The 57,671-nt window shown below is 46.9% G+C and carries 35 protein-coding genes and 2 pseudogenes (2 of these 37 only partly in view); 25 read left to right on the top strand and 12 right to left on the bottom strand.

The features are described 5' to 3' along the window. Together SPB21_RS01680 and SPB21_RS01675 are read right to left on the bottom strand one after the other, a co-directional pair. Nucleotides 1-323, bottom strand: partial view of a hypothetical protein gene (locus SPB21_RS01680; RefSeq protein WP_499865182.1) — the 5' portion only. It extends 169 nt beyond the left edge of the window; the window shows 323 of its 492 coding nt (coding positions 1-323); the start codon lies at nt 321-323; its stop codon lies beyond the left edge, outside the window. A gap of 282 nt (nt 324-605) precedes the next feature. Beyond that, nucleotides 606-1,040, bottom strand: coding sequence for a hypothetical protein (locus tag SPB21_RS01675; protein ID WP_499865181.1), 435 nt, complete (start codon nt 1,038-1,040; stop codon nt 606-608). Between the two features lie 434 nt (nt 1,041-1,474). Here SPB21_RS01675 and SPB21_RS01670 point away from each other — a divergent pair, with 434 nt between their 5' ends. The 16 genes and pseudogenes from SPB21_RS01670 to SPB21_RS01595 all read left to right on the top strand — a co-directional run. Next, the gene (locus SPB21_RS01670; RefSeq protein WP_499865180.1) at nt 1,475-1,900 is read left to right on the top strand and encodes a hypothetical protein; all 426 of its coding nucleotides are present in this window, start codon (nt 1,475-1,477) and stop codon (nt 1,898-1,900) included. A gap of 3 nt (nt 1,901-1,903) precedes the next feature. Next, complete coding sequence (locus tag SPB21_RS01665) at nt 1,904-2,254, top strand: hypothetical protein (RefSeq protein WP_499865179.1); 351 nt, start codon at nt 1,904-1,906, stop codon at nt 2,252-2,254. Beyond that, nucleotides 2,199-4,925 (top strand): putative type IV secretion/conjugal transfer ATPase, encoded by a 2,727-nt coding sequence (locus tag SPB21_RS01660; RefSeq protein ID WP_499865177.1) that lies wholly within the window; start codon nt 2,199-2,201, stop codon nt 4,923-4,925. Before SPB21_RS01665 ends, SPB21_RS01660 begins: the two co-directional genes overlap by 56 nt. Nucleotides 4,926-4,941: 16 nt before the next feature. Then, nucleotides 4,942-5,745 (top strand): hypothetical protein, encoded by an 804-nt coding sequence (locus SPB21_RS01655; protein WP_499865175.1) that lies wholly within the window; start codon nt 4,942-4,944, stop codon nt 5,743-5,745. Nucleotides 5,746-5,750: 5 nt separating this feature from the next. Continuing rightward, the gene (locus SPB21_RS01650) at nt 5,751-6,845 is read left to right on the top strand and encodes a hypothetical protein (RefSeq protein WP_499865174.1); all 1,095 of its coding nucleotides are present in this window, start codon (nt 5,751-5,753) and stop codon (nt 6,843-6,845) included. An 8-nt stretch (nt 6,846-6,853) separates the two neighbouring features. After that, nucleotides 6,854-7,600: a hypothetical protein gene (locus tag SPB21_RS01645; protein ID WP_499865172.1), complete on the top strand. Its 747-nt coding sequence runs from the start codon at nt 6,854-6,856 to the stop codon at nt 7,598-7,600. Next, complete coding sequence (locus tag SPB21_RS01640; protein ID WP_499865170.1) at nt 7,597-9,213, top strand: hypothetical protein; 1,617 nt, start codon at nt 7,597-7,599, stop codon at nt 9,211-9,213. The genes SPB21_RS01645 and SPB21_RS01640 overlap by 4 nt, the downstream gene beginning before the upstream one ends. 10 nt (nt 9,214-9,223) lie before the next feature. Continuing rightward, nucleotides 9,224-9,886: a hypothetical protein gene (locus SPB21_RS01635; protein WP_499865168.1), complete on the top strand. Its 663-nt coding sequence runs from the start codon at nt 9,224-9,226 to the stop codon at nt 9,884-9,886. 3 nt (nt 9,887-9,889) lie between these two features. Then, a complete protein-coding gene (locus SPB21_RS01630; protein WP_499865166.1) occupies nt 9,890-12,121 on the top strand; it encodes a hypothetical protein in 2,232 nt (743 codons plus the stop codon). 12 nt (nt 12,122-12,133) lie between these two features. Then, nucleotides 12,134-12,550: a hypothetical protein gene (locus SPB21_RS01625; protein WP_499865165.1), complete on the top strand. Its 417-nt coding sequence runs from the start codon at nt 12,134-12,136 to the stop codon at nt 12,548-12,550. Nucleotides 12,551-12,552: 2 nt separating this feature from the next. Beyond that, complete coding sequence (locus SPB21_RS01620) at nt 12,553-13,086, top strand: hypothetical protein (protein ID WP_499865163.1); 534 nt, start codon at nt 12,553-12,555, stop codon at nt 13,084-13,086. Continuing rightward, nucleotides 13,079-14,770 carry a type IV secretory system conjugative DNA transfer family protein gene (locus SPB21_RS01615; protein ID WP_499865162.1) on the top strand — a complete coding sequence of 564 codons (1,692 nt, stop codon included), beginning with the start codon at nt 13,079-13,081 and terminating at the stop codon, nt 14,768-14,770. Before SPB21_RS01620 ends, SPB21_RS01615 begins: the two co-directional genes overlap by 8 nt. Next, on the top strand, nt 14,770-15,078 hold the full coding sequence (locus SPB21_RS01610; protein WP_499865161.1) for a hypothetical protein: 309 nt from the start codon (nt 14,770-14,772) through the stop codon (nt 15,076-15,078). The genes SPB21_RS01615 and SPB21_RS01610 overlap by 1 nt, the downstream gene beginning before the upstream one ends. A gap of 13 nt (nt 15,079-15,091) precedes the next feature. Beyond that, a complete protein-coding gene (locus SPB21_RS01605; protein ID WP_499865160.1) occupies nt 15,092-16,642 on the top strand; it encodes a hypothetical protein in 1,551 nt (516 codons plus the stop codon). After that, nucleotides 16,642-23,475: a strawberry notch C-terminal domain-containing protein gene (locus SPB21_RS01600; RefSeq protein ID WP_499865158.1), complete on the top strand. Its 6,834-nt coding sequence runs from the start codon at nt 16,642-16,644 to the stop codon at nt 23,473-23,475. Before SPB21_RS01605 ends, SPB21_RS01600 begins: the two co-directional genes overlap by 1 nt. 202 nt (nt 23,476-23,677) lie before the next feature. Next, nucleotides 23,678-24,304, top strand: a pseudogene (locus SPB21_RS01595) (IS5 family transposase); the annotation flags it as partial. A 16-nt stretch (nt 24,305-24,320) separates the two neighbouring features. Here the strand turns inward: SPB21_RS01595 and SPB21_RS01590 are convergent. Beyond that, nucleotides 24,321-25,278, bottom strand: a protein-coding gene (locus SPB21_RS01590; protein WP_499865157.1) for an IS630 family transposase whose coding sequence is annotated in 2 segments (ribosomal slippage) — nt 24,321-24,936 and nt 24,935-25,278 — 960 coding nt in all. Because the reading frame shifts where the segments join, the coding sequence is not laid out codon by codon here. A gap of 70 nt (nt 25,279-25,348) precedes the next feature. Here SPB21_RS01590 and SPB21_RS01585 point away from each other — a divergent pair. Beyond that, nucleotides 25,349-25,756, top strand: a complete 408-nt coding sequence (locus tag SPB21_RS01585) for a transposase (RefSeq protein ID WP_499868655.1) — start codon at nt 25,349-25,351, stop codon at nt 25,754-25,756. Nucleotides 25,757-25,927: 171 nt separating this feature from the next. Here the strand turns inward: SPB21_RS01585 and SPB21_RS01580 are convergent, their stop codons facing one another. Both SPB21_RS01580 and SPB21_RS01575 read right to left on the bottom strand, forming a co-directional pair. Beyond that, the gene (locus SPB21_RS01580) at nt 25,928-28,639 is read right to left on the bottom strand and encodes an NACHT domain-containing protein (protein WP_499865155.1); all 2,712 of its coding nucleotides are present in this window, start codon (nt 28,637-28,639) and stop codon (nt 25,928-25,930) included. Nucleotides 28,640-28,950: 311 nt separating this feature from the next. Continuing rightward, entirely contained in the window at nt 28,951-29,454 is a 504-nt protein-coding gene (locus SPB21_RS01575) for a hypothetical protein (protein ID WP_499865153.1), read from the bottom strand. Nucleotides 29,455-29,956: 502 nt separating this feature from the next. On the opposite strand from SPB21_RS01575, the gene SPB21_RS01570 reads away from it, so the two are divergent. Continuing rightward, nucleotides 29,957-34,327: an NACHT and WD40 repeat domain-containing protein gene (locus SPB21_RS01570; RefSeq protein ID WP_499868654.1), complete on the top strand. Its 4,371-nt coding sequence runs from the start codon at nt 29,957-29,959 to the stop codon at nt 34,325-34,327. Nucleotides 34,328-34,593: 266 nt separating this feature from the next. Here the strand turns inward: SPB21_RS01570 and SPB21_RS01565 are convergent, their stop codons facing one another. Then, entirely contained in the window at nt 34,594-38,163 is a 3,570-nt protein-coding gene (locus SPB21_RS01565) for a WD40 domain-containing protein (RefSeq protein WP_499865152.1), read from the bottom strand. 246 nt (nt 38,164-38,409) lie between these two features. Here SPB21_RS01565 and SPB21_RS01560 point away from each other — a divergent pair, with 246 nt between their 5' ends. Beyond that, nucleotides 38,410-38,655 carry an NfeD family protein gene (locus SPB21_RS01560; RefSeq protein ID WP_499865150.1) on the top strand — a complete coding sequence of 82 codons (246 nt, stop codon included), beginning with the start codon at nt 38,410-38,412 and terminating at the stop codon, nt 38,653-38,655. Continuing rightward, a complete protein-coding gene (locus SPB21_RS01555; protein WP_499865148.1) occupies nt 38,652-38,885 on the top strand; it encodes a hypothetical protein in 234 nt (77 codons plus the stop codon). Before SPB21_RS01560 ends, SPB21_RS01555 begins: the two co-directional genes overlap by 4 nt. Nucleotides 38,886-39,012: 127 nt before the next feature. On the opposite strand, the gene SPB21_RS01550 is transcribed toward SPB21_RS01555, so the two are convergent. Together SPB21_RS01550 and mobF are read right to left on the bottom strand one after the other, a co-directional pair. Next, nucleotides 39,013-42,618, bottom strand: coding sequence for a WD40 repeat domain-containing protein (locus SPB21_RS01550; protein WP_499865147.1), 3,606 nt, complete (start codon nt 42,616-42,618; stop codon nt 39,013-39,015). Nucleotides 42,619-42,767: 149 nt separating this feature from the next. Beyond that, complete coding sequence (mobF, locus tag SPB21_RS01545; protein ID WP_499865146.1) at nt 42,768-45,872, bottom strand: MobF family relaxase; 3,105 nt, start codon at nt 45,870-45,872, stop codon at nt 42,768-42,770. Between the two features lie 296 nt (nt 45,873-46,168). On the opposite strand from mobF, the gene SPB21_RS01540 reads away from it, so the two are divergent. Genes SPB21_RS01540 through SPB21_RS01525 form a run of 4 tightly spaced genes read left to right on the top strand, consistent with a single transcriptional unit; the run spans nt 46,169 to nt 48,702 of the window. Continuing rightward, a complete protein-coding gene (locus SPB21_RS01540; RefSeq protein WP_499865145.1) occupies nt 46,169-47,296 on the top strand; it encodes a hypothetical protein in 1,128 nt (375 codons plus the stop codon). Between the two features lie 9 nt (nt 47,297-47,305). After that, complete coding sequence (locus SPB21_RS01535; RefSeq protein ID WP_499865144.1) at nt 47,306-47,848, top strand: hypothetical protein; 543 nt, start codon at nt 47,306-47,308, stop codon at nt 47,846-47,848. Next, nucleotides 47,849-48,241, top strand: coding sequence for a hypothetical protein (locus tag SPB21_RS01530; RefSeq protein ID WP_499865143.1), 393 nt, complete (start codon nt 47,849-47,851; stop codon nt 48,239-48,241). 38 nt (nt 48,242-48,279) lie between these two features. Next, nucleotides 48,280-48,702 carry a hypothetical protein gene (locus SPB21_RS01525; protein WP_499865142.1) on the top strand — a complete coding sequence of 141 codons (423 nt, stop codon included), beginning with the start codon at nt 48,280-48,282 and terminating at the stop codon, nt 48,700-48,702. 273 nt (nt 48,703-48,975) lie between these two features. On the opposite strand, the gene SPB21_RS01520 is transcribed toward SPB21_RS01525, so the two are convergent. Further along, nucleotides 48,976-49,221 (bottom strand): hypothetical protein, encoded by a 246-nt coding sequence (locus SPB21_RS01520; RefSeq protein ID WP_499865141.1) that lies wholly within the window; start codon nt 49,219-49,221, stop codon nt 48,976-48,978. 645 nt (nt 49,222-49,866) lie between these two features. Here SPB21_RS01520 and SPB21_RS01515 point away from each other — a divergent pair. Further along, nucleotides 49,867-50,124, top strand: a complete 258-nt coding sequence (locus SPB21_RS01515; RefSeq protein WP_499865140.1) for a helix-turn-helix transcriptional regulator — start codon at nt 49,867-49,869, stop codon at nt 50,122-50,124. A gap of 328 nt (nt 50,125-50,452) precedes the next feature. Here SPB21_RS01515 and SPB21_RS01510 read toward each other — a convergent pair. The 3 genes and pseudogenes from SPB21_RS01510 to SPB21_RS01500 all read right to left on the bottom strand — a co-directional run. Continuing rightward, nucleotides 50,453-51,162, bottom strand: a pseudogene (locus tag SPB21_RS01510) (IS6 family transposase). Between the two features lie 126 nt (nt 51,163-51,288). Beyond that, nucleotides 51,289-52,485: a hypothetical protein gene (locus tag SPB21_RS01505; protein ID WP_499865139.1), complete on the bottom strand. Its 1,197-nt coding sequence runs from the start codon at nt 52,483-52,485 to the stop codon at nt 51,289-51,291. Nucleotides 52,486-52,585: 100 nt separating this feature from the next. Further along, on the bottom strand, nt 52,586-57,671 hold the 3' portion of the coding sequence (locus SPB21_RS01500; RefSeq protein ID WP_499865138.1) for a SpvB/TcaC N-terminal domain-containing protein. Its footprint extends 1,103 nt past the window's final position; the window shows 5,086 of its 6,189 coding nt (coding positions 1,104-6,189); its start codon lies off the right edge, out of view; its stop codon occupies nt 52,586-52,588.

Here is a 57,671-nt window from a genome sequence, read left to right as displayed (position 1 = left end):
CAGATCACTGCCCGATTTAAGATCTGCCTGACTTCAGCCAGCAGTGGCCAGCCACACTCCGGCTCAATCACATCACTTTCCCACACCTCAGACATTAGCTGTGCGGCATCCGATGCTAAGCCTTGTGGTTGTGGTGCTTGAGGTAATCCAATGGCTGTCGTCATTTTCAGGTCAGACCACCATGCCCACCATTCAGTACGGTGGATCAATTCCACATCAGACGCATAGAGGATATCTTCGGCAGGTGTTCCATCCAACCCTGCCAGTCGTAACGCATCAGCCCAAGAGATCGCGACATACCGCCGCGTCCTATACCGCTCCATAAGCACCCTAATCCCCTATGTGACTGAGGTGCTCCATTTACATGAACAGATGCCTATAGCTAGGCGAAATCGAGATCCATGAATCAGATAAGCACTGACCATTTCAACGTGACTATTCAGGACAATTAGCTCACAAAAATGTCCGTAACCTAGTCCCCCGATTCCGTCAAAATGCTTGTCAAATATTAATCGTAGCTGACAAACAAACTGTTACGGCTATTTCTTACTGCTTGCCGAAAGACCCATATCCGGATTTATCCTTATTTGAAGGTTAATAAATAACTAGGTCAAACCACTGCTGGCATCAATTTCTGCTTCCATCCGGGCAATGGAGCGCTCATAAACTCTGAGCCCCAGCAACACCAATCGCACCAGCATCTGGTCTGGGTTTCGCTGACTGGCGGCTGCTAATTCCGCAATTCGCTCTGTTGGAATGTGCTCATTAAAAAGCAGTAGATTCGCTTCCAGCTCATGCACTAGCCCACGCCGGTTCCGCTCAGCATTTTCCCGAAGCTGCTGCCCCATAGGCGATGTCAGCACTAGCTCCAGCAATTCCACCAAAAACGGAGACCGCTTCTTACTTCCCTCCGCCTCACACTGAGCATTGATCTCAGCCAGCAGCTCAGTACTCATATAGAACGTCGGTCGGCACCCTGCCTCTTGAGCGTCATCATCGCTCGCTTTTGCACGTTTTCCAGACGAGGCAGACTCTACCATCAGATATTTGTTTCCAAAGATTTACTTTTATCCTACCCCTTAGGACTTTGAGAGCGTCATTACCATAATTAGCTTCATAGAAGTACTAAGGTTCTTCAAAGTAGCTATAAAGCCGATATAGATTTCCTTGATCCTCAAAACGTAGTACTTGGCCTTTCTAAATTCCTGCAATATCTGACCCTAAACAACTGCAGGTGCTTGGGAGCAATCATCACACATTGCTTCGTAACCTTTGATAAACAATCCTTAAGTAAAGCCAAAGAATAAGGTCTATTCTGTAGACTTCGATCAGTATTACTAAGTAGTACTTTTTATGATTTAGTGCTACTCACTCATGTCCCAGGGTGATTACTGGTCATCTCACGGACCACACCACACCTTGTCAGGGTTCTATCTACCGACTTCCAGGCTATTCCATCTACAGGAGTCGGACCATGATTCAACGTTCATTACGATTCAATGTCCCAGCCTTGGGGCATCTTCCATTTGCTAAACCACTCGCCAATCTAAATGCTCGCTTTAGTCGCCTGAGTCGCTGGCGCATGATGGGCATCATCGGCGGCACTTTATTGTTCGCGTTTATTATCTTCCAAGCCAATCCCGCCTTTGCTCAACTATTCGGCACCGCAGAAGAGCAGGCCCAGACCATCTTTGGTCAATACATTGACCAGGGCATCATTGATTTCTTGTTCGGCATGTTGCGCATTGTCGTGTGGATCTCGGCAGTGGGCTTTGTCTTCTTCGCCATTTACCAGGCCCAGCGAGGAGAACAATGGCAACCGCTCCTCCAAAATGCCTTCATTATTATCGCTGCGGTCGTGGTGGTCGAAGGCTTGAGTCAATTATTCTTTGGCGTATAGCCCATGGCCGAGGACTCCAATCTGTTCTGTCCGATTAACCAAAGTATTGGACAGACGCCCAGCCTCGGCCCCATTCCCTCCAATCTTCTTGCCCCCAGCGGTGCCATACTTGTCGGCTCCTATATGCTGATCCAGGTGGTTCTGCAGCTTGGCTTTGGACTCTTCCTTTTGACCAGTGCCTGGGGCATGAGTACCTGGTGGGTCGTGGTGGGCGAGAAAACCTGGAAATTTACCCATAAGTTCGTGCCGGTTCCCGACTGGAATCGGGGCCATGTGGTCTATCAACCGCACTTACACCATGAGCACAACCAAACAACGCATCGGGGCTCAACGCTACCGATTCAAACCCTTTGAAGATGAATCTCATCTGGAGTGTATCTGTCGCCTCCAGGTGAGAGATCGGGATGTGGGAGCCTATTTGCTGAACTATCGCAAACAGCTCAGTGTTGTCTTTGGCTTTCAAGCAATAGGCATTCACACCCTGTTAGCAGACGGCCAAGCAGAAACTGTTTTGGCTCGCTTAGAATCGGGTCTTCAAGGCTTTCGACCCGGTGATCGGTTGCGGATTCATCTGCGTTCTATTGGAACGGATCATCAACGACAACAGGAACTCTCTAATCGCATAGAGTCCACATCAACCCTGGAATCTCAGTTCCTATTGCTGGCTCAACAACGGGCAACCCGAGATCGAACAGCCGCAGGGCAACGACAACCCAAACGTCTCTATCTGTTTGCCACCTATGTTTTAGAATCGGGTAAAGAAGCTCGCTCAGATCGGCTGGAGCAGGCCCTTGCCTGGATTATCAGCCGGTATGACACCTTCAAAGGACTCAAGCAAGAAAAAGAATCTCAGCACTACCAGCAGTTATTGAATCAAGCCTTTACCGATGGCTATCTCCATTGGGAACAACAGCTCAATAGTCGCATGGGTCTGCAAGCCTCACCCATGGATGCCGATGCTCTCTGGAACTATCTCTGGACTCAGTTCAATCAGTCGGCTGCTCCACCTGTTCCCCAGTGCCTCACCTTGAGCGATCAGACGGGACAATTATCCCTTCAAGAAACCGTCACCGTTCCCCTCCATGCTAGTTCTGTTTTAATTCGGGGAGAACATGGTCATCCCACCCACCCAAAAGCGGATCGGCAATGGGTGCGCGTCAAAAGCAAATGTATCGGTGCCGTTGTTCTCGAATCCAAACCCGCAGGTTTTATCTCTCCAGAACATCAGCTCTATTACCTGTGGCAGGCCCTGTCCCAATTTGCCGATTATGACTGTGTTTGTGAACTGGCAGCCGCTGACCGGACCATGACTCGCATGAGTCTCCAACGGCTTACCCGACAGAATATGACCGCTACGTTCCGAGCCAATCTACTCAAGGATGTGGATGTGGCCTCCCAAATGCGATTAAAACAGGGTGTGGCTGCCCAAGAGAAAATCTACGAAGGAGCCTTACCCATCTGGGTCAGTGTTGTCGTCTTTCTTCATCGCAATAATCCCACTGAACTGAATGAAGCCAGTCAGCAACTCACCAATGCCTTTCACCAGGGAGACTTTATCCGTGAAACTGAAGTGGCCTGGCAGCTATGGCTCAGGTCACTCCCTATTGTCTCTGGCTGGCTACTGGAAGATGGTCGCAGGCAGCTCTATCTCACCCATGAAGCTCCGGGGTTAATGCCAGTCGCCTTTCCTCGTCCAGTGGATAGTCGAGGCATTGAGCTGATCACCCATCAGGGCCGAATGCCGATTCAAATCGACTTTGCTCAAAAGCATCGCGGCATCCTGATCTTTGGTGAAACCCGCAGTGGTAAATCTGTCCTGGCTGCTGAAATCTTTGTTTGGGCTATCGCCTGCGGCATGAACGTGATTTCCCTGGACTATCCCAAACCCGATGGCACCACCACCTACACCGACCTGGTGAAGTTCTTTGGTGACCAGGGAGCCTACTTTGATATCGGCTCTGAATCCAACAACCTGTTTCAAATTCCAGACCTACGCCACCTGGATGAGAAGCAACGCCAGGAACGACTTGACGACTACAAAGAATTTCTCGTCAAAGCCCTGGACACCATGGTGATGGGGACTGAAACCGAGAACCAGCTCGGCAAGCGGGTACATACATTGCTATGGCAGGGCCTGGCAGATTTTTTCACTAATACAGCTATTCTCAGCCGATATGATGCCGCCTTTGACGACGGCTTTGGCAGCACTGCCTGGCAACAGATGCCTACTCTGGCCGACTTTGTTGAAACCATAGTCGGTCTAGAGCTGGAGGTAGATTCTCCCTTAATTCAGGAAGCTCTAGCCACCATTTTGTTGGAATTACGAGGCTGGCTATCCAGTCGCGTGGGTCGAGCCATTTCTCAACCTTCGACTATTCGCACCGATGCTCAGCTCACCGTCTTTGCCCTGCGCAATGTGGGCGACAACATTGAAGCAGCAGTGCTGGCCCTATCTGCTCAGTCCATGGCCTTTCGTCGAGCGTTAGAAGTGTCTGACTCACTCCTGGCTATCGATGAAAGTCCAATTCTGTTTAAGTACAACGGCATTGCCCAGATTATTGGTCAAGTCTGCGCCAACGGAGCCAAGTCTGGCATTCGTCCCCTGATCATCGGTCAAGACCCAGACACCATTGCCAACTCTGTTGCCGGGTCTCAAATTCTCCAGAACCTTAATACCCGCTTTATCGGTGCCATCCAGCCCAACGCCCTGCCATCTTACGAAACCCTGTTTGGCTACTCGCCCCAGGTACTGATGCCCAACACCGATGAAGCGTTTCGCATTGATCCAGTGCAAATCTGTTCTCACTGGCTGGTCGATGCCGATGCTCGACTCACCCCTTGCTCTCACTATCCATCCCCTGAACTGCTGGCCGCTGTGGCTAATAACCAAAAAGAACAAAAGGCCAGACAGCGAGTATTGGCCCAACACGACAACAAGTTTGCAGGCTATGCCGCTTTTGCTCAAGCCTATGTCCAAACCGTGCGAGCAGGTCAGTCCATGGATCAAATTTCTCCCAATTCTTAACCTATAGGAGGTTCCCATGACACCCAAAAAACGACGATGGCGATGGTTACTGATCGGTACTGGCACCCTGGTACCGGTCCTCACCCTTGGTACTGCAGCTGCCTCCTTATTACCCGGTGGTTTACCCGATGGCTGGCATCAGGGTGTATTGGATGACTATCTCAATCCATTAGAACAGCTTGTCGGCCAGTGGCAGCGAGCAGATCCCATTCGAGAAACCATTATGGAAACCGCCTTGGGTGTGCTGTGGGATGACCTCAAGGGCAGTACCCAAACTGAGATTCCAGATCCCTACAAAGTGCGCACGGCTGAAGATGTGATCGGGGCTGGAGTCCTTACTACCAGTCCTGTGGTTCAACAGCGAGACCTAGGTAATCTGGTGGACCAGGAAATGGCCAGATCGTTAGCGGCTCCCGTTATCGGTGAAGAAGGTAACACCTGGCTAGAAGAATCGGCCCAGCGCACAACGGATCTGGTGAACCAAAGCGTGCAACAAACTGAAGAAGTAGTCTCACTGGCAGACAGTGCTCAGGGCATGGGCGTCACCCAGGATGTGATGAAACAAAGTGCCCAGATTGATGCCGAGATTGCCAAGCTGCTGACCCAGCAAACCCAGCTCACAGCTGACAATCACACCACTCTATTACAGCTCCAACAGCTTCAAGGCATTGTGGCCCAGCTCGCTGCCGATACCAGTGAAGGCATTGACGAATCCAATCGCCGGGAGCGGCTGGAACGTCAGGTATCCATCTCCGGTTCAGCTCAGTCTCCCATCTATCTGCCCGGTGTGCTGGGCACCCAGACTTCATCAGAGGAGTAATGCCGATGACATCCCATGTCCTGGCCCAGGTAACCGGGGGCCTTAGCATCATTGAAGATAGTATCCAGCAGCTTGAAGCCGTCCAGCAAGCCTGGGATGATCGCTGGCAGGAGATTTTTACCCAGTCCAATGGTCTCTACATAGGCATCAACCAGTTTGCGGCGATCATTCTGGTGGGCACCTTTATCTTCTTTGCTGTGGGCTGGGTCAAGGATGCTATGGAGCGAGGCATTTTTCCGGCATTGCCCCATGTGCTTTGGATGCTGCTGATCGCGGTGCTGTTGTTTGATAATGGCTCTCTGCTCGGGTCAGTCACCCTGGGATTACGGGATGTGATCAACGCCCAAACTCAGGTGGTGTTGGCGGTGCAGATTGGTGAAGTCTCTATGGTGGAGGCCCTCAACGATGTGATTGTCTCCCAACAGGCTAAAGCATTGATCCAGCGAGAATATGCCGAATGTGATGCTAAAGAAGGTCAGGCCCAGATCGATTGCTTTTTAGACGCCGGTGAACGGGCACAGCAAATTCTGGAGCAGGAGTATCGTCGTAACGGATTCTGGAGTGCCGGACTCCAGCGACTGTCCCAGCGACTACGACAAATTGGTGAGCACATTCAACAGGACTACCAGGATGGTTCACCACCTGCCGGAGGAGATCCGCTAGGTGACTTTCTCGTCCATAGCCTGGTGCAGACCGGCAGTCATGCTCTGGCTGAACACATTCTTAAGGGCTGGCAATGGGCCTTTGCCAACATTCTAGAGCTGGCCATGTTGTTAACAGGGCTGATGGGACCGATTGCCGTAGCAGGTTCAGCGGTTCCCCTTCAAGGTCGTCCCCTATGGGCCTGGTTAACCGGATTCTTCAGTCTCGGCATGGCCAAATTCTCCTACAGCGTCATTGTGGGTCTGGCCGCCACTGTGGTTGTCACCGCTGAGGTTCAGACCCAGAGTGATTTTGGTTTTCTTCTACTCATCAGTGTGCTGGCTCCGGTGCTAGCCCTATCCATTGCCGGAGGAGCTGGAATGGCTGTCTTTCGCGGCATCTCCGGCGGTGTTACTCGCATTATCGCCATTGGTTCATCGACCCTGCCGTTACCCTAAACCGCACCATGCAATTTAGCGATCTCACCCGTCGTGGGCGACTCCCCAGACTGGATTCCACCGATATTTTGCCATTGGCCTTTGCCGGGCTATCGGCAGGTGGTGTCATTCTGACAATCGCACTGCTCTGGCTGGCTGTTTCCTTTTCCAAACTGGCCAACAAACCGTCTCCCACTCTGGTGCAGCAGGTGGATGGTCGTGCCTTTACCGTGCGACCTGCCGATGTTCACTATCGTGAACCCGAAGTCATTCGGCGGCTGGTGTCTGACTGGGCGGTGATGACCTTTACCTGGGGCTCCATCCCTGGCAAAGAAACAGAGACCATTGATGAAGGCATCAAAGTCAAAGGCACCGATAGGGTCACTGAATCCGCCTGGGAAGCGGGGTTTCTATTGTCTAGTGACTTCCGTGATGTCTTTCTGGCACAGCTGGCCACCGAGATTATCCCCGATGCGGTTTTTGATGGTCAGGTCTCAGCCGTAATTATTCCTCAAGAAGTCTCACCGCCTCAGGTCGTGAATGAGGGACTGTGGCAGGTGGACCTGATTGCCACACGCATTGTCTTTGATGACACCAATCCATCTGGGACAACCATTCCGTTTAATCGACGGTTCTATGTGCGGGCAATTGAGCCCCCTAGAAAACCTCTGATCAAAAATGCATCGGACTATCAACAGGTGGTGTATCGCCTGCTGGAAAGCGGGTTACAGATTGATGAAATTCGACCTATTCATGGAGAGGAGATCAGCCAATGAGTGATGAACCGACCCTGGAGAGTTTACGCGAGATGACCGGGGCACCCAACCTGGATGACACATTGGTGAGTGAAACCGCCTTTGATGCGGTGGAAATGAAATCAGAACGACCCGCCTGGAAGATGCCGGGACCAAAACTGATAGCCGTCGGCATAGCGCTGGTGCCTGTCTTTGGTATCGCTGGTTATTTCATGTTGGCCAGCCGACAGACCGATAAAACGGATATAGCAGCGTCTGAGGCTTCCACAGATACGGAGGTGGCTAATGAGATACCCAGCATCACTGAAGTCGCCCTGGAAGAATCTCGTAACGAGGTTGCTCGGTTGAAATCCAATATGGCCTTGAGCGATCAGGCGTATGTTCAACAACAGTCTCAGGAAGCTGCCAAGCCGAAGTCATCATCATCGCCCACAACGACACCAGCACCACCCAAGGTAACCACTAAACCTGCGGTTTCACGACCTGCACCCGTTGTTAGTGCCAGTCCTCGACCAGCTCCAGCTATTGATTATCGACCCACTCCCAGGCCTGTGCAAGCAACACCACCGAGACCTGCACCTGCAGTGACAGCGGCTGCCTCACCTCGGTTCTCAGATACAGATCCTACAGAACGTTGGCAAACACTGGCTCGCCTGGGTAGCTATGGCACAGTGACACCGATTGAACCTGCCGAGGAAACAGAAACTGCTGATGGAGATAATGGTGTCGAAACCATTCCTGTGGCCCAGATTTCTCCTCACTCGGTAATGGCTACCGTACCAACACAATCACCGCCTGCTCCTGAAGAATCAGAACCAGAAGTGATTCCAGAAGAACCGGCACCGTTAGAACTATCCGAACCTATTTTGTTGGCAAACACACAATCATCTATTCCTGAAATTTCTGAACCGTTACCACTCGAAAACACGCTCCAGGCCCAGGCTTCTCCTGAGGCTTTACGTGATGCTGAAGCCCGAATCCTTGAAGAACCGATTCAGCCTCCGTCGCTGATGTCAGGCACCTATGCGTCTGGAGAACTGACCACACCTGTTGTTCTTAATGAGTCCGAACAATCCAGTCGTTATGTGGTGCGTCTAAATGAGCCCTTGATGGATAACCGGGGACGCACGGCCATTCCCAGTGAAAGCGATCTCACGGTTGAAGTGGAACCTGTGGGGGATGACCGGCTGGTAGAAATCTCAGCCGTATCTGCCAGCTGGCAAGAGGGTAACAATCAACAGGAAATTCTTTTGCCCGATGCCGTTGTTCAGATTCGTGGTGCCGATGGTCATCCACTGATCGCCCAAGGCTATGGAGATCCCGGTGGTGAGATTGCCGCACTTGATGCCAGTGAAGTGGCCCTGGGTGCTGTTCGTCGGGCATCAGAACTTTACACTCGACCCAATACCCGTGTTCAAACCAATGACAACAGCACGGTGGTTACTGAAGAGAATCCAGACCCGAATATCTTAGCCGGTGCCCTGGAAGGAGGCACAGATGTGTTGCTAGACATCCTGTCTGAACGGAATCAGCAAGCCAGGGATGCCATAGCCCAACGGCCTCAGGTGTTGTACCTGGAGGAGAACACGCCAGTGCAGGTGTTTGTAAATGCCTCAATGCAGTTGCCCATGTAGCCGGAGGTAAATGATGCAGCGTTTGATAAAGCTATCGATAGCTCTATTGCTATGGGGATTGGCGCGACCCGCCCTGGCCCAGACTCGTTCGGTTGAGATGCCTGAATCGAGGGCCATTGATGTGGAATTACATCGGGGCCATGGGGTAACCCTCAACTTTCGTCCTCTGGATGCCACCATTCAACGCGCCTGGTTAGATGATCTCTCCAAAGTCACCGTAGACTTTGACGATCCCAGATGTGGTGTGGTGGAAGCTTCAGAAGGCTGTGCGGCCACTGTGATTCACCTGCGGCGGATTCATCCCATTGAGTTTCCTGATTTACCTGCCACAGCTACGACAACACTCACAGTTCTCACAGATGCTGATATTTATACCTTTCAGCTGAGTTTCCCGGATGGTGGAGTACCTGAGTATTCCGTCCTGGTCCTCCAACAGGAACAGCCTCCTGCGCTATCGGATAATCCCACACTCACAGCAGTCACACAAATTGAACAAGGGTTACAGGTAGCTCAAATCCGTCGCCTGATCTCACCCAGCGATCCTCTCTGGCAACGTATTCAGACCTGTTTACAACTGATGCGAGATGGTGTCGCCACGGCTGATGCCGCCCAACGAGCAGGTATCTCACCAGACTTACTTGCTCGATTGATGGAATTTGGGGCAAGGAGGTAGACAATGCTAACTCCAATCTTGAGAACAGTACGCAATTTCCTGATCATCGTTGTCGTTGCGCTAGCCGTATGGCTACTGCCGGGTGCGATCAGTACCGCTCAGGACTATGGCATTCCTACGGTGGGTGTTACCTGGGAGAACCAATATGGCCAGATACCTGACTGGTCTCAGCTGACGTTTCGCACCCTGCCACCCATTCTCTCTGATGGCATATTTGAGGCTCCGTCAGAGATGAATGATGCCCTCAACTATGACCTTTCTCGGGTGTGGCAGGCGGGTCAAACCGCTGATACCTATCTAAAGCTGGGAGATTTTCAAACCAGTCTCTATCTCCAGCTTTTTAATCTCTATTCTGTTGCTCAGCTGACTCAGTTGGACCTGGAGCAAGTGGCTCTGGGATCCCTGGAGATGTTTGCATGGCAAAGCCTGGATGATCTGGTAACGGCAATTCCAGGATTGGGTAATTTTGAGCTTGGTGCAGTTCCACCGATTCAAGAACTGATCTCAATCCGCTGGCCAGGAACACCGGGATTTAACCCTCAGGCCAATGACACCATTGCTGAGTTGCTTGGTGAGTATCCAGAACTGGGACAGTTAAATCTGGGTGACCTGGGCGATCAGCTGAACGGCTTTGCGATTACCGATATTCCCGGTCTTGACACTGTGCCTCTGCAGAACTTTACCGACTGGGGCAATAGCACTCTGGGCGGAGTTCCGGGTTTAGCTGATGTCCCCTTTGACCAGATGCCCAATCCCATTGGTTCTGTAGGACTCCTGGGTCAGGTGGATGTAGCGTATGGACCTGCGGAACAATCACGACAGAATACGATTTCAGGTAGTTACCAGGCAGGCTTTAATGTGGCCTGTGAGACTGACTGTGCCCATGTGGAACTGACGGCCAGTCCTGCACTCCACGGTAAGCAATGGATCTCAGGTAAGTATCAGGAAGTACGCGGTGGGGAAGGCATCCTGGGTCAGGTCAATGGTGGCAAAGAACCGACTGGCAGGCATCCCTTTGGCAAGGTGGCTAAGGTTGTTGTCTGGGATGTGGATGAATCGACAGGGACTGTCAGTACAGCCTTATTTTTCCGTATCTGTAAGCGGGGCATCCCGGATTTGGGCTGTACCCCTTACTTTATCGGGCCGGTTCCTTTTCTAAGCTATAGCGAAACCACGATGATACTGGTGGGCCTGTTAGATGGTCAGGGGGGCAGCAGTTCGTCTGCGTCTTTACCCACTGAAGTCTTAGACCAGGCACGACAACTGGGCATTCCCACAGAAGCATTACCCGGATTTATTAGCGATGGGTTTGGCCTCTGTGGCGATGGTCCTGGTGGGGTGAATTATTCAGCCCTGGCAGCCGCATTCTCTAGTATTGAAGGCCACTATGATTCTGTGGGTGCCTATGTCTGCGATGGTGATGGTAACTGTGGTCGAGGGTTAGGCCGCTATCAGTACATGAGCTATCGTAGCGATGTGCGATCTACCATCCGACAACAGTCCGGTGGGGCTGCATTTCTCGCCAAAGTCGATTCGGGTAGTGCGATCAGCAACGCTGAGATTGATCGGTTCTTTCCGGCCACCCGTCAGGATGGCATTTTCAAACAGGACCAGAATCGCAATATTGCTCAGGCTCAACAAGAAGGATTCTCCGGTGGACGACTGATTGAGCGGGTGGGCCAAATTCACTTTGGTGGACCCGGTGCCAAGATTGATGGCGGCTCATCGGATGTCCATGGAAGACTGACGCTCAAAAGCTATGGTGAAAAGCTACTCCAGAGCTATGAGACGGCCCTGGCTTCAGGGGGTGGAAAACGCTGTGCCAAACAGGCAGGCGGGGATCTAAACCAACGAATCTTCCAATCCATGGGAGAGATGGGCCGGTTTGATAGCTCGTCTGGACCCGATGGTGGCAATCTGGCCTGTGCGTGGGCGGTGAATCGAGTGCTGGCCAATGCAGGCATTCAGCCCGTGGGTGCTAATACCAACTATGTGCCCTCTGTTGAAGCGGATTTACGAGCAGGGCGAGGGGCTCAAATTAGTCAGTCTCAGGCAGCACCTGGTGACATTGTGATTGCCTCTACAGCAGGTCATATCGGCATTTGTATGAACCAGGGCTGTACTCAGGTGAGATCTAATTCCTCCAGTCGTGCCCGATTTACCTGGGATTCGGACATTAACTTTGCCGGTGTCTACGGAGCTGGTCAAAGTCGTATCTATCGTTTGAAACATTAGGAGAGTCTTGCAATGAGCTTAAAGCACTATCGTCTATGGACCATTCTCGTTTTCACTATTCTGCTGGTGGTGATCAGCAGTCCAACCGTGAACGCGATCACCCCTTCCAGTCATCCGATTCAGATTGCTCAGGCTGTTGAAGATGCTTCTGAACAAGTCAGCCAAGCTACCCTGGATTATCTTCTAGCTGATGTCACTGCCCCCCCCCAACAACCCTCGGTTACCCGCACAACGATTGTTGAAACTTATGCCCTGACTACCTGGCAATGGGGAGAGACGGGCGGTCAAACCGTATTGGAACTCACTGACGAAACCTGGCAGGTACTTGTGTCAGGGGGTGGGGCGGTGGATGCGGCCACATTAGTCAGCTTTGGCGTACCGGCTGATATTGCGGAGCAGCTGATGACCCAGGATGCTGCAGGAGATTAGTCATGGGGTATCGGAGATGGTTAATGCTGGGTGGCCTTTCAACAGCTCTAGCTGTTGGGGTGTATGCCAAAACATCATCTACTGCTCAAACTACCTGGCAACTGGCGGGGGAGATTGCGCCACCTGAATTACTGAAACAAATCGGAGAGGAACATTTGTCTTCACCTGAGCCAGTGAATCTCGGCCAGATGCGGGTGTTGAAAGTGCATCAGTCCAGGCAATCGGTACCCCTATATCTGGTGGATACCCGTTTAGCTGATAGCGATCAGCAACCTTTATGTGGAAAAGCAGGCTGTGCCTTTCTTGGTTACATCCCAGGGCAGCAGGAGTACCAAACTGTGTTCAACACCTATTTAGATCCTCATCTGCCACCGGATACCGACCTGTTATCGGTGACGGATACCTTGCAATCAGGTTTGCCCATACTGACCCTGCATCAGCTTGAAGGGCAACAGCTACAGCGACTTACCGTTGCCTTTGATGGCACCCACTATGCCGTTGTTACGGTAGATAATCTGTCTTCACCCCATGAGTAATGTTCTCCTACAGACTCAATCTCTAGATTTAAGAGCGTTACTGAAACCGCTCTTAGATTCAGGTATGGGATTTTTGCTGCTGGGTCTAGGGATCTTATGGGCAGGCATGAGTCTGCTGGGAGGAACCGCGTCAAAGGGACAACTCTCAACGGGACGCTTTGGCGGACGACAAGAACGACTGAAGGCTAAGGCAACGGCTCGACAGCAGCGTAAACAAGGTAAGACGGCTAAAGTCTCTCTTAAAGCCGGAGACCTGGAAATCCCCCAGGCGCAGCAAAGTATTGTAGTAGCGGGTGCGCCAGATTCAGGTAAAACCTTTAGCATCATTGATCCGGCGATTTGTTCTGCGATTGAACAGGGCTTTCCTATTCTGGTGTATGACTTTAAGGGTTCTCAAGTGGCAACCCATGCGGCCTGGGCAGCCAGTCAAGGCTATAAGGTGTCTATCTTTGCGCCAGGACAGCCCTACACCGGCATCTGTAACCCTCTCGATTTTCTCGCGGATGCGACCGACTCGCTGATGGCAGCGCAACTGGCCAATGTGATTCAGCGCAATACCCAACGAGACAGCGGCTACCGAGAAAATGACTTTTTCAACTCGGCGGGTACCAATCTGGTGGAAGCCGTGATGCTGTTGGCCAAGCTGACGCCTTATCAAGATCTGCTGATGGCAAGCAAGATTTTGAATCTTGCAGACCTGCCCAAGCGGATTCGAGCGGCGGGTGAAACGTCCTGGATGCCATCCTGGACTCTAGATAGCTTTAGCCAGCTGTTAGCGTCCGATGGAGCAGAAAAGCAAATATCCGGAATTGTGGCAACAGCTCAGCGTACCTTCAAGACATTTACTGGAAAACAGCTGGTGTCTAGCTTCTGTGGCAAGACAACCATTCCGTTGGACCTCACAGGGAAACAGATTCTTTTTCTTCAGGCAGATATCCAAAAACGAGATGCGGTCAATCCCCTGATAGCCGCTGTTCTGCACCTGATCGTCACCCGTAATTTTGCGACACCTCGTAAACAACCACTGGTGATCGCTCTGGATGAGCTACCCACACTCTACCTACCGGATTTACCCAAGTGGATTAACGAGTTTCGCTCCAATGGATTTGTAGCTCTACTGGGCTATCAGAACTTTGCTCAGCTGCAACACATTTATGGACGTGAGCTATCCCGTGCCATCTTTGCCGCCTGTGGGACCAAGATATTTTTTAATCCCAAGGATCGGGAAACGGCTCAAGAGTTTTCAGGGTATTTGGGGGATAAGGAAGTGAAATACACCACCCGGTCCCGCAGCTATGGCCAACATACGAGCCGTAGTCGATCAGAGCAATTACAGAGAGTGCCGCTGCTCACACCTGACCAGATTTTGAAGCTGGACCAGGGGGAATGTGTCTTTATCAATCCGGCTTATCGCAATGGCAAAGAATCGTCGATTCCGCTACGGCTGAAAGTGAAACTGAGTCCGAAACACATCAAACGCCAGCACCGCAGTGAATTGCTCTGGCAACAAAGTGTACGAGACCGACTGATTGAACGGTCGGCTCAGCAGGATGACATGGCCAATTTGAGTGAAGCCAATGAAGTCAGACAAACCATTGCTGAGACGTTTTTTCCGTTGCCAACAAACGTGGATATCCCTTACGAGGGTGACCTGACTGAAGATGAATTTAGCGAGGTGTTGTAATGACAACCAAACCATTATCTGAAACTGTTTCACTCCAAGCCCAGGATCTGCTGGCAGAGATGCCCGAGATTTTAGAGGCTGTAGCGGAAGCTCAACAACGACCACCGTTGCCGTTGGGCTATGTCCCCAGTGTGATTGAAGTGTTATTTGAGGATGTGTTGTACCTCAAGTCCGTAGATGGGGTGTTGCTGCTGGCCCGAGATTGTTTGGCCGACTATCAGCCTCGGTTTGTGGAATATCGCTTTGACGATGAGATAGCCCTATTTCAGGTGGGCCGAGATGTATTAGTCAACCGGATTGCATCGTAAGGAGAGAATCACTATGCCATTTACGATTCGTATAGAAGACGCCCTGGCGATGCAGGAGGATGAGGCCCAACTGCTGATGGCCATTGGTCAGGTCACCCAGCGACTCTATGCCACGCTACACCGTCAGACTCAACAACCGTCTGTTCCTGTTGAAGACAGTTTGCGTATCCAGATGGGACGTCGGGTGGTGTATGGCATCCTGGCTGATGGCACCCAACGGCGGGAGCTGACACCCAATACGTTGAAGGTGATTGTGGATGCTCTCCAGCGACCGGTTACACCCGATAGCGATCCAAACGACTATGAGGGCAAAGTTCCCAATATTGAAATTCGAGATCAGGGGCAGGTTCTATTTCGAGAAGAACGGGACGGCACGGTCACAGTTAATCAGATCCAGCTAACCCTTGAGCAGACATCGCCTGAACCTGAGCCAATTGCTGAACCAGTTGTAGAAGAGGAACCATTACCGGCATCCACCCCAATCACATCAGACCTGGCCAATGATGTGGCTATAGCAGCTCAGCAGTTGCTGAATCCTCTGGGGCAAGAAACACCCACCTATCAAGCGGTTGCAGTCGGTCAATACACCATTCAACAGCAGGGCGATCTCCTCTTAGTGTCCCGAGAAGAAGAAGTCATTCTGTCGGCACGACAAGGCACTATTCTGGATGAGCAGGTGACTCAAACTGACTGGCAAACGTTTCATGACATCACTGAACGGATGCGAGTGGCGCAGTTGGGAGAGATGCCTGAGCCTGTTACAGCCGAACAAACACCAACTGAGGACAGTCCACCTGCTCTAGCGGTTTTAGATCGAGAGATTGCTAAAATCCCCCATGAACAAACTCGTCAAACCCTACAGGCAACGGCAACAGACTGGAAACAGCAAGTTAAGACCCAGATGAAACGGGGGACTCAGTGGTTAGCGCGACAGCCTCAGGTACTCCAAGATCAGCGATTGGCCCATGCCGTTCTGGGCCTTTTCCACCGTAGCTATGAGCGCACAGGAGAACATCACTACCGACTGGGTAACTATCGCCTTTCATTTAAGGGCACCAATCTCTACACCTTGCGAGATCAGCAGGGGGTGTTAATGCAGTTTCAGGCATTCCGACAGCTGGGGCTGGGCCACCGAATCAAACTGCTGGAGGTGAGTGACCGACTCAGTGACTTTCAACGACAGGACCTGATCTCACTTAAGCGAGATCAGCGAGTAATGCCTCAAGGGGCACTGGATGTTGAAGCCAACTACACGGCAAAAACAGATCGGGTGGAACGAACGGTGCGTGTTTTCTTGCGCAATATTGCCCGTGCCCATTGCTGGGACAAAGACGGTGGCCAGTTCAAGCTGGAAATGGGAGCCGGTAACCTGCTGCGGATTACGGATAAGCGTCAGGGACGGGGTGTCGTCTTTCAGAGGCAGTCAGGGGAAGTGTTCTCCAAGCTGGGACCAAAGGACTTTGCCCACTTTGATCGGCTGGCCCAGCGGATGCGGTCGGTGCAAATGCGGCCTTCAGTATCCGCCATTAAACCTGTAGCCTCACAACAACTGGAGATGGGCTGATGCAGGCATCTCTGGCAGCAGCATTTACTAACCATTTTCAAAGTGGTCAGGGCTTTGCCACGATTGTGGCAGCGCGACAGTTTGCTGCAGAGATTTTAGGTGAGCCGGTACGGCCAGGAACAGCCCTGGCGAAACAGGTGGATGAAGCCATTGAAGTGGGGGTGGTGCGGTCTGCACGACAGTTGATTGCTCAGGCGGAGACTACTCATCAAGCCTATGAGCTTTTGGTCAACCTGCTTCAACGACAACCCAAGCTGGGGGTAAAGTCATCCACCTCAGTTCTTCAGCAGGCATATAGCACTCCGGTACCCATTGCCTATTTTGCTGGTGTGCTTGCTGGGATTACATCCGAGACCACGGTGTATGAACCCACTGCAGGCCATGGAGCTTTGTTATTGGGAGCAACACCCGGTCAGGTGATCGCTAACGAGATTAATCCAGATCGCTATGGTGAACTGGCGACCCGTGGTTACCGGCAACTCACCCAGGAAGATGCACTGGTTTACCGTCCGACAGAACAGGTAGATGTCGTTATCTGTAATCCGCCTTTTGGCACCGTTGTAGACGACACCCGACGTACTCGCAGATTTCGGATGTATGACACCTGGACCAGCCAGATTGATCAGGTGATCTCACTCAATGCCTTGCAAGCCATGAAACCCGATGGTCGGGCGGTTTTGATCCTGGGTGGTAAATTAGGACGTGACACAGACCAGCGATCTGAGCGCTATAACAGTCGTGAGAGTCGGGCCTTTTATCATCTGCTCTATCAGCACTATCGCGTTACCCAACACCTATCGCTCCACGGCGATCTCTACCGCAAACAAGGCGCAGGCTTTCCCATCGATGTGATTGTGATTAACGGCACAGGCACTGCCGAGCGGTCGTTACCAGCGGCTGATGTACCCCCCATCTACTCGTCATTTGATGATCTTAAGGAGTGTTTACCCAATGACCCCATCCACCATGATTTCTCCCTGGACCTATCCATTTATGACCCAGCGCTATCCCAGCTTTCAAACGCTGTGGAAACCTCAGTGGCTGCCGTCCCTGTTTATCGTGCGACTGCCCCAGGAAATTCAATCCCTGGACGAGAAAACCTATCTGGCGCTGATGCAAACACGACTGGACCGGATGATTCAACAATCGGCTCAGGCAACATCGCTCAAAGAGACTCAGGCAATGCTGGCCAACAGTCTGGAACAACTGGATTCAGCGCAGACAGTGCCGCTGCTGGAGGACAACGATCTGGACACCTGGCGACAGCAGTGGAGCGAGACGTTGATTCTCAACAACTGGCGATTTCAGGAACAGCTGAGACATTACGGCGTGGCCTTCCCCGTGACGGACCTGATTTTGCCCAATCATCCCGACTTTCTCGACTGGCAAGCCCTGCACGACGACACCCCTCTGGAGGACTGGCTGGTCACCCTGACACCCTAACCCCAGGACCCGCCATGGATGCCCAACCGAGACAGGTGCCCTATCTCCCTAAAAGCCAGGGCACCACAACCCAAACCCTGATTCCGTTCAATATGGCCAGTGCGGCCCAGGTAGCTCTGGAGCGCTTTGAACAACACTACGGCAATATTGATGACTATCTGGCAGCACGGTTGGGCTATGGGTCTCGTTCAGAGCTGTATCAGTATCTGAGTGCAGAACAGATTGATGCAGCCGCCCTGGCCATTAGCCACATTGAGCAGGGAGCAGGCTTTATCACCGGAGACCAGACGGGCATTGGTAAAGGGAGAATCTGTGCCAGTATTATTCGCTATGCCCAGCAGCAGGGCAAGATAGCGGTCTTTGTCACCAAGGATAAGCCGCTCTATGCCGACATGATGCGGGATGTGACGGATATTGGGATGCGAGGCTTTCGGCCTTTTATTACCGATAGCAGTACCGAGATCCCTCTGGCTAATGGTGACAGTCTGAAGACCAGCGGTTCCGCTCAGCAAAAACAACAGATGGGCGACATGATGCGTCGGGGGACGGTGCATCCCTATAGTGCGGTGTTTACCACCTACAGCCAGCTGCAAACAGTGGGTAAAAAAGAACCGCTGCGGCGACAGTTTTTGCGGACGATGATGCCCAATGCGATTTTGATTTTGGATGAGGCGCACCAGGCAGGGGGTAGTCAGCAACGCTGGCAGGTTAATGGTCCGCCGGACCGGGCTACATTTGTACGAGAGCTGATTGATAACTCGGCTGGGGTGTTTTATTCATCGGCCACCTATGCCAAACGGCCTGATGTGATGGACCTCTATGCCAGACGGACGGATTTGCGGCTGGGGGTAAGCAGCATTACGGCGCTGGAAAATATTCTGACGCGAGGTGGAGTACCGCTACAGCAGATTGTCGCCAGTAAGTTTGTCGCTTCTGGTCAAATGCTGCGACGAGAGCGCTCCTATGAGGGGATTACGTTTCAGGCGCAGACGGTACCGGTGGACCGGGAGGTGGCCGACCAGTTCTCAGCAGCGATGCGGGCAATCAAAGATTGTGATCGAGCTAAGCAAAAGGCGATTAAAGAGCTGAGCAAAGAACTCAAAGCGGCAGCCAAGGCCCTGAGTGAAGATGGAGCGATTGGGGATGTGGGGGCAAAGAGTACCAACTTTACCTCACTGATGCATAACTGCATTGAGCAGGGATTGTTGGCTCAGAAGGCAGAGGTGACAGTGCAGGCAGCAATGGAAGCCCTGGAACGGGGAGAGAAGCCCGTGATTGCGGTGGCCAATACCATGGGCAGTTTTATTCAGGCCTATGCGGATGCCCATGATCTCAAGGACCGTGACCCGATTGAGCTATCGTTTGCTGATTTGCTAGAGCGGTATTTGGAACGATCTCGGGATGTGATCACCCGTGACTATCGCGGTGAGATGATGCGCCATCGGTTGAGTGATGACCAGCTGGGTATGAACGGGGTGATGGCCTATGAGGATGCTCTGGAAACGATTCGAGAGGGAGACTTTAGTTCGATTCCCATTAGCCCCATTGACTACATTGAACAACAGCTAGAGCGGGCGGGTTACCAGGTGACGGAAGTGACCGGGCGTAAAGCGGGGATTCATTATGATGCGGATGGGACAACGGCCTATAAGGTGAGACCGGACCAGGAATCGACGGCAAAAGCCAAGATTGATGCGGTGGCTCGCTTTAATGCGGGGGATGCGGATGTGATTCTGTTGAACTGTTCCGGGTCTACGGGGATTTCCCTCCATGCCTCAGAGAAGTTTGCGGATCAGCGGCCCAGGCATATGATTGTGGCCCAGGCAGAGCGAGACATTAATGTGTTTATGCAGATGCTGGGGCGGGTGCATCGTACCGGACAGGTGGAATTGCCGCGATACACCCTATTGATGGGGGATATCCCAGCGGAGAAACGACCGGGAGCGATTCTGTGTCGGAAGATGGCCAGCTTGAATGCCAATACTACCGCTGCAAGAGAGACCGATATCTCCTTGAGCAATGTGGTGGATTTTATGAATCTCTATGGTGAGCAGGTGGTCACTGATCTGCTCAATGATGATCCAGAGCTGAATGCCAAGCTGGATTTTCCCACCGCCCAGGCCAGTGGGGATGCGTCTGAGATTGCCTTGGTGAAGAAGGTGACGGGACGGATTCCGCTGTTACCGGTGGCAGAACAGGAAGCAGTCTACAGCCTGATTGAGTCGGAATATCAGGATTTGGTGGACCAGGCGCGGTCCATGGGGGAGAACATTCTAGAGGCGGACCAGCTGGATCTGGATGCACGACCTCTGGCGCGGATGGAGGTGATCGCCGATGAGAGTGAGACCCAGAGTGAATTTACTGGGCCTGTGTATCTGGAGGTGGTGGATGCAAAGAGTGAGACGAAACCGCTGACTCAGCTCCAGGTGATTAATGCGGTGCGAGAATCCTTGGGGTTAGAGACGGTTGAACAAGTTGCAGACCACGACCTGGATGATCTAGATGCAAAGGCACAACAACAGGTATCAGATACGATCAATGCCCTGACAGAAGAAATAGAGACCTACCGGGCCACGATGATACAGAAAAAGCGGGAGCCGGAGGCGATTACCAAGTTTAATGACCGATTGGATAATCAGGTATTGCAGGTGGCTGGGGCACTACAGGACTTTGCGCCGGGGGCTACGGTACAGATACTCACAACGGGACAGCGGCAGACATTCTACGGAGTGGTTGCAGGCATTGAACAGAAACATCGCTCAGGTAGTCCAGCGGCACCCAACAATTGGAAGCTGCGGATATTTGTGGCAGATGCCATGCGACAACTGACGGTGCCGCTCTCTAAGATGAATAGCCACCGGGAAGGTGCCTTGAGAATCAGCCGTGAGGAAAAAGACTTTTTTGGTACGGATATTTATAAACTGTTTGATACCCGACAAACGGCTGGACGAGTGAATCGGCAAATCTTTACGGGTAATCTGATTCGGGCCTTTGAGAAATACCCTGGCGGCAAGCTGGTGAACTATACCGACTACCAGGGCGATGTACGCCAGGGGCTGATGATGGCTAAGGGTTTTGACATTACCGAGACTCTGAAGAAAGAGCCGGTGGTGTTTAAGCAGCCCTATCAGGTAAAGGCATTTCTGACAGACCTGACTCAGCGAGAAGGTGTGGTGAAGACTTTGGATGAGTTGTTGCTGGTGAAGGCTCAGCGTAATGGGACTGGCTTTGTGGTGCAGGCTCCTAAGTCGAAAGAATCGGGTGGCAAATATTTTCTGGATGAGGGATTAATTGAGGCGGCAGGGTCGGACTTTTATTCGGTGAGTAATCGGATGGAAGTGGTAGTGCCATCGGAGCGGTTAGAGTCAACGCTGACGGTATTGATGGTGGAGCGGGGCTATGTGCTAGCAGCCTTTGAGCAGCAGGAGATTGCGCGGGAGTATTTGGGCATTACGTTGCCGGAACTGAAAACGGTGGAGACGGAACCGGTGTCGCCAGTAAGTATCCTGCCAAAAGTGGTAGAGCCAAAGCCGATTCAGCCCATTCTGAAAAAGAAGGCGGTTAATCCAGAGCCGGTGGCAGTGGCTCAGAAATCTGAGGTCGCTGAGAAGACGATGCCCATGGGGTATCTGGAGAAGCGGGTGATTCGGTTTCTCAAAGAAGCAGGCATTTATCAGGTGGTATTAGAGAGTGACGACTTTCATTTCAAGATTGAGAATGAGCCGTATATTCCTCTGGTGGTGGAACGTCATGGAGAGGAGCTGTATCTAACGCATTATTTGAGCCAGAACGGAGACACCTTTATCGATACGGAAATGGTGTTCTTGTTTCAAGAGGAGTGTCTGGAGTTTAAGGAAACGGCAGTACAGAATCCATTACAGGGAGGAGAGCTACGGGCACCCGACCGCAGTTTTGCCCAGGTATTCTCAAAAAATATTCTGGCCCAGGGATTTGCGGAAGCGGCTAAAGCACAGTGGCAGACTCAGAAAAGAGATAATCAAAGCTCTGAGGTGGCGACTGTTGTTGAGGTAGAAGAACAACAGACTGAAACAACGGGTGAGGCCAATCTCTTTGATGTGGAGCAATTCTCGACGACAGCAGGTCAGTCCCACGATGAAGCAACAGGGCCAGATCCTACCTGGAATACTTCTTCAAAGACACCTGAGGAGACGCCATCTGCTGAGAAGCCTCTAACGCCTGCCAAGCAGGTGATCAATCATCCGATATCAAAGCCGTCGTTGCAGGAGGTGGCGGATGAGGTGAGGAATCTGGATTTGGAGGTGATAGCGGCCAATTTGGGGCTAGAGCAGGACCGCTATGACAAGCACAAGTGGCGGGATGGGGACCACATTATTAGCATTAGCCAGACGCTGTTTATGGATTGGCTGGCGGATAAAGGGGGCGGTGGGGCCATTGACCTGGTGATGCATGTGCAGGGGGTGGAGTTTCGCTCAGCAATGGAGTGGCTGTCTGGGCAGGACCTGTCGGCAGTGCCGGTGATTACGCCAGTGCGACAGACGGAAACTGAGGCAGAACCGAAGCGGTTGGAGCTGCCTGACCCTAGTGAGAAGCGCTGGGCGGGGGTGAAGGAGTATCTGGTGAATCGGCGCAAGCTACCGGAGGCGTTGGTTGACCGGGTGCATGAGAAGGGGCTGGTGTATGCGGATGACCATCAAAATGCGGTGTTTGTGCGCCATGGTTTGCAGGGTGGTGGCTGGCAGCGGAGTGAGGTGACGGGGGCCAGTCTGCGGGGCACCTGGGGGGAGCACAATAGCTATCATCGGCTGGTGCCAGGGTCGGTGCGGGAGTTGGGCTGGTTTCGGATTGGCACCGGGCAAGGGCCAGTCCAGCGAGTACTACTGACGGAATCGCCCATTGATGCGATGTCGTTGGCGGTGCTGGATAAGGAACGGCGGCAGCAGAGTGGGGTGACGGTGTATCTGTCTACCGATGGGACGGGTGGGCTGCCGGTGGAGGCGCTGAAGGCAGTTTTGCAGCGCAATGGGCAAGTGGTGGCGGCGTTTGATGCGGATAAGGCTGGGGAACTGATGGCGTGGCGGGTGGTGGCGCAAGTGCCAGGGGTTAAGCGGTTACGGCCTGCCTATGGGAAGGATTGGAATGAGCGGTTAGTTAAGCATAGGCAGCTAGAGCAGGGGCCGCAGACTGAACTTGATCACGGGCGGCTACAACCGTTGTGGCAATGGCATCAGATGGCCTGGAAGCTGGGGCGATCTGAAAAGTATCTGATGCGGATTGCTGAGGTGGCTACAGATGTAGTAAAGGGTAAAGCTTTATCTGGGAAGGCTCAGGCGGCTATGCAGAAGGATTTAGCCATGGGGCAGAAGCAGGCTAGACGGCAGGTAGGCAATCAGACAGGTCAGATGTTGTGAGGGGTTGATAGGGTCCGATTATATTCAGCAACATTGAATATTTTTATGTCGACAGTATTAGTTTTTATGTTGCATTAATCTGAAAATTTTAGATGCAATAGTCTTACATATTTGTTTTGCATAAGGGCACCTCGATTAATTCAAAAATAGAGTCTCAATATGAGATCATGGTTACGGATTAGGGTTGACAGGGAGACTTCTGATGGGACAACAAGGATTTTGGGATTTTGAGATCCGTCATCAAAAGCTGGAATCAAAAAAAGACCTGTTGACCTGCCTGGACGAGCTGATTCCGTGGGATGAGTTTCGACCGCTGTTAGAAAGCGTGTATGTCAAATCCCGTAAGCGTAAAGCAGGTCGTCGCCCGATAGATGTCATCCTCATGTTTAAGTTGTTAATCCTGCAACAGCTCTACAACATTGGTGACGATGAGCTGGAATACCAAGTGAATGACCGGTTGTCATTTATGCGATTTCTACATCTGGGCCTGGAAGATGCGGTGCCAGACGCGAAAACGGTGTGGTCATTTCGGGAGCGCTTACGCCAGGCCGAGTTAGAGGAAGGACTATTTGAGCAGTTTGGGGCCTATCTGAAGGCAACGGGCTACCAAGCCCAATGTGGTCAAATCGTCGATGCCACCTTAGTGCCAGTGCCTAAACAACGGAATAGTCGAGACGATAATGCCGAGGTCAAAGCAGGCAAGGTGCCTGAGGATTGGCAGGACAAGCCTCATAAGCTATCCCAAAAGGATGTGGAGGCTCGTTGGACCAAAAAGAATGGCACGTCTCATTACGGGTATAAAAACCATATCAATCGGGATGCGGGGCATGGGTTTACAGCATTTTTCAGTCTTCTGAGGTACAGTAGCAGCAATGAGTGAACCAGCTTCGAATATCGTCAAGAGAGACTTGAGAAAAGGCTGTCTCAATTGCATTTGCTAAGTCAGGGTAAGTTCTCGGTCCTAGTGTTCTGAGAATACTTTTGAGCTTAGACCAGCAGTTTTCGATAGGTGAGAAATCAGGTGAATAGGGAGGGAGGTAAATTAATCGAGCCTGTGCTGCTTCAATCAGGTCACGGATGGTTTGGTCGAGATGTACCGGACAGTTATCCATCACCACACAAGCACCTTTCCATAGTTTTGGAACTAACGTTTGGCTGATAAAGGCTTCAAAGGTCAGACCGTCCGTAGCGCCTAGCAGACTGTAGTCTGCAATCACACCATTCAGCCCAAGGGCACCAATAATAGAGACGTTCTTTCCACGTTTGCTGGGTTTGCTGCTGTAAGCACGCTTGCCCTTAGTCGACCGAGCTCTCAACCGGGTCATCGCTAAATTGACACCCGATTCGTCGATGAAAATAAGATCTTTCGCCAGAATTGTCTGGACTGTCTTCCAGAAATCTACCCGTTCCGTTTGGACTCGTTCGCTGGCTTTAACATCAGGGTAGAACGTTTTTTTTGACCGTTAGATTCATCTGCTTGAGCGTATTGTGCATTGTGGTTGTACCGACACGCACCCCCGTTTTCTCATGGATCTGATGGCAGAGTTCTGCCAACGTCGCATCATTGGTTGCTTCGACTAACTGAGCCAGAATGATTCGATGGTCGTCATTGAGTTTGGGTGGGGTTTGCTCCTCACGGACCTTGGGGGCAATTGAGCCCGTCTCTCGACGCTGCTTGAGCAGTTTTTGCACAAAACTTTTAGCGACACCAAATTGTTTAGCAAGACTACGTTGAGAGAGGTCACCTCGGTCATAGGCCTTGACAATCTTCTGACGTAAGTCCAATGAGTACGGCTTAGGCATCAGTTCTAATCATCTTAGGTACACTTAATTTATGATGACTAGCGTACCTCACCTGGATTGAAATTGCTATATTCGTCGGTATACGGTCACCGATGCCTCGGTTCATGATTCTCAGGTATTGGGTCAACTGCTAGATGCGGACAATTCTGATGATGAGATTTGGGCCGATAGCGCCTATCTCTCGATAGCGATTGTCACCGTGTTAGAGATGATGGGTTTTGAGAGCCATCTTAACGAACGAGCCTATCGCAATCGCCCCCTAACAGAGGTGCAGATAGCGGACAATCGTGAGCGTTCAAAAACCCGGGCCAAGGTTGAACATGTATTTGGGTCGATGGTCAATGAGATGGGGGGCAACGTTGTTCGCACCATTGGGTTAGCCAGGGCCAAAACCATGCTCGGCCTCAAAAACTTGACCTACAATCTCAAGCGGTATGTCTTCTGGCAAAAACAAGACATGGCTGAAGTATTTGCCTAAAGGATGGGATATTCAGCTCTAAAACGGACACAATGCATGGGGGGTGTTTATTTCATATTCTGATTTCCAGAAACAAGGCTGGATAACAGTCTTATTTGAGACTCGATTCCTCAAAAAATCAATAAATAGAGGTGCCCATAAGAAATTACCGTACCATGAGAGTCTAAGCTCCTAATCTCTAATATCAGGCATATTAGATATCATAAGTGAGTTTTCTAAATCTTTTCTAACACTTCGTGTCAGATAGCAGCCGCTATTTAAACAATCAAACAATAGTTTTTGAGAATTGTAATATCGTTCAATATTTCTTTCTTGTCTTCGATTGAACCTCCAACTATGACAAATATCAAAATCGCTAACTAAGACTCTCTTGAGCCTGCTCAGCCATATTTTACTTCGCTCTTTCCACCACACATCCCAAGGAATTCCATCACTTTCTTCTTGACTAGGAAATGGCACTTCGGATATTAGCTGCATTATTACCCCAAAAGTCTCAACATCTGATTGCTTATTCAAACTTTTGAGTAAGCGTAATACGTGGGTTATTGCCGAGTAGAATATACTAAGTTTTTCAGAGGTTTTTACTTCGTTTTCTTCTTTTGAAAAACGTTCATTCAATAACTCAGTGGTTGGGAAAAAACTTTCAAAATTTGCATCAAGCAAATATATTTCTTGGTTAATATCATCTTCTAGACTTTCTGGAGTCAGAGTATCAAGTAGTATTGATTCTGCGTACTCATCTTCATCTTCTATATCAGAGAAGATATTATCATCTTCATCTAGCTCATCATCTTCATCTAGCTCATCATCTTCATCTAGCTCATCATCTTCATCTAGCTCATCATCTTCATCCTCAAGCATATCAGGACTTTCATCAAAGTATGGGCTGTAAAGATTTAAATTCAAATCTTTAGAAATCGAGTAAAGAAGCGTAAGTGTGAAATCCAAATCAAGCAAACGATTGCGTGTTATATCAAATTTTTCATCAAAAGATTTAGAGTTAGAAATAAGGAGCCCAAGTTCATTTAGGTAATCATTACTTTTATTGAGTTTACGTCTATTCAAGGCAGAATTTCTTGCTAGCTCAAAGTAAAATAATCTAACTGCTGCAACTTTAGACTTGGACTTACATAAAAGTGCTTTTTGATTAATCCATTCAAAAAAATCAACTAATTGAGAATCAGACTTCAAGAGATCATCCATCTTCTCCTTCATCAATAGGAAGAGATGATCGGCTCGGTGCAGCATTTCTCCAGAAAGCAAAAATACTTCACGCCACCGTGGTTCAAAAACATGTTCTGAGAGACTCTTCAAACTTAATTGGGTGTCTGTACCAAAGACAATACCTCTAGCAGTAAAGTACTCATGGAATGTCAAATGCGAAAATGAGTAAATCCCTCGTGCTCGTTCAACTAATAGGCCATGTTGAGCTTCGATAGATCTTATTATTGCTTCACTATCAAGATGTAGTGTTTCAGAACTATTTTCAACAGTAGGTAAATTTTGAATATAATCTGATATATAGCTTTCTAAATGCCTCTTTTTGATAAAATACGTTCCTTCATTAAATGTTGACAAGGCAATCTGGCTGAGTAAATCCTCTTTCCCTTTTAGTGAGAGTTTTTTATATATTTGTTCCCTTTCAATATTTCTCTTGGCGTCCCATTTCTTTAAAAGTACATCTAAGCCTTCTTTGTATAATTCATACCGGCTGACTGGAAAATCCGATGTCTCTTCAAACACCAAACAAAGAAGTGTTAATAGTAAAGGATTTGTTGCAATTTCTTGAATAGGCTTATTACTATTCAATTTATTGAGAAATTTTTGGAGACTTTTCCCATCAGTATCACAAAACCACTTTTTTGCAAAACTGGTGATCTGTCTTTCATCAAAATCAGCAATCTCTACTTCTATAAAATTTTCGAATGTGTACTCTTTTGCTGCTATTCGACAGGTAACAATAAATTTATTTTTGTAAAACCGCTCGACGAAACTTTGAATTTCCTGAATTGCTTTGCGGCTGTTATCTTCCTTAACTTCGTCTAACCCATCCAGTAAAATCAAAGCCCCTCCATAGTTTAAGCAATCCATTATTTGTTGAGATTCAATATTTAGATTGCTAAATTGATTTAACAAGTAATCTAACAAATCATTGTTTCTTTTAGATTCTGAAAAACTCTTTAATGTTATGAATATAGGTGCTCTAAAAGTGTTGAAGTTTCCTTCTGCACATTCAATTGCCAAATACTTCAAGAACGTTGTTTTACCTGCTCCAGGCTTTCCAAGAATTACTAACTTACTATATTGTTCTGCGGCTTCTAACGCAGGTAGCCGTTGCTCGACTACGCGACCTAATCCAAAGCGTTCAACTTTTTGAGGATTGCAAATTTGTAAAAGATCATCAATCCCTAAACGTCTTGTATTACTGACTTTCTCCAAGATATTAACATCTACATAGAAATTACTTACTTCGATTGGATGCGTCATATCAAGTATTCGCATCTTTCCACATCTCTCTTTGATGTTTGCGTAAGACTTACCTCGAATATCCTGAATGATTTTTACAATCTCTTCAGTATTAATCGCAGCTCTTTTCTTCAAAATAGGAACATGACTCGTAGAAGAATTAGATATCCTCGCTGCACTACAACCGAGGTCATAAGAATCTTTAACAGTATCTCCGAAGATAAAGGCTTCATAAAAGACTGTAATAAATTCAATAGCTACATCTTCTTCGGTACATGAATCAATGCCAATCAAATAATCAGAATAATCAGAAATCGAGTTTACTTGAGAGTCTGAGTAGCAGTTTTCTAAAAGAACGTATTTTGATTGCTTGGAAAGTAGCCGAAAAAGACTTGATAATAAGTCAGCGTTAGCCACATTTATATTTCCACTTGAGTCTGAGAAACATATCAGTTCTTTTTTAGTTGATTCTCCAAAAAAATGAATGAAGTCAGGCTTGAATTCAAGTGAAAAGCGATATATATCTAAGGGCTCTTTAGCCCATAAAGATTCAATTAAATAGTCCTCTCTTATACTTGCTTTTCTAAAATTTTGTTGAATCTGACGAGCCTTCTCTGCAAGTCTTAACTCGCTACTATTTTGAGGATTTGCTGCTAAGACTAGAATTTTAGTTGGCCCTGAACTGTTGATTTTATCTGTTCCGTGATCTATCGTTGGATGACCACGGCTTATGACTTTTTTACAGCGCTACTAATTAGTCGTCTGAATGTTGGGAAATACTTCTGAAAAAATCTTTCAGTATCTAACTCAGCTTCATATGAAACGCCAATAAATGGTGGGATAGAGGAAATCATTCCCTTCAACTTTGCTTCTGCTGCTGTCTCAGGCTGACTTAGCTGTTCTTTGATTTCCTTTAAAAGTGTGAGGACTTCTCTTGAATATTTTTCAGTTTGAGAGACTTCGATTACCTTGATTTGAGAAATGATTTCTGAGACAACTATTTCAGCATCGTCTTCTGAGATTTGTAACAAAGAATTTGAATGACGTGCAAAAATTGACCAATATTCTTCTTCAAAGGGTAATAACTCTGAGCGTAGATCATCTATTTGTTGTTTGATTCTGACCTTCTCTTCTGGCGCAATCGTAATCAGAATATCCTCTTTCCCAGAAATCTGATTTCGCAAACGTCTTATATTTTTCTCAAGCTGGACTAACCTATCGGATTCTATCATCGGGTTCATGAGTTAACAATTTTTGATACTAGACTTCTTCGAAACTTAAATTTCAGAACACAAACTGATAAGTGGTAAATAAGACTTTAAACTTGGCTTAAGTCCAATTATCTTTAGTATAGTCGACGAAAATCATCAAATGCTTACAGGTGATCATGCTTATCAGCTATACCTGAGCTCAGATTCTTCTTGAATTTGCTACGTAATTGCCGAATTAACATAATGCCCAACAATGCTAATTGAGTTAGACACTATAAACTTGTAATCTCCTACTTATAACTCTGCATCGGTACTAGGCATCTCCTTGCTTCGATAATACCGAATAAGTAGCCTAACCTAAGTATTGAATGTATTTTTTGATGTAAATTGCGAATTGTATAGGTTTGGTCTCCTAGGATTTCCTAGCCTAATTTTAAGCATTGACTCCTTAAAGTTATATACAACCTGTTCAAATTACAAAAAATTAGCTTTCATTAGAAAAACTGGAGTTGAGGAAAGCAGGGTGTTTGGACTCGATAACCTGATAGACATGCTCTTCGATACTGCGGTGGAGAGCATTAGCCGAAATGAGCGGATTATCAAGCTACTCAAGCACCTAAAGCTTGATCCCGAGCACCCGCCAGAGGATTTTCCTGGTGTCTATAGATATGCCCTGGTGGAATACGGGGTAGGCAAGCCCCGCCCTGTACTGGAAATTTTCAGACAGGATAAGATTCAGGCGCTTTTCCGTGAAGCCCTGGAACGCAATACCCCCTCGATCCTGCTTAAAAACGGAGAAGCCTTTCTAGACGATCACCCTCTGCAGGCTGATTTACAGGCCAATAATGTCGATATACGCCGGGAATTCTACGAGTTCGCAGCTGTATTTATCGAAGTTGCCAAACGTACCCGTACCCCAGCCGAAATTCTAGCTGAGCAAAAACTGGACTCCTTGCATCGACAAATTGGTACCTTACAAGAGCGCCTGAGCCGTTTACCCACTCTTGAGGGGATGCGTACCGAGATGGCACGCTTAGCAGCCCAAGATAATCCCGCATTGCCAGCAGGTGAAGCCTTTAGCGCAGAGCAATGCAAGGCATTTGCCCTAGCTCAGCAGATGCGTGGTTGGTTCGAAACGCTGGGCTTTCGTTTTGAATCCCATGAAGTTTGGCAGGATGATTACTTTGAGTGGATTATCAATATCCCGATACGACGGGGACGGTACGATCGCATCCTGGTACGCGGCATTGATGGGGAAGCTGGACTACGAGATGTACAGGATCTAAAGCAAGTAGTTGAAACCCACCGCACTGATGAAGGTTGGCTAGTCACTGCCCGGCGCATTAGTCGGGCTGCCCGCGATGAAGCCAATAAGGAAGAAAATGATGGACTGGGCTGCTATACCCTGGATGAACTCCTTGACCAGGATGCTGACTTTAGTGGTTACCTTAACTGGCTAGAAGCTGAGATTCAAAAACGGGGTATCGCTCAGAAGTATGTGCCGTTGGCCTGTCTCAAGGAAGAAGTTGACCCTGATACTAAACAACGCATCGGTGTCAGCCGTTACGATGATCGCGATGGCTGGATCGATGGCTATATAGACCTTTGGCTAGATGACCCTGCTAAGGAACATATCTCTGTCTTAGGTGAGTTTGGTACGGGCAAGACCTGGTTTGCCCTTCACTATGCCTGGAAAGCCCTTCAGCACTATCGTGAAGCCCAGAAACGGGGGCTAGATCGACCTCGTCTGCCATTAGTGATTCCCCTGCGGGACTACGCAAAAGCTGTAAGTGTCGAATCGTTATTTTCAGAATTCTTTTTCCGTAAGCATGAGATCCCTATTCCTGGTTATTCTGCCTTTGAGCAGCTCAATCGTATGGGCAAACTGTTGTTGATTTTCGATGGCTTTGATGAAATGGCAGCTCGTGTTGATCGTCAGGAGATGATCAACAACTTTTGGGAGCTAGCAAAGGTAGTGGTTCCTGGGGCCAAAGTCATCCTTACCTGCCGTACTGAACATTTTCCAGATGCGAGGGAGGGCAGGGAGCTATTAAATGCAGAACTACAAGCATCTACCCGAGATTTAACTGGAGAGACACCTCAGTTTGAAGTTCTTGAACTGGAAAAATTCAACGATGAGCAAATTTGTCAGGTTTTGGAATACCAAGCCCAACCAACAACAGTAGAACAAATCATGGGCAATCCTGAATTGCTAGATTTGGCCCGTCGTCCTGTATTGACTGAGCTGATTCTAGAGGCATTGCCTGATATTGAAGCTGGTAAGCCAGTAGATATGTCTCGGGTTTACCTCTACGCTGTACGTCACAAAATGGAGCGTGATATTAAAGCTGAGCGTACGTTTACCTCTATGGCGGACAAGCTTTATTTCATGTGTGAACTGTCTTGGGAAATGCTTAGTACTGACCGAATGAGCATTAACTACCGAGAGTTTCCTGATCGTATTCGTAAACTATTTGGAGCCACTGTCGAGGAAGAGAAAAACCTTGATCATTGGCATTACGACATGATGGGACAAACCATGCTGATCCGTAATGCGGAAGGGGATTATACTCCGGCACATCGATCTCTTCTGGAGTTCTTTGTAGCTTATAAATTTGCTGCGGAGCTGGATCTTTTAGCTAATGATTTTATTGAAATAGCTAATCCAGATTACTTCAGAAATCAAGTTGATTTACCTTTGAGCTTTGGACAAAGTCCATTAAGCAAAGCAGTCTGTGACTTGATTCTGCCTATGCTTAATCATGCAAAAAATAGTGAGAAAGCTCTTTTAGAGATCATTGCTGAAACTCGAAATAAGACCTCAAGCGAAGTTAAATTTACAGGTGGAAACGCTGTTACGTTATTACTGAAGCTCAATCCCTTGGCACTTAGTGGCAAAGATCTAAGCGACACTTCTATTTCAGGTTCTGATTTTTCTAATGCATATCTTAGTGATGTTTGCTTAGTCAATGCTGACTTAACTGCTTCTATCTTTTCAAAGAGTTTTGGCTCGATTTTAGAGATTGCTTGTAGTCCAGACAATCATATTGTCGCTGCTAGTGATCGCAGTGGTGGGGTAAGGCTTTGGAACCTTGACAGCAAGCAAGAAATTGCAAGATTTCACCAGGGAGATGTTGATAACCAACATACTTCATGGGTTAGGAAACTGATTTTCACCAAAGATAACCAAAAATTAGTTTGTGCTCGGAATAATGTCATTGATATTTGGGATATTAAAACCCGTAAGTGCATTAAGACTCTGAAAGGACACTCAAGAGAAATCTGTAGTCTGACCCTCAATCCAGATAACTCATTGATCATAAGTGGTAGTAAATTTCCAGAAATGGAGATTAGAATTTGGGATCTTCAGACTGGAACATGCCTCAAATCTCTAATAGGGCATGTAGATTCTGTAAGAGCACTTGCTACAGCAAGAGAAGGAGCACTCCTTATAAGTGGTGGTGCTAGTGAAGATACATCCATTAGAATCTGGGATATAGAAAGTGGTAAATGCCTCAAAACTTGTTTAGGGCATGATAGTTCAGTCCGATGTATTGTCACTCTTCCTAAGAGTGAAAGATTTATAAGTGGCAGCTTTGATTCATTCCTTAAAGTTTGGGATATTGAAAGTGGTGAAAATATTGATACTTGGGTTTCAGAGTCCACATCTGCATCTTTGTTTTCTATGGATGTTAGTCCTAATGAGAAAATTTTAGCAACCGGCAGTAATGACCATATGATAAGGCTTTGGGATATTCCTACTAGAAAGTGTGAACAAGTTATCCAAGGTCATACTGATTGGGTAGAGACTGTCACTATCATTAATGATGGTCAAAATTTACTAAGTGGCGGTAGTGATGCAACTATAAAAATCTGGGATATACCGACAGGAAAAAATATCCATACTTTTCAAGGATGTACCAATTGGGTGTTATCTGTTTCGATTAATCAACGTCAGTCTTGGATAGCTAGTGGCCATGATGATCACACTATTAAAATTTGGAACTTAAGAACCTATAAATGTGAAAAAATCTTGACTGATCATAATGGTTGGGTAGACTACGTTGCTTTCTGCACTGATGGCACTATGCTAGCTAGCTGTGGCGCAGATAATTTAGTCAAAGTATGGGACCTTAAAAAAGGTCGTTGTATTTATACCTTCGAAGGTCATACTGAAAGAATCTGGTCTGTAAGATTTAGCTCAGATCAACATTACCTTGTGAGCAGTGGAAGAGATGGTATTGTCAAATTATGGAGCCTAGATAATGGTGGAGAATGTGTAGGAACCATTCTTGCTCATGAAGGTGCTGCTAATGATGCACTACTGACTCATGACAATAAAAAATTAGTTAGTTGTGGAAGGGATACCTCTATTCGTATTTGGGATGTGAATACCCACAAATGCATTGGTGATTTGAAATGCCATACAGAATCTGTAAATGCTTTATCCTTAACTACCGATGAATCAATTCTTGCGGGCGCGGGCAAAGATCATAAAATTTATCTTTGGGATTTCTCAAAACACGAATTTATAGCTACTTTGGAAGGACATTCAGAAGCAGTTGAAGCAGTTGTTTTTTATCCTGATGGCAAGACCTTAGCAAGTTGTGGAAGAGATAACACTATTAGAATTTGGGATATTGCTTCCTTGAGTTGTACTGCTGTTTTCACAGAACATAGCTCTTGGATTTCATCACTCGCAATTGGTGAAGATGGCAGTACATTGGTAAGTGGCAGCTGGGATGAAACAGTTAAAATTTGGGACACGCTCAAGGGTGACTGTTTACAAACACTCAGTAACAAGCCATATATAAATGCTGATGTCAGAGGTGCTAAAGGCTTACTTGATGCAGATAAAACAGCCCTAAAATCACTTGGTGCGATTTTACAATAAATTTGTTCCTATCGCCGCACTATAGAGCTATCTGCCGAAAGCATTAGCGCAATACCCCTCTGGATTTGACCATCCTTAAACGCTCGTCACGTAACCTGGAGTAAGTGGTCCGTCCTGGCATTATTTTGGAGATCTCTCTATACGTAAACTTCTAAAAGCGCAGTGTAAGGCAACAGAATCCACCTCTACCAAAGCACAAGTAACTAAATTACACATTTTTGGAGCAGGAATAGTAACAGCTGAGAGATTTTTACAGGAGGCTATCGCTAAATTTCTGGAAGTGTTTCGGAAGGGGAATCGACCGCTCCCAACACAATTAGAGAATCTCGCTGTGCATCATTTAAGCCTTTCGCTCCGGTAATGTTGGTGCCTTCATAAGGACGAGGTGCACGCAAAAGTGATTTACATCTTCCGGTCTCAATATCCCAGAGCCGAATCGTACCATCGTTACTACCAGTTGCTAGAACTAGACCATCAGGACTAAAGGTCGCTGAACGAATCCAATCTCCAAAAGTAGAAAATTCGTTTATACAAGCCTGTTGTTGAATATCCCAGAGCTTAATAGTATCGCCGCTTTTGCTAGCCAACTGTCGGCCATTAGGCCTAAAACTCACAAGCCAGACAGGAGCAGAGTGATTAAAAGTATGTACACAAGTTTTCTTTTGAATATCCCAGAGTCGAATTGAAGTATCGAGGCTGCTACTAGCAAGCAATCTGCTGTCAGGACTGAAGGTAATTGACGAGATAGAATCAGAATGGCCTGTGAATGTATAGAGGCAAATCTGCTTTTCAATATCCCACAATCTGACGGTTTCATCCTTGCTTCCGGTAGCAATCCATTGTCCATTTGGACTAAAAGCCACAAACTTAACCCAATCGTTATGGCCAGTAAAAGTGTAGATATGCTTGATTTTCTGAGTATCCCAAAGTTTGAGAGTAGATCTTCTATCACCAGTAGCAATCCATCGTCCATTAGGACTGAAGGATAATGATGTTATCAAATTGTTGGGCTCCGTAAAGATATGGATACATTTTCGCTGTTGGATATCCCATAGTCGAATGGTGTAATCTCCGCTGCTACTGACAATGTATTGACCATTAGGACTGAAGTTCGTGGCCCAGATCCAATTACAATGACCGATAAATGTGTCTACACATTCAAGTTTTTGAGTATCCCAGAGTCGAACAACAGTATCCTCACCGCCAGAAGCAAGCCATCGACCGTCAGGGCTAAATGTCATCACTCTAATTCGATTGGTATAGCCAGTTAATGTATGAACACATTGATACTGCTGAAGATTCCAAAGTCGAATTGTCGCGTCCTCACTACCAGAAGCAAGCATTTTTCCATTTGAACTAAAGGCTAGCGATAATACCCAGTTGTCGTGCTTCGTGAAAGTCTGGATACATAGACGCTTTTTATAGTCCCATAATCGAATAGTATGATCGCCACTACCACTAGCTAAAATCTGACCATCGGGACTAAAGGCAACTGTTCTGACTAGATTTGTATGATCTGTGAATGTATGAATACATTCATGATTTTGAACATTCCAAAGTCGAATAGTGTGGTCTGCACTACCAGAAGCAAACCACTGACCATCAGGACTAAATGCGATTGCTCTGACAGCATTTGTATGGCCTTTCAACACATGAATACATTGACGATTCCGGACGTTCCACAATCGAATTGTGGCATCCTTGCTACAGCTGGCAAACAACTCACCATTAGGGCTAAATGCTACTGACCAAATGACATCAGTATGGCCCTTAAATTTATAAATACATCTATGCTTTTGAATGTCCCAAAGCCAAATCATCGCATCCCCACCGCCAGCGATAAGTAAGTTACCGTCAGGACTGAATGCCACTGACCAAATCGCATTAGTATGTTTTGTAAATTCATAAACACATTCATGTGTTTGAGAATTCCACAAACGAACTGTGGCATCTGCGCTGCCGGTAGCAATCCATTGACCATCTGGACTAAAGCTAACTGATGAGACGAAATCAGTGTGGCCTTCGAGTGTGGAAAACCTTTGAGGCTCGTTGATATCCCATATTCGAACTTGTCCGTTACTATCACCAGTTGCCATAAGTTCTCCGTTTGGTTGTAAAGCAACCGAACCAATTCGGCCAAACAAACGGGTAAAGGAAGAGTTGATAAATGATGTACAAGCTAAGTTGATTTTATGAAGTTGCATTCCTTCTATATAAGCTTGTCTCAATGAAAGATTAGAAAAATCAAAATATGAGACTTTAGGCTGAGTCCGACATAGCATATTCATTAAACTTCCAGCTATGTAACCATTTGGCCAATCCTGATGTTTGCGGATGGTTTTCAGAGATTTATTGACAACCTGCTCTATGTTGTCAATACAATCGATCACAGGTTTCAAAATCAGCCGAATTTGGGTCTCGCGGATATAATCTTTTGTCGTAACTTTAATTAGGGAGTGATTGTGAAACAGATCAAACTGTTGCCTTTCCAGCTCTTTACCTACCCTTTCAACAAAGCGATCAGTGGCAAATTCCATGATCACATTTTGAAGGGTAAACCGCTTACCTGTCGCTTCTATTAAATAGCGATCGCACAATCCCGTTAACGCACTTCGTACATCTCGTTTAGTTACTGGCGGCAACAAATCTTCCATCAACTCCTCTATCCCAACTGGCTCACGGTTAATCGCTAGCCAGAACAAGATAGAACGCTCCAGTGGGGCCAGACGGGTTAGATGCTGGTCCAACAGGCTACGTACATCCTCAAGCGCTGCCCCCTCCTCTTCAAGAAAGTCCTCCACATCCCCCAAATACTCTCGTCGAATAGCCGTAGCTACCAGGTGCAATGCCTGGGGATTACCACTGTAGAGACGAATCAGTTCCTGGCCCTGATTATCTGCATCCTCTAAGTTCAATCCCTTTGCTTTTAGAATTTCCTGTCCAGCTTCGTAATCAATACCCTCTACTGGCCACAAACGTACAGGAAGATGATCTCCTGCCATTAGAGCCAATTCCCGAGGACATTCCCGACTGGTTAGCAGCAGACAGCTTTGATGTTCCGCTCCTCCAATTCGATGAATTAGCTCCCTGTAACCTTCATACCCATCGCGAAATTGCCCTGCTGATTCTGCCTGCAGAATCGATTCCAGGTTATCTAATACCAGCAAACAGCTATGCTCTCGCAAATAGTGAAGTAAACGAATAATGCGTTCGCCCAGGCGCGTTGGCAGATTTATTTCTGTTTCCTGCTGGTTAGACAGAAACTGAATTAGCCGCACTAGAATTTCGTCCAATGGCGGTGCTTCTCGCAAACTGCGCCAGATGACATAGTCAAACTGCTCGTAAATCTGGTCAGCTAATTTTGCGGCCAGGGCCGTTTTGCCAATGCCCCCCATCCCTAGCAACGTTATCAGTCGGCATTGATCCGCCATTACCCATTGGTCTAGGGTCGCCAAATCATCTGTGCGCCCAAAGAAAGTCGCCGTATCTGGTTTTTCACCCCAGTCGATTTTGGTCGTTAAGCAAGTACCTTGAGGAGTTGGCTCACTTTCCACTGATGGTGAGGGCAACTCAGGCAGACCATAATCAGCGGCTTCCAGCGACAGCTCAAATGCTTCAAATATCGTTCGGACCGATACTTCATCTACAGGTGCTGTGCGATCGCGAATTTTCTTAATGGTCTTAATGCTGAGCTTGGCCCGTTCGGAAAGTTCCGCCTGAGTGAAGCGCTTACCGTACTTTTCCTTGTCTTGAGCCGTTGCGATCGAAGCTTCGAGCCGTTCTATCCCTTGCTGGGTTAATACAACACCTCGATATCGCTTGGGGGATCGGCTCATAGGTCTAGTGATGTAGATGGCAACTTTGAAAAATCGGGAACTTAAGGGAAACTTTTCGGCACCTTATCCGATAGTAAGCGATTGCATTAGACCTTGATTTTGGGCTGTAATGCTTATTTGCAGAGGGTTTAGAAAAACCTAATCAAAAATTCTGTCAACTTTCTCTTAAGCCTCCGAAGATCCCTCGAATCAAAAAGGATATTCCCGCATAGTAAGCCTATCGACTTCATTTGCAGGAACATCATTATGAACGGCTTAATCCCCTTCCCCAGCCAAGAACTATCACTATCCCAAAGAAAAGGCAGGATTGATCGCCAGGTCACAGTCCAAAATCCTGGACGAGTTTATTTCTATGCCACCTATTGGCCTGCTCGCTTATCTCAGACCGCTACACTTAACGAACTAAACCCTGGTGACCAGGTTGAAGTAGTTGGTCGAGAAGGCCTTACGCTTTTGGTTAAGCCACTTTCTCAACGGAGCGAATTGTCATGAAACGGCAGCCGAGCAGAAACTGGCTGATGATGCTAACGATCACAGCAGTGAAATATTTTTTGTTGAGTGTGGCAGGTTGCACGATCTCTTATATGGCCTTGGTTGTTCTGAAAATGAGCTTCTTTACTGCAATTGTTGTCTTTTTCCTGGAACAAATTCTGGGAAGAGCATTGATCTTGGTTCTCTGTCTGGTTGCTATTACTGTGATCACTGAGTCATTGAGGTGTTAAATACTGTCCAGTCTTCGAAAGGTATGAAAAACAATCAATCACAATGCCGTCATCATTTCTAAATTAGTTCTACACCTATTTTTAAGGCGGCTCGCCTAACTGAGACGTTTGTGGGAATGAGCTAATCTCATTTATTCACCAAGCTTTCGCAAGAGTAATCAACTGCACCTAAGGTAATCATTGAGATACGTTGAGCCTCTGTTAGACCTTTCACACCAGTGATATTAGTGCCATCGTAAGGGCGAGGTAGTTGCAAAGCTGGATAACATCGCCCTGTTTGCGTATTCCACAGAATAATCTGCCCATCGTTAGTACTTCCAGACAGTGTCATACTATCTGGCGAGAATGACACTGATGTAAACTCGTTGCCTCTTAGCTCTTCAGCTTGCTCTAGGAACAGATGTTTCTTTTGATCTTTTTGAATATTCCAGAGTCGAATTGTTTTGTCTGCACCCCCACTCGCTAAAAACTGCCCGTTAGGACTAAAGGCAACTTTTCTTACCCAGTTAGTGTGTGCGCAAAATTCGCGTATACATTGACGAGTCTTAAGATCCCATAGCCTAATAATCCCATTTTCACCACTACTAGCTAGAAAATTACTATCAGGGCTGAAAATAACAGAGAGTACTCCCGTATCATGCTTATGAAATTTGTATAAAAACTTTTCTTCTCTAATACTCCAAAGTCTAATAGTGTTGTCAGCACTTCCACTAGCCAGGAGCATTCCATCTGGGCTAAACGTTACCGATCGCACCCAGTCGGTATGTCCCTTAAATACTTTTGAACAACAATCATTCTCAATATCCCATAGCCGAATCGTGTGGTCATTACAACCGCTAGCTAGGAATTTATCATCTGGACTAAAAGCTATTGATCGCACCCAATTATTTTGCTCTGTAAACTCATTGTCGCATTGAAGTTTTTGCATATCCCACAAACGAATTATTGAGTCCTCGCCGCTACTAGCAAGGAATCGACCGTTTGAACTAAATGCTATGGATAACACCCCTCTCTTGTGACCCACTAATGCATGAATGCATAATCGTTTCTGGACATCCCAAAGTCTTATGATTCCATCAGCACTCCCACTAGCGATGTACTTACCATCTGGGCTAAAATCCGTGGCCGAGATGCCATTACTGTAACCAGTCAGGATGTACAAACAAAGACGTTTGTGCACATCCCAGAGGCGAATCGTCGAATCTCCATGGGCACTGGCGAGGAAATTACCGTCTGGGCTAAATGCAACTGCCCAACCTCGATGGCTTCTTTCAGCAATAGCATAAAGGTACTGAAACTTTTGAACATCCCAGAACCGAATTGTTTCATCAGCACTACTAGTGACAAGTAACTTGTCACTAGGACTAAAGCTAATAGACCAAATCCAATCAGTATGCCCATAAAATGTATGTAAGCATTTAAATTTTCTGGCATCCCAAATCCGGACTGTTTTATCAGCACTCCCACTAGCAATGAAATGTCCATCTGGACTAAAAGCAATAGATGTTACTTCATCAGTGTGATCTGCGAATGTGTATAGACTTCGATACTGTTTAATATCCCAGATAATAATTGTCTTGTCGGCACTGGCACTAGCTATCAATCTCCCATTTGGACTAAATCCAACTGCCCAAATCCGAGCTTTATGCCCCTCTAAAATTTGAAGGCATTGGCGGTTCTGCACATCCCAAATTCGAACTGCTGAATCGTCGTGCCCACTGGCAATTAGTTCTCCGTTTGGACTGAAAGCTATTGACCATATTCGATGTCTAAATGTCTCAGAGAATTTTGAGGAACTTCCAGTGTGAATATCCCAAATCCTGATCGTGCCATCCACACTACTGCTAGCAAGGACTCCTTCTACAGGACTAAATGCGAGTGACAAAATACCATTTGTGTGTCCGGCAAAACTTTTTAAGCTCTCAAGAGTTATTGAACTCTGTTTCTTCTTGACTTCCCAAATTCGAATTTTACCTCTTCCTTCTCCGCTTGCTAATAGGGTGCCATTATGGCTAAAAGCAATAGTTCTGACCCCATCGAAAATTTCAGTGATTGAAGGAGCAATGAAATTGCTTTCAGACAGATCTACAGAATCAATAGTCATTCCCCTCAAATGTGCTTGTCTGAGAGTTACTTTGGAAAAGTTGGCAGATTGAATTTCAGTTTGGGTTTGGCATATGAGGTTAAATAGATTGCCAGGAATATAGCCGTTTGCCCAATCTGAGTTTTGACGAATTGCTTGTAGTGAATTTCGAATTTGTCGTGCTAGGTCGTGGAGGTGATTGGCTACTGGCAGCAAAATCACTCGCAACTGTGTTTCTCTAACATAGTTTTTGGCAGAAGCTTTGATCAGAGCATGAGTATGCAATAGAGCGAAATTCTGAAGACTGAATTCTTCGATAATACGTTCAATAAATCGATCTGTAGCAAACTCCATAATCACGTTTTGCAGTGTGAACTGCTTGTCCACTGTTTCTATCAGGTAGCGATCGCTCAATCCCCGTAAGGCATTCCTTACTTCCCGTTTTCTTACAGGTGGCAACAAATCGTCCATTAACTCTTCTAGTCCCACCGGTTCACGATTAATAGCAAGCCAGAACAACAGCGTTCTTTCCAGAGATGTCAAACGACTCAGATGCTGCTCTAACAGACTTCTCACATCCTCAACCGTTGTCTCTTCCTCTTCTAAAAAATCATTCACATCGCCCAAAAACTCTCGCTGAACCGCAGTGGCTACCAGATGCAGTGCCTGAGGATTGCCACTGTAGCGAAGAAGCAATTCTTGGACTTGGGGATCTGCTTCATCCAAGTCCAAGCCCTTCGCTTTCAGAATTTCCCGCCCGGCTTCGTAGTCAACACCGCCTACTGACCATAAACGTACGGAAAGATGACTCCCTGCCATCGGAGCTAATTCACGAGGACATTCGCGACTAGTAAGTAACAGACAGCTTTTATGTTTTGCTTCTCCAATCCGGTGAATCAATTCCCCATAACCTTCATACCCGTCTCGGAATTGCCCAGTCGTTTCCGCCTGCAGAATCGATTCCAGGTTATCTAATACCAGCAAGCAGCGATGCTCTCGCAAATAGTGAAGCAAACGAATAATGCGTTCTCCTAGACGCGTTGGCAAATTGATCTCCGTTTCCTGTTGATTGGAGAGAAACTGAATTAGCCGCACTAGAATTTCGTCCAACGGCGGCGCTTCGCGCAGACTACGCCAGATGACATAGTCAAATTGCTCGTAAATCTGGTCAGCCAGCTTTGCGGCCAAGGACGTTTTGCCAATCCCCCCCATTCCCAGCAGCGTCACCAATCGGCACTGATCCGTCATCACCCATTGGTCCAGAGTCGCTAAATCCTCAGTACGTCCAAAGAAAATTGCCGTATCTGGTTTCTCACCCCAGTCGATTTTCGTTGAACACTTTTCCTTAGGTATTGGCTCGCGATCTGCTAATTGTGAGGTCAATTCAGGTAGGCCATAGTCAGCTGTGTCCAGCACTAACCCAAAAGATTCAAATAGGGTTTTTACCGATGTTTCATCTACAGGTGCAATGCGATCTCGAATTTTCTTAATGGTCTTAATGCTGAGCTTGGCCCGTTCGGAAAGTTCCGCCTGAGTGAAGCGCTTGCCGTATTTTTCCTCGTCTTGAGCCGTTGCGATCGCAGCTTCTAGGCGATCTATCCCTTGCTGGGTTAATACAACACCTCGATATCGCTTGGGGAATCGGCTCATGGGGCTGATGCGGTAGATAACACCTTCAAAAAATCGGAAAGTTAAGGGAAACTTTCTGACACATCCTCCGATAGTAGGCGATTGCCCTTGAACTTGCTTTTAGGCTGTAATGCTTGTTTGCATTGAGTTTAGAGGTGAGATCGCACACCTTACTCTAATTCCATTGAGCGATCACGTAGTGACTGAGGCGAACGCCTATTCTGCACCATCTGACGGTTAAGAACCTTACGTACCGTCTGATTTACATAGACCATTGCCTGCTGCTTACCTTGATCTTGAATAATTCGTCGCACCATAGGACTTCCAGCCGAAAGCATTAACGCAATATCCTTCTGGCTCTGTCCATCCTTCAAAGCTTTCCTTGCAACCTGAAGATCTAGGTTTACAGGATCCCTGAGCGTAAGCCCCTGACTATATTGTTGCCAAAGGGCCAAAGACTTCTGTTTTTTCGATGGCTGAGTGTTTGGCTCAGCTGCAGATACTTGAGCCTTAAACGACTCAGTCTCTTTGTGAGTTACCTCATCAGGAACAGCAAATGACTTTGGTACTGGTGGATTACTAATTGTTGTAGTTACAGGCTGTCTAACCGTCGGGGATACGTTGCTATCTTCCCCGAGCGCACTAACCACCTCTTTTTCTACTGCTTGAGCCAACGGAACATAATCACTCGTATTTTCCTTCGCTTTCGACATCTCAGCCCATTGTGACAACGCCACCTTATCAGCCGTATACAGTGCCAAATGATGTTTCGCACGGGACACTGTCACATAAAAAGACTCCCGATTCGTTGTCGTGCTATCCATCAAAGCCACTACTCGATCCGCTGTCTTACCTTGGCTGCCATAGGTCGTACTCACCCAGGCATAGTCCACATACTGCCGACTACTGAGATTTACCTGCTGCACGGTTCCTTCACTATCAAGAATCTCAGCAATGCCATCAGATGTAATTTGCTGAACCGTAAATTGTTGGCCATTACGTCGTTTATTGGCTCGATCATTTTTAGTCCATCGCAGCTGATCGCCGGGAGCGATCGCCACCTCCTGTCCCACATACACCGACTTCAACGGACACCGCGCCGGATCAACACCCATCACCTGTCCCCCAGGCGTCTCCACCAGTAGCCGATGTCTCTCCCGATCCACCGAAACCACCGTATACTGCTGCCCCTTCAACAATCCCTGCTTCTTATAATTCTGCGTCGGCACCAGCACATCCCCTGGCTGATACACCGTCACATAACCAGCCTGGGCCTTGGTGATATTCTTCTGTCGCAAACCCATAATTGTAAAAGCATCCTGCCCCAAACTTCCTTCAGCCTGAAGCTCAGTCCGTAAGGTTTGAGTCAGCGCCAACCGCTCTTGATTGGTGCCTGCCAGAATTAATGTCTGCTCTCGTTCTTCCGGTGATAAAGCCAGATAACCCTGGGCCAAATGCTTACGTCTAAGATCAGCATTTTCCACTTCTTGAATGCACCCAGCTGCATCAAGAGTATCGATGCCCTGAACCATCTTGCCCTGGGCAATTAACTGTACCGCTGTTTTCAGTTCCTGGCGCTGCTGTCGTAGGGTTTCATCCAGATAGACAGTAGTAATGCCCCCTGCCTGCAGACTCTTGAACGGGTTGCCCGCTTCAACGGAAGAAAGCTGCTTTGTATCACCCACCAAAATTACGCGGGCCTGTTCGACTGTGGCACGGGTCAGTAAAGCACGAGCATCTTTCATGCTCAGTAGTCCAGCTTCATCCACAATCCAGACAGCATTTTCGGTTTCCCGATTTTGAGAAGCCAGTAATGCCGCCACGGTTTCTGTCTGAATATCTAACGCCTGCCCCAACCCATGGGCCGCTTCGGCACTGGGAGCAAAACTTCGCACCTGATAGCCCTGGCTTTGAGCAATTTGCTTGAGAGTATTCAGAGTGTAGGTTTTACCGGAACCGGCAGACCCTTGCCATGCAATGAACTGATCCGGTGTGGTGCAGGTGAGGTGGATAGCTTGCCGTTGCTCCTGGATAAGGGAGGAAGTGCTAACCAAAGATTCCGGAAATGCCAGCGGTTCCACATTTCCCCTACCCTGCTGCATAAGTCGGATGGTATTGAGTTCCAGGTTCAGAGCCGCTTGGGTCGTAAACTTCTGCTCTTCGACTTTGATGAGTTCGGAGTTAGTAGAGATCGCGCCCTCCAATTCCTCCCAACTCTGCTCCCCTAAATGATGCTCAAACACAAATCGCTCCAAGTGCGTCTGCCGAAAAACCGCATCCCGCTCACCACAATGCTGGATAGCAGGCTTGAGGTTTGATATGGCATTAACAGTTTGCTGACTAGCGATCTCAACCTCCTCCCCCGGCAGTTCCGGTAACTCAAACCCCTTCAACTGTGCAAACGCCTTCCAACCTTTGAGCAATCGCTCAGCACTGGTTACTTTTGGTTTATTCTTCCGCGTCTTCAGATTTGCCGCTTCCCGTAGCAGCATCTCCGACTGGATTTCCTTGCCATTAGAAGCAGTGGGCTTCTTCCCCTCAGACTCCCACTCTTCGAGTAACGACAGAATCTGTTTTCGTCTGGTAGAAAACGCTTTCAGCAATTCTGGAGCATAACCCTTTAGCTCAAACTGACCGTGGGCCTTGGGTTCAATTTCGTACCCCTGCTGCTTGAGCAAATGGGCCAGTTCATTCTGATAGAGCTGGCCCAGAAGTTTTTTATTGGCGATGGCTTGCTCATTACTGAAACTAAACCAACGACCATCGGTTAGCTGGGTAGCATTTAGCACCACGCAATGACTATGGAGCTGCGGTTCCACCTCTCGACTGGTGCCATGGGTAAAGACTGCTGTGATGAGATTTCCCGTCTTGATTCGTTGCCGTCCAGTGTCTGTTGAAATTCTCGTTTGAGCATAGCGGTCTTCTAAAACAGAAAGGGCTTTTGCCACCGCCTGATGATGCGCTTTCACCACCCGCTCATCCTGTTGCACCAGGGCCGCAATACTCACACTCTTCGGCGCACTAAACGTGAGGTCTGTAGCGGCTCGACGTTTATCGATATCCACTTTGCGACTGAACAAATTCTGACCATCCGGTGTCTGTCCTCGCAACAGTTGTTGAAAGGTTTCGGTATCCACATCGCCAGAGAGATTTAATTTCTTGGCACCCTCACCCAACCAGCGAGATGGGGATACCCCTTCCTCCTGGCTGTAATAGTCTTCTTTTGAGTAGTAATGGGCCGCTTGATGGGCGGAAAGATTACTCGTGGAAAGCACGGAAAGTCTGGTCTAAAACGACACAACAATCGGGCAAAACGAGTAGATGAGGTGAAAAACCTTGAAACCGTTGGAAGGTGGTGGATAGGGGAAAATTGCCAAAATTTTGGCGTCCTGTGTGGCCTCCCCGTGAAGCCCCGGATCGGGGCGTAACCTGGTAGACAAAACCTGAAATCTGATTCCAATACTAACCAATATGTCTATTTTTTGGTCAACTATATTTCATTATTTATCCATTTATATCCATGTTGGTTGAATGCCTTTAGCATGGGCCTTGTAGGAATTTGGAGAACCATATGACTCTGACTACAGTTGCAAATCCACAGATTTATCTGGCAGCGGACCTGGGTTCGTCAGCCTCAAAGTTTTTCTATCGGGTTCATCCAGGTCAAACGGTGCCGCTATGGATGGGGGCGGAAGTGGCGGATGGACTATCGTCGGTTTCAGTACCCAGCTTGAATGCTTCGGGTCGGCCTCAAGATAGTGCCTGGTTACAGTTGGATGATGAAATTGTGCTGGTAGGAGATGCGGCTAAGGCATTCCTGGAAACCAATAGTCTGATGGCGAAGAAGTCGCAGATGGCAGCGTATAAGATTGCTGCTGCGTTGGGTGCGATCGCAACTGCCGAAGAACTCCCTAGCAATTATGATGCAACCGTCTGGTTAGCCTTACCCCTGACCGAAATTCGAACTCGCAATGAAGTGGCCGAACAACTACAGGCACTCTGTCAGTCCGGTTTTAAGTTTCGAGATACCCCTCAGCGGATACAGCTATCGCTGAAGTTCTTCCCTGAAGGGTTTGGTCTTTACCTCAGACATAAACAGCAGTTGGAATCCTTGGGGCAGTCCATTGCTCAGCGCTGCATGATGGTGTTGATGATGGGGCACCGGAATTTGTCGGCGCTGTATTTTGAGGGTGGCTCATTGAGAGTGGCATCCTCTAGCTCCAATGGTCCGGGATTCTGGCCGGTGTTTGAGAAGACGGCTGACTCTTTAGGAGTCACGACCGCTGACTATGGAGCCTTAATGAATGCGTTGATGACCGGACGCAACCAACAGATTTCTCAATCACGCGGCAGTCTCTATGATTTTGGTAAGCTGGCCGAAGCCGTGCGGCAGACCTACTGGCAAGCGGTACAGGTGCATTTACAGGACCATGTGTTTAAGCAATTGGGCAATGCAGCAGTGGATATTACCGTCAGTGGTGGGGCCTCCCATGTGTTGCGCCCCAGGCTGGAAGATTATTTTGACAGCTTGAATCTGACGGAGCGTGTGACCTTTGCTGATGGTAGTCAGTCTCAGCTCACAGCCATTGCCAACCAGTTACCGGAAACAACCATTATTCCCACGCTACCGTTACGAATGGTGGACTGTTACGGTCTTTTTCAGGGCCTCATCGGTAAGCTATGCAAGGTAACGGCCTAGGAGACACGAATGCCCCGGAAACGACAAGCGAACACGGAACGCCAGCGGATTTTGTTTTCCTATAATGCGGATCTCGATAAACCCATCGGGGTGGTGTTTGAGTATCTGATTCAGAATGAGCAGATACCCGCCCGCCTGGGTAAGCACAAGGGACTGGAGGCGATGTCGGCCTTTTGGCAGCCCTTTGCCTATCAGGCGATGAAGGATCTCAGTGAGGATGAAGTGCAGGGGATGGCACGAGAATCGGTGGCGGCACTCAGGCGTCAGATTGATTTGATTTGCCAAACATTTGGCATCGAGTCTCCCCAAACGGCTCAGGTGAGTCACGAGTTGAAGCAGGCGATTCAGCAGACGATGGGTGAAGTGTTGCAGCAGTTTATTGTGACCGGGGTATTGGCGTCCCAAGGTGGGGAGCCACACGTTTCAGGAGAGGATTCATCCGAGGTGAGTGAAGCCATGCCCCAGAACGAGGGAGTGGATTTTGATGAGGCAGCGGCCCTTGGCGAATTAGCCCTTGGCGAATTAATCAATGAGTCGGAGATTGCGGGATAAATGGCATTGACACCAAAGGAACCGGCCAGTGAGCGTGGGGTGCTGGCGCGGCAGCAGTATTTGGAACTGGCGCGACGGGTGATTGGGGACCCACAGCTCGAATATGATGTGCTCTACAAGCGGTTTGCTGAAAATGATTGGGCGGCGATCAAGCTGGATGAGGCAGTAGCCCTAAAAGGATTGACGTCAGGGCATTCGCCAAAGGTGGTATCGGGGATTTTGCATCAAAGTCCCTATTTGCAGTACCACATACATCAGAATAAGGTGCCACTTCCGCCGATGAGTCAATATGTGAGATCAACCGTGATAAAAGTGTTGCAGCAAGTAGAGAAGGCAAAGTCCCTAGGAAAGCAACCAATGAAATCTCGGAAGGCTGATTTAGAGATTGACTAACGAGTCATTGAAGGATGGATAGCTAACCTAAAAAGCCCATGAACACTCTTCCCAAGCCTCACACATGTAGGACCCAACAAGCTCAGGTCGCACGGCATGATTATTTAGAGGTTAGCCGACGGGTGATTGGAGAACCTGATATTGACTATGTCAAGCTATACCAGCGCTTTATTGCGAATGATTGGGCTGCCATCAAGCTAGATGACTCAGTGGCTTTGGCCGCACTCGAACTTGGAAACCCGGCTGTGAATGTAGCCCTTACTTTACTGCAGGGACCATTTATTCAGTATCAAGTCTATGAAAAAGGCGTTATAACGCTGGCCATGACTCGCTATGCAAAATGCACCGTGCGCGACGCTTTCATGCAGTTCAAACGACAACAACCAAGATACTTAGGGCTTGCTGAAAAAGTAATCAGTGCTTTAACAGCAAGGAATTTGACCGATTTTTCAGAAAGCTAGTGCAAGGCCGAAATCGCTGAAACCATTGATTTTCCGTAGAATTCTGTTATTTTACCTTGCACCTAGCTGAGCCTTTTGAGGCTGAAAGCCTTATCCAGATTGGATTCTGAGTTATTCAGCAAGCCCTACTTACCCCAACAGAAACAGAGTGATTCAGGAGTTACAAGTTAAATCAAGTTTGGGACTCTTGGTTGGATTCGCGATCCATCCCCTTAAGAAGACGGATCGTTAGCTGAGAATGATGTCTGTTCTGTAGATTAGGTCAGAAAGAGACTAATCCACCCTGACTCGCTTCGTCAGAATCGCCATCACCTCATTAGGTCGCCCAGTTGCTAATGGACGACTCCAATCATTCGGCTCTGCATAGTTGAGCTTAAACAGCAGGGCGATGGTATTTTGCACCGATGCAAGGCTGCCCATCAGCATCAGCCTGACGTCTTCATACTGATATTCCGGCAGTGCTCCACCGACAGGCGGATCTGTAGGCGCACCTGTGCCCTGACTATTATCAAGAAACATGGACTCTGATCTCCGATAAACGACGAGAAGGAAACCAGAGCCATAAATTAGCCACCCCCTGCATAGGTGCAATCCGGGGTGGCAACAGGTTACATTAAACCTGCGTTCCCAGGCTGCTATGACCAGCTTGGAGGGCGTATGTCATCGGCATGGTGTGTCACCACCTGCCGATGGCGCTAAATTATGGGCTCTGTAGTAAGGCCGTGAACAGCCTAAGGCTTAGAGTAGCCACAACGCCTGATTGAGTCAAGAGGCAATTCAATAGATAAGTTCAACTTTTTACGGAGGCTGAAGTCCAGTTAAATCAGTAGTTTTGAAATCTATGCTGATCAATTAATCAGGCAGGACTGGCTAGCTTTCCAATATAGTCGCTTTATGCTGACATCTTTGGTAGGCCCATTCAAAACCCAGAGCTTTAGGTGGTTTGAGTTCAGGCATATAGATTAAAAAAGTTGGCGGTCAGCCTATATAAAATATTCAATCACAAACTAAATTAAGCAATATTTCTCCGTCCGCATATAGTCAGCATTGAGCGTAAGATAGGAACTATCAGGACTGTTGAGGGTTGGCTGTCATAGCAGCGAGAACCTTCTCAAAAACATCTGCCGATTTTGGAGTTGACCAATAACGGTTAGGAGCAGCGTCATGCTTCTCTTTGTTAGTAAACGTCAAGCAACAGAATATTTGAATATGAGCGCTTCGACACTCAAGCGTTATCGCCGCAGTGGTGAATGGATTGAAGGTCTCCACTGGGTGCGGATCAACAGTCGGTGTATTCGCTATAACCTTGAGCTTCTAAAGGACTGGTTGCATAACCGAGAAGATCCTGTTGCCCATGGTAGGGCTATTGAAATTTACCAAAAATCTCTCTTAAGTAATCAAAAAAGAACACAGAAGAGATAAAGTTTCTGCCTTTGATAGCAGCAAGGTTTTACAAAACTCAATCTGTTACTTGCTCAACCAACGAATGAGACAGCAATGGTGGAAAATCGTTTGCAGTGGATCAAAAAGCAAAGAAATACCTTAGTCCCTTGGCATTTCAGATTGAAATCGCCAGAATAGTGGAATCAAGCTGACTTAAAATAAAGCCCATGTCCCTTGCTGTAATTTTGACAGCCTTGCCGGTTGAGTACCTGGCTGTACGTGAGCATTTGACGAATCTTAAGGAAAAAATGCGGTTGCGTTGCAAAAAGATCATGAAGAGAGAAGATCCCTGTCAATCTAACGCTTGTTAAGCAACCACTCCGAAGATTTCGTTGATGAAAGCGATCTGTCCTATGACATCGCCTCTGTCTATCCCATCGATCTGTCCTTTTCGAATCATGTTCATGGCCTCATATCCTTTAAGTGTGCGTCTAGCCGTATTGAATGAGCCAAATCCCAGGCCAGGCTTGACCCGCCGTTTGATGAATCGATGGTCCTGCTCAATAATATTGTTTAAGTACTTGACTTGCCGAGTTTCCGTCGTTTCTGGTAGAGCCGCGTCTTGCTTTAAGTCATCGATCGCAGGCGGATAGGCCACATGCTTATCGACGGTGATTACTCTGGGGTCGATCGTATGCGGGGTATTGAGTACCTTCCTGAGAAAGCGTTTGGCAGCTTTGGCATCGCATTTGGCACTGAGCATGAAGTCGAGGGTATTCCCCTCAGAGTCGACCGCTCGATAGAGGTACTTCCAAACGCCTTTGATTTTGATGTAAGTCTCGTCGATTCTCCAGGAATCATGGGTGGGCCTCAGATGTGGGCGACAGCACTGGTCAATCTCTGGACTGTAGGCTTGAACCCAACGAAAGATAGTGGTGTGATCAACGTTGAGGCCCCGTTCGAGCATCATTTCCTCCAAATCCCGATAACTCAAGCTATAGCGTAGATACACCGGACATTTAGCAGAATGAGCTCAGGTTTGAAATGACGCCACTTGAACGGTTCTGATGAAGCCATGGGATGTGAGCAAACACGATCGGTGACGATTCAGGTTACCCTGTGATCACAAAAGATGCCGCTTTTTTGCAACGGAACCCTATCTCCCAACCTATAAATACATTCCCCTAACTATAAGAGTTGTAGTCAAAGTTCAAAAGCTTTTAAAGTATAATTCTCTATGGATATTCCTAACCTTAGGTCCTGCCTTGTCACTATAAAACTTGGAGAAGCTGTCGGAATATATCTAATATAAACCCTGTAGCTATGAGTTCCCTTTTCTACTACGTCTGCACCCACAAAATCTCGCGTTTCTGTAATATTTAAAAGCTCTGATATTACAACTTGGTTATCATCTCTAACAATCTTTAAAGAACATGGAAAGCCTCTTTCTCCTGGGTCTTGCTCTGCTCTTCCTGGAGATTGGTAGATTCTCCCCAATCTGGGCTGAAACAAAATTAAAACTAATCCCTGCTTAGTTTCCAAACTAATATTTATTCCAGTATCTATATCTCCCAAACTGAGAAGAGCCCCAATCCTTTCATTCCCTATTTGAAATCTATCGTTAGCGCTACTAGCAGTATTACGAATAGATTCTGCGAACAACTTGCCCGATATATTCACATCACCATAGAAATTTGCCGCTTCTGCAGACACTTGGCCCGATATATTCACATCACCATCGAAACTCGCGGCAGGACCACTTCCATTTGTACTTGCACGTAAAGCAGGTGCCTGATTCTCAGGATTGTCAATCCTAAAATTCCCTGCAGATCCCATACCAGTTGTTACAGAATCGGTTGCGGCTCCACTACCAGTTGTTCTAGCTCTAATGGCGGGACCAGCGCCTTCAGTTCTTCCCTGAAGAGCAGGGGCAGTATTATTAGAACCAGTATAGAAATTTGCCGCTTCTGCAGACACTTGGCCCGATATATTCACATCACCATCGAAACTCGCGGCAGGACCACTTCCATTTGTACTTGCACGTAAAGCAGGTGCCTGATTCTCAGGATTGTCAATCCTAAAATTCCCTGCAGATCCCATACCAGTTGTTACAGAATCGGTTGCGGCTCCACTACCAGTTGTTCTAGCTCTAATGGCGGGACCAGCGCCTTCAGTTCTTCCCTGAAGAGCAGGGGCAGTATTATTAGAACCAGTAATTTCAAAACTTCCAGCAGAACCTCTACCACCATTTTTAATGGCAAATGCGCTACCACTACTGTTGTCATTCTCAACATCTCCTTGAAAAGGTAATTCGAGTGCATTCGCTACAGTCGGCAGAAAGTTTATTAAAAAAGCTATAGCTATAAAAATTACACAAATCGAGCGGACAATTGTTTTCATTGATTTTCAGTAAAAGTTTGTTGATTTAATAACAAGAATAAAAACCATCCGAAATGAGAGCTATGAAAATCTGACCCATGATAAGTACCAAACATCCTCATTACAAGGGAGTCTCATAAGTATCATTGCCTGGATGATTAGCGTAACGATGTTGCCATCCAGCCGAAAATGCCCACTGCATAGCATATCTTGCATAGAATTCTAACGAGCCTAAATTTAGTAGCTGTTGCTGATGTATGTGACGAATTTCATGAGCCAAAACATTAACATTGTAGTGTGCACCCTCTGACATGCTGACATTATTTCCTAACACGATGCTGGTATTTTCACCGATAATGTTATGAATGAGTCCATATCTTCTGAATCTGACACCTGAAAGATTCGGTAAACCCTCATGACTGCGCATTTGTGGCGCAAGATGTGAGTTATCTGCATTGTGAGAAGTCCAACCATATTGATGAGTTATTTCATATCTATTGTCACTACTAATAGGAGAGTACATAATGCCTAAAAATGCAATCTTTGCAGCAGACAATAATCCCCCTTTAACCGCTCCATCTTCAAATCCATCTTGAATGTCATCACCAGTTACCGCACTAAAAGTAGCACCATATAAAGCCCCTTTCCCAGCATCATATGCTATTTCAAGAGCGATATTTTGAGTATTCACCCATGGTCCTTGACCTGAAACAACAGGTTGCCAGTCACCAACAGTAAAACCAACAGCTCCAAAAGCAAAACCTATAGCAGCAGATGTCCAAATATTTTCATAACTGCCTCCTGTAAGATAAGACGTTCCAGCAGAAACACCAGCGCTTAAGAGAGCTCCGCTTACTCCGGCAGATACCACTTCCCATGCTACCGCCGCCCCTCCTAAGTAACCGCCATAACCAGCCGTAATACCACCAATAAGACCTCCAATCAGCGCTCCAGTCCACGGATTATGACCTTGTTCTTTAGCAGATTGATAACCAAGATAACCTCCGATTGCTGCACCTACAACGATTGCTGCAACAATTGCAAAGCGACCGTTAGGGTCACGGTAACGCACAGGATTATTTGCTGAATAAGCATAAGGATTATAGTGAACAGGTGCAGATAAAAATTTAAGAGGGTCTGCGATTACCTCCTCATCTGGCATTATAAAACGACCAATTGAGGGATCGTAAAATCGCGTTCCAAGAAATATTAGTCCTGTATCTTCATCGAAATCTCTACCAATAAAACTCTTGACTGGAAAACCAGATGGTAGAGAAAGACCGAAGGTAGTATTTTCTTGACGATCCTTTATTTTTCCATCATCTCCTGTGATACAGCGCGTACTTCCTAAGCGATCCTTATGGTAAATTTCTAGAGTATCTTGTCCACTTTCATCTTTTTCAATACTGGCTATTAGAGCTCCTGAAATTAAAATATGAGCTTTGGATTTATTTTCAGTTTGCTCGTATATTTCATCAAAATAAAAAGTTTCTTTGACAGGTAGAGGGTGTGAAATTACACGCTTTAAAACTCGTCCTGTTTCATGTCCGAATCTAAATTCTATATCTACTCCATCCGAACGCTTTATATGTTGCAAACGATCAAAATCATCATATTCTATTTGATTAAATTTCCCACTTGAGACTAATCTACCCGCTACATCATAAATATTACTTGTAGAACCATCGGACGATGGCTGACTTGTTAAGACGTTGGGATGTTGAGAATCGTTGTATTCAAATAAATCATCACCTAATTGACTATTTCTTAAAATATTTCCTACAGAATCATATTCAAAAAAGCTTTCTTCATTAGAACCTGCAACTTTAGTCAACTGCTTTAAACCATCATATTCAAAGACGAATAAATTGGTTTCTGTTTCAAAGTTTTCTTCAAGCCTAACAACATCAAGACCTTCATTATATTGATATTTTTGGCTAAAAATAACTTCGTTATTTGAGCCTTTAACATCAAATTTTACAAGGCGGCAAACTTCGTCATATTCATGAATTTCCTTAACTCCATTAGTGAATATAACCTTGGTTGGTTGACCCTTAATGCTATAGAGAATCTTATTAATAACGTTAGGGATTGACTGAATTAAATTTGATTCATTGTATTCATAATGAATTTTAATTCCATTTGGATAGGTAAATGCAGAAATGTTCAACAGAATATCATATTCGGTTCTGGTTTCAAAGGTTCTATTATCAGAAAACTCCCTTTTTTTGGAAGTATTCAAGCCTGCTAGATTATATTCATAAATAATATGACCAGCCTCATCTTCAACTTGGGCCAATCTTCCCAATAGATTGGGTTGTGCCATATCATCTGGATTGTTATCGTACCAAAACCTTCTATGAGTAGTTAAAGCTCCCGCATCAGATCTTGAGGAAATTTCGACTACTCTATTTATAGGGTCATAAGTATTTACAAAATTTGTTCCAATGGGGCTAATACTTTCAACAACTTTTCCACCAGAATTAAGAAAATACCTACGAGTTCCACTATCACATTGGGTTATTGAGACTCTTCTTCCTAAATAATCGTGATTTAATTCTAAGGTACAATGATCAAGGTTATCAAATACGGCTTTTAAATTATTTGTAGGATCGTACTTATAGGTTGTCTTCCTATAGGTGTCTAAGTTTTCATACTCTCTTACCTCGATTTTCCGATTCCAAGAGTCCAGATATTCTTCCCTTGTAGGCTTCGCTTTCAAAGCACTATCTTCTTCGTCCCAACCTGTTATTTTCCAAGGAGAATATTGTGTTAATCGAGAACCAACACCAATACGATTAGCATTAATTACTCTTCCCAGATAATCCCGATGAAATTCAAATGAAACAGAAGTTTCTTCTGGCGAGACAGGAATCTTATACTCAAAAGAATTACTAAAATAAGGTTCTCCTTGGGCATAAAGAAAACCTCGTTTGTTATACCAACGGGTTGCACTGACAGAAACTCGTCGATTGCCTTGTTCATCAGGTTCTGCTGATACTCGTCGCTGTAATTCTCGACCAAAACCATTGTAAAAAACACGTTGAATGATGACTTTGGGCTGATTTTCCAGAGGAGTGTTTATATTAGGAAGCCCTGATTCACCTTCTATGCGTTCTCTAGGAACTAAAATTGTTATTGATGGGGGGCAAGCATTATGGCCACAAAGCCTTCCTATTTGATACCAAACTGCACGATAAATATGTTGCCCTTCGTCGTCTTCCTTGCGAATTTGGAGTACAACTCGGCCCAATGCATCATACTTCCTACTATCAATATATCCGCTCGGATGCTTTACTTCTTGAATTGCTTCAACATTGTCATCGATTGATAATTCGGTCGTATGACCCAGAGCATTAATAGAACGGATTGGGTGTATACCATATGAATCGTATTCAACTTGGAGAATCTCATCTCTAGGCCCCATGATTTCTTCAATTTTGCCGTCTGTTGCCCACTTGTATCTTATTTTGTTTCTAAACCATTTAGATACTCCATTGACATCAGATTGATAATAACCAGCAGCAGAAGGATCTACATTGGCAAATATATTAGTAATATCTTGGTCGTACACCAATTCTTCTATTCTAGATATATTCCCTAGGTTCATCTCTCCCAAAGGCAATCCTTCAAAAAAGTTTCCATCAAAGTATGTGCGTGTTAATGAAAGAAGGTTTTCTTCTTCATCAGAAATTTTGCTTTCGCATAGTGCTTGAGCTTGCCATCCATCCAGTCTCTGAGGAGAACTGGCATACAAGAAATCTTCCTTTAAATAAAGTTCCTGTTGGAAGGACTCATCTCGTTGCCTTCCACCAATTACTTCTCTAGAGAGAATATTTCCATCGCGGTCATATCTAAGATTGCGCGTGATGTTAACTTTGTGTTGATTATTATCAGCAAAAGCTATAGTTTTACCTTCACTAAGGTTTGGAAAATATATATTTCCATTTTCCGTATTCTCTGAAACTGAGACACTCCAAGTATTTTCAATCCGATCTTTTTCTATGTCTGGTTCTTCACCATCCATAACTTGGAAAACAGAACGTTTTAATTCTTTACCTGAAAGCGATCTCAATCTTTCTTTAGTTCTATTTGGAGTATCACGTCTCTGAGCTTCATTCTTAGTGAGGTCAGCACCGACATGAAAGTTGTAATTACGCTTGACAGTTGGACTCCATTCATCCCCTTCTTCCCGTTCTTCTACCTCTGCAAATCCCTGAAACTCGCGTTTTTCTCCATCATAATGTCCATTTTTATAGCCGAATTTCGTAACAGCTTTTTTCTTTGTCCAATAGTCTTCTACCTCAATGGAACTAATTACATGCATTGGAAAAGGAAGAAGTGAGTTCCAGTCTCTATTTTCCATGCGATCGCCTTGCCGAAAATGTTCGACTGGCTCGTAATTAATTTTTGTTATTCCCCCTAACCCATTATCTATCTGAGTCATCAAAAAAGGAGCTGAATTGGACCCTAACTCGATATAAATATACTGGGAGTTTCTATCTGGATATGAAATAAGAACGCCAGGTCTCCCGTGAGCCAACATATCTAAGAACAATACTTTAGCTCCCATCAGCGAAGGTAATCCATCTATTAAGATAACTTCACCAAAGTACCGACCCTCATGGTTTAACCAGATTTGAATGCTATCCCTTTCCTCATCAATGTAAACAAGATCGGCAGAACCATCTGCATCAATGTCAACTAAGTAGAGATATTCTTTTTTGAAGTTTCTCGGAAATATAGGGGATGCATCCATACTTACCCGTGCTCCCCAGTTACCATATCCTAAGTTTGGCCAATAAAAGATTTCTCCACTGTCAACCATGACAATGTCCATAAGGCCATCACCTGTCATGTCAGCAAATCTTATGCGATCATCGCTGAAGAAGACATTCGGCCATTCAGAATCGTTAAATTCTCTCCTAACCACTTGAGCTTCTTGTTTCCATCCCTCTCTGCCTCGATTGAAAAAGATTTGGAAAGAATCAGAATCTGAGTAAATAGCATCTACACGCCCATCACCGTCAATGTCAACTAAACGCAGATTGGGATCTGTTAAGTCAAAAGGAAGAGAGAAGCCATTTTCATATATTATCGGATTTTCCCAATCAGCACTTGCTGCATTAGGGAAATAACCAGAAAGATTACTTCCGATAAGTAAATCTGCCGTACCATTTCCTTCAAGATCGGCAAATTGAACAGTT

Source organism: Leptothoe sp. ISB3NOV94-8A (assembly GCF_043421595.1).
In the GTDB taxonomy this organism is placed as follows: Bacteria; Cyanobacteriota; Cyanobacteriia; order Phormidesmidales; family Phormidesmidaceae; genus Leptothoe; species Leptothoe turfae.
This window is presented reverse-complemented; position numbering and strand designations above follow the sequence as displayed.

Excerpts from the sequence above, each read along its gene's own strand:
- SPB21_RS01520 (WP_499865141.1), bottom strand. The coding sequence starts at position 49,221 with ATGTTTCTTGATAATAGTCAGGGCACAGGTGCGCCTACAGATCCGCCT.
- SPB21_RS01665 (WP_499865179.1), top strand. The coding sequence starts at position 1,904 with ATGGCCGAGGACTCCAATCTGTTCTGTCCGATTAACCAAAGTATTGGA.
- SPB21_RS01560 (WP_499865150.1), top strand. The coding sequence starts at position 38,410 with ATGAACGGCTTAATCCCCTTCCCCAGCCAAGAACTATCACTATCCCAA.
- SPB21_RS01505 (WP_499865139.1), bottom strand. The coding sequence starts at position 52,485 with ATGAAAACAATTGTCCGCTCGATTTGTGTAATTTTTATAGCTATAGCT.
- SPB21_RS01615 (WP_499865162.1), top strand. The coding sequence starts at position 13,079 with ATGAGTAATGTTCTCCTACAGACTCAATCTCTAGATTTAAGAGCGTTA.
- SPB21_RS01515 (WP_499865140.1), top strand. The coding sequence starts at position 49,867 with ATGCTTCTCTTTGTTAGTAAACGTCAAGCAACAGAATATTTGAATATG.
- SPB21_RS01650 (WP_499865174.1), top strand. The coding sequence starts at position 5,751 with ATGACATCCCATGTCCTGGCCCAGGTAACCGGGGGCCTTAGCATCATT.
- SPB21_RS01600 (WP_499865158.1), top strand. The coding sequence starts at position 16,642 with ATGCAGGCATCTCTGGCAGCAGCATTTACTAACCATTTTCAAAGTGGT.
- SPB21_RS01555 (WP_499865148.1), top strand. The coding sequence starts at position 38,652 with ATGAAACGGCAGCCGAGCAGAAACTGGCTGATGATGCTAACGATCACA.
- SPB21_RS01535 (WP_499865144.1), top strand. The coding sequence starts at position 47,306 with ATGCCCCGGAAACGACAAGCGAACACGGAACGCCAGCGGATTTTGTTT.
- SPB21_RS01610 (WP_499865161.1), top strand. The coding sequence starts at position 14,770 with ATGACAACCAAACCATTATCTGAAACTGTTTCACTCCAAGCCCAGGAT.
- SPB21_RS01620 (WP_499865163.1), top strand. The coding sequence starts at position 12,553 with ATGGGGTATCGGAGATGGTTAATGCTGGGTGGCCTTTCAACAGCTCTA.
- SPB21_RS01635 (WP_499865168.1), top strand. The coding sequence starts at position 9,224 with ATGATGCAGCGTTTGATAAAGCTATCGATAGCTCTATTGCTATGGGGA.
- SPB21_RS01525 (WP_499865142.1), top strand. The coding sequence starts at position 48,280 with ATGAACACTCTTCCCAAGCCTCACACATGTAGGACCCAACAAGCTCAG.
- SPB21_RS01675 (WP_499865181.1), bottom strand. The coding sequence starts at position 1,040 with ATGGTAGAGTCTGCCTCGTCTGGAAAACGTGCAAAAGCGAGCGATGAT.
- SPB21_RS01540 (WP_499865145.1), top strand. The coding sequence starts at position 46,169 with ATGACTCTGACTACAGTTGCAAATCCACAGATTTATCTGGCAGCGGAC.
- SPB21_RS01640 (WP_499865170.1), top strand. The coding sequence starts at position 7,597 with ATGAGTGATGAACCGACCCTGGAGAGTTTACGCGAGATGACCGGGGCA.
- SPB21_RS01645 (WP_499865172.1), top strand. The coding sequence starts at position 6,854 with ATGCAATTTAGCGATCTCACCCGTCGTGGGCGACTCCCCAGACTGGAT.
- SPB21_RS01660 (WP_499865177.1), top strand. The coding sequence starts at position 2,199 with ATGAGCACAACCAAACAACGCATCGGGGCTCAACGCTACCGATTCAAA.
- SPB21_RS01565 (WP_499865152.1), bottom strand. The coding sequence starts at position 38,163 with ATGAGCCGATCCCCCAAGCGATATCGAGGTGTTGTATTAACCCAGCAA.
- SPB21_RS01605 (WP_499865160.1), top strand. The coding sequence starts at position 15,092 with ATGCCATTTACGATTCGTATAGAAGACGCCCTGGCGATGCAGGAGGAT.
- SPB21_RS01630 (WP_499865166.1), top strand. The coding sequence starts at position 9,890 with ATGCTAACTCCAATCTTGAGAACAGTACGCAATTTCCTGATCATCGTT.
- SPB21_RS01530 (WP_499865143.1), top strand. The coding sequence starts at position 47,849 with ATGGCATTGACACCAAAGGAACCGGCCAGTGAGCGTGGGGTGCTGGCG.
- SPB21_RS01550 (WP_499865147.1), bottom strand. The coding sequence starts at position 42,618 with ATGAGCCGATTCCCCAAGCGATATCGAGGTGTTGTATTAACCCAGCAA.
- SPB21_RS01625 (WP_499865165.1), top strand. The coding sequence starts at position 12,134 with ATGAGCTTAAAGCACTATCGTCTATGGACCATTCTCGTTTTCACTATT.
- SPB21_RS01670 (WP_499865180.1), top strand. The coding sequence starts at position 1,475 with ATGATTCAACGTTCATTACGATTCAATGTCCCAGCCTTGGGGCATCTT.
- SPB21_RS01575 (WP_499865153.1), bottom strand. The coding sequence starts at position 29,454 with ATGATAGAATCCGATAGGTTAGTCCAGCTTGAGAAAAATATAAGACGT.
- SPB21_RS01655 (WP_499865175.1), top strand. The coding sequence starts at position 4,942 with ATGACACCCAAAAAACGACGATGGCGATGGTTACTGATCGGTACTGGC.